The following is a 56,762-nucleotide window of genomic DNA, read 5'->3' as shown; positions in this document are numbered from 1 at the left end:
GGGATAATGGGGGTAGCATCGCCCACAACCTCTTCGAGTTAGATCCTATCGACTCCAGTCGCGATGTTCGCTTACCACACAATGTGCTTAGCCTTTCCAATACCAACTCAAACGATTACTACTTCAAAAGATGCAGAAAGGAGAATATCACTCCTCATCCTGCGCGCATGCACGGTGGCCTGATCAATTTCTTCACAGAATTCCTTACTGAAGAAAACGATCTGATTCTCGATCCATTTGCAGGCAGTAACACAACTGGATATTTCGCTGAAAGACTTAAGAGAAGATGGATTTCAGTAGAAGCAAACGAGGATTACGCTTACGACTCTATAATTCGATTCGAAGAGCCAAGCTTGGATTCTAAATTAGAGATATTCGCCGAAACAGGAGCAGAGCGTGTTAGAGCAAAAGCTTAGAGAAATTTTAGATGTCGATATATTCAAAGAAGGGCGAAACAACGATAATTTCATTGGTCGCCCCTTCTATTTAGATTATGAAAATGCACAGGTACTTGTTTCAGATGCCTGGAAGCACCGGGTTAAGGGTATACCACAAGGAGCATTTCTTTTGGCTTTTTATGACGGTGAAGATGGCGTTGAGGAGGCAGTACTTCTCCGTGCTCTTACACCATCAAAGTTGCCAACCGATAATGATGTTGTGAGCTCCATGATTGAATACTACAAAGATGGCTCCGATATCAGCGGCCGAGCTGGCAACAACAGAAGTAGCAAACTCGACGATTTCACTCGATATGAGTTCAGTTTTTCTGGTCTTCAGTGCCGAGTTCTTGGGGCTTTCTATAAGCTAAAAAAAGAGGTCGATCGAGATGGCGAAAAGACTGTATTAGAAACTCTTGAGTTCGGGGCGGATCTTGAAAACTTTTACTCCGCAAATAACTACAGCGTGTACAAAGCTACTGATTCTGTATTGCGAGAAATAGTAAACCAGCGTGACGGCAGCATTGTCGCCGGTAACGAAAATGAGTTCAAAATAGGCGCCATACGATACAGCTCCAGCAGGAGATTCCAGTCAACTATAGACGATGTAGAGGTTTATATTTGTCCACAGGATTTCGTCGGTAAGCGCACCGCCGCTTTCGGCATGACACGAACGGGTAAGTCGAACACCATAAAAAAGATCATTGAAGCGACAGCAGAGATTTCTCGCAAAGCTCAAAACTGCACGTTATCTAATTCGACTAATGAGCTGCCCCCCTTCACCGACGAAGGATCACCACAGTTCCCAGTCGGTCAAATCGTTTTCGATGTAAATGGTGAATATGCCAACCCAAACCTCCAAGACGAGGGTACAGCTATATTTGAGTTGTATGAGGATCAAGTAGAGCGATACTCAATAGTTGATAAAACAGACAAAGGATTTAAGGTCTTAAAGGTCAACTTCTACAACGAACTTCAGGCTGGCTTCAAATTAATCACAACTGGTCTCGCTGACCAGGCAAGTACTTATATCAAAAGCTTTTGCACCGTTGACCTTACAGAGCCAGAGAACTACAGGAAATCACCAGGAGAAAAGACTAGCGATGAACGGCACGCTGCTATTGCTTACGATAAGAAAGTGGCGATCTATAAGTGCTGCCTACATGAGGCTGGATTTAAGCTGCCTCCAAATAAAAGCCAAGTGAAATTTTTCGGAGATGCAAAAACTGTAAATCAAATTGTGCCAAATTTATCTCCTCATGAGGGACTAAATTTAGATCAAGCGACAATTTGGTTTAAAGACGTATTTGACGCGATGGCCGATGATGAACACCGTCAAAAGTTCGATGATTATCGTCAAAAAAAAGAAAAAGATTTTTTTGATGAGGACATGATTGCACTCCTGACTTTTCTTACTCGAAAGCCCGGACCAGGAAAACAAGCAAGTTATAGCGGTTTTCGCCTTTTTCGGCAATTCCAAGGATTACACACAAATTTATCTAGCTCTTCGTTTGAAGTCGAAATCCTCACTGCGCTACGAAATGGAAGGATCATAATTATAGATCTATCACAAGGGGAAGAAAAAATACGAAACCTTTACTCCGAAAAGATCACACGAAAGATTTTTGAAGACTCCATGGATAGGTTTACTAAAACGAAGGCAAGTAATCATATACAATTCTATTTTGAGGAAGCGCACAACCTATTCCCCAAAAAAGAGGATAAAGACCTTAGTGACATCTACAGTCGTCTTGCCAAAGAGGGCGCGAAACTTAACCTTGGTATGACATATGCCACCCAGGAAGTCAGCTCTATTAGTGCTAATATTCTCAAGAACACACAAAACTGGTTTATCGCCCACCTGAACAATGAAGACGAACTCAAGGAGTTAAGGAAGTATTATGACTTCTCCGATTTCATAACTTCGCTTCTAAAATTCAGCTCGGGGAATGACAAAGGCTTTGTGCGCATGAAGACATACACCAACCCTTTTGTTGTTCCCGTACAAATCGACCGCTTCTTGGCTAACAGGGGGGGCTGAATATGGGCACTACGAGCAGAAGCCATAAGCCTAACGAGTGGGCGGCAAAGATTAACCATACCCACATCATCAACGACCCGTTTATCAAAGATTTCATAAGCAAGTGCACCCTTCCAAAGGATTGTTCTGATATCGAAGAGAGTGATACGGATAGCTTCGAAACACTCAAGAAAGATATCGACAACCCTATAAAACACATACTTGCTGTTGATGGCAGTTATACAACCGTCGAGGTAAAAAAGAACTTTCCAAGCGCCCAGTTCGCATTCTTTCAGTTTGGCGCAGTACTTTTTAATGTAGAGGACCTGGAAAGCTTATCGGAAAAGCCCTATATTTTTCCTGAAGATATGCAAAAACTGCACAACTTGCAACGCTTGAAACTTGCAATACCGATCAAAAACATCGTCTCCAAATCAGAGTCTTCTCTAAAGAATTCTATTCGTAAAACAATTTATGATTTCTTTATAAAAGAACGAGATAGAATGAGCTTCATGGAAACCTTGAAGTGGTTCGTATTTGAAGAATATAGAAATAAGCCACTTGACAGCTATTCTCTAGCCAGCAATCCGAATTTAGATGCCGGCACGGGAGAATTCATTCTAAACCGAAAATCAATCAATTCAGACTACACGTTCGACTCTCCTGACGGAACAGTCTATCTCACCGACGTGTTCCGGTTTCACGAAGCCGTTGACGAGGAGCATGGAGCTGGTGGAATTTTGGGATACCTAACAAGGCTCATAGAACAGCTGATCCTCGTCCACTTTATACGCTTTATCCTAAAGCACCAGAAGCGGCTGTTAAATGAGTTTCTCTTTATTGCCGACGGCCCTTTAAGCTTTTCCGGGCAAACAGCCAATATGCATACTCCGATGCGCAATCTTTGCAATCATCTACTACAAACCAACAACCTGTTCATTGTTGGCCTGGAGAAAAGTGGCCCATTTGTGGAGCATGCGCAGGAAATTTCTGCCCCACCTACAGGAGAACCTGTACTACCTAAAGGGAAATACATACTACTCGACAACAGCTATATCTATAAGTACATTGTTCCTGGCGACCCTTTAAGAATGCATTACGGAAGTACATCATATTACAGCGGCAAAGTAATTTTCCACTCCAAAGACGGTCAAATATTAGTGCTTACCGTCCCAGTTCCAGGCAAGGGTTCAATCCTAAACCCTCAGAAAGCAGACTATGCCAATTTGGATATTGTTCTTTTAAATATCCAAAATCTTAAATGTGACATGTATGATGATGCAATAGTGCCAGTAGCTATCGCAAACAAGTTGGTGTCATTAGCAAATCATCCGAGCAAAGTACTACTCGAAAAATTTTCCACTTCTACAATGGTGGAACCCTAAAAATGGCCAGCTAGTGTGCCGTACGGTTAATTCGCACCAGCAATCATGCTATTCTTTGCCGATGGCCAGACCACACAGCACATATTCGGTATCAATCGAAGATAGAGATGAACTTTCCAGTTGGTTGCGAGCTTCTAATACTCGGCGCAGTCTCGCACAGCGTGCCTAGATCTTACTACTGAGCGACTAAGGAATATTGGGGTCAGAGTAAAGTATTGACACAGTAACCATCTAAATAAACGGACGTCATAATTCTGCTCTGACCCAGAGTGCAGCCGCAAGTGACATTACTGCCCTCTCAAAACACTGAAGGCCTCATAGAGGCTCGGAGGCAGCGGGTTTGTTAGTTTCCAGGTGATACTCATGGGCTTCTCACCCCGGTAGCTCACGAAGGTAACCGGGCCGCAGGCTCGGAAGGCATGGTTCTTGGTTTCCTGTACGAATAGCTGGAAGGTCCACGGCTTGTCCGGCCCGTCCCCCATTTCGATATAGCGCCGCCCGGCAGCTGTCTCCGGTCCGGCGCTGTTCTGGCTTTGCCAGTGGAACAGCTCCGGACTGATTGCATAGTCTTCGTAAGCCACACCCTCATGCCGGGCAGACGATTTGTCGAGGGTTACAAACATCAGCTCGGTGTTTCGCTCAAACAGGCGCACCATGCCCTCCCGTGAGCTTTTGCGCCGTCTTGCCGTCAGAAAGCCGACCGCTGTCAGGATCTCGCGGCGGCTGTAACGACCGTGCAGCTTCAGGGGCGTATCCTCGAACCCGGGCAAGGGTTGGTAGTGCGTATGGGCGCTGGCCTCCAGGCAGTTGGCAAGCTCGCCCAGCTCACGGCAGCAGTTTGGTGCGGCCGCAAGTCGTTGCAGAAAGGTCTCGACGGTCCCGGTCTGGCGGTCATGGCTGTCAATCTGGTAGGCCAGCATCTGCAGGCGAAGGCGCTCCTGCCTGGACTCCACCTTATAGCTTTCCGGCCGTTCGGCGAGGCGCTCCAGCAATTGCAGTTGGTCGACGTCGTCGATATGCAGCAGGCTGCTGAAGCGGCGGCTGAAATAGCTCTCCTCTTCCGCCGGTGGGCTCTGATCCAGTAGGCCCGTTGCCCGCTGCAGATTTACCCAGCCGCGGTTCTTGCCGGCCCCCTGGGTGTAGATGTCGGCCAGTTCCAGTTGCTGGTCGTGGATAAAATGGCCCAGGGTTAACTCAGCTGTGCCGTGCAATGCTGTGTAGGTACGCAGCTCTGTTTTCAGGCGTCGCCAGTTTTGATTGACAGCGGTCTTCAGGCTTTTCAGCACCTGTTCGCGTGTCTGTTTCTGTAACTGAATGTGGCAGCCGGATGGCAACTTGCCGAACCCCTTTTCGACCCCATCGAGAATTTCTCGACGTGACAGGCCGGTAATCGACCGGTAGAGCACATCGAAACGGAAACTCTCCTGGAACAGGCCCACAAAATCCAGAATCAGGCAGTTTTCTTTGCCTTCAAACAACCGCAGGCCACGGCCGATTTGCTGCTGAAAAACTGTTAGGCTTTGCGTGGGTCTCAGTAGCAGGAGCGTATCGAGAAATGGCAGGTCGACGCCTTCGTTATAAAGGTCGACGGTGACGATCACATTGATGTCGCGCGCTTCGAGTCGACGCCGGGCGCTCTCACGGGATTCCGCGTCGGTCTGGCCGGTTACCATCATGGCCGGAATATTCACCCGGTTGAATTGCTCGGTCATGAACGCGGCATGAGCAACGGTGACGCAGAAGGCGAGCGCGCGGCATTGGTGGATATCGCCCACCAGCTGTTCCCAGTTGTTAATCACGGTGGCCGCGCGCGCATGGTTGCCTGTCAACAGGTTGTTCAGCTGCTGTTGTTCCAGGGCCGGTTTCGACCAGTCGACGCCACGATAGTCCTGACTGTCGTCGCAGGCATAGTACTCAAACGGTGCCAGCAACTGGAGGTCCAACGCATGCCAGAGGCGCAGTTGAACGGCCGGTGTGCCATCGGGACGGTTGTGAAAATGACGCAGGATGTCCCGACCATCCTTGCGTTCCGGTGTGGCGGTCAATCCGAGAAGAATGGCAGGCCTGATGTCGGCAACAAGGCGCTCGAACTGCCGGGCTTCAATATGATGGCATTCGTCAATAACGACCACGCGCCAGTAATCGTGGCCCAGTTTGTTGATCAGGTTCTGGCTGTGCAGGCTCTGGACGGTGGCAAAAAGGTGCTGATAACTATCGGGTGTATGGTGCCCGGACAGCAGCTCGCCGAAGCCCGGGTCTCGCAGCACCTGCCGGTAGGTGGCCAGGGCCTGCTGCAATATCTCGATGCGGTGCGCAACGAAAAGCAATCTCGGCCGACCGCCCTCGGCCCGCGCATGTGACCGGTAATCAAAAGCCGCCATGACAGTCTTGCCGGTACCGGTGGCGGCAACCAGCAGATTTCGCGTCCGGTGGTGGGATCGCTCGGTTTCCAGTTGTTCGAGGATGTCTTGCTGGAACGGCTTGGGGTGGAGCTCGAAAAAGGTCGGGTTGGCAATGGGGCCCGGTTTTCCTGACTCGCGGGCGAGCGCCTGGCGGAGGACCTGCTGGTGGTCGGCATTCTCCGGGTCGTAGGTCTGGAACTCATCGTCTTCCCAGAGGGACTCGAAGTGTGCCCTGGCTCGATTGAACAGGGCCCCCTGGCTGCTTTGGGTAAACTTGACGGTCCATTCCAGCCCTCCCATGAGTGCGGCCCCGGACAGGTTGGCGCTGCCCACATAGGCCGATCCAAAGCCGGAATCGCGGCCGAACAGCCAGGCCTTGGCGTGCAGCCGGGTACGGCGGCCATCCAGGGAGACACGGACCTCGCAGTTGGGCAGTTCGGCCAGGGTATCCAGCGCCTTCTGCTCCGTGGCACCCACGTAGGTGGTGGTGAGAACGCGAATCCGGGCCTGATGGTTGCCCAGGGCATCGCTCGCGGTAATGCGGCGCAGCACGTCGATGATCTTGCGCACGCCGGAGACGGTGATGAAGCTCACCAGAATATCCACCTGATTGCAGTTGGCCAGTTCGGCCGTCAGTTCATGCAACAGGGCCGGGGAATCCTTACCGGCGGTAAAGAGCCAGGGTTGCGACAGGCCGATTCTGGGAATGTCCGGTTGGAGATCGGGTTCTGAGAGGGCAACCAGTCGCCTGGGGGCTTCTTCCAGAAGGTCGGCTGGGTCGACCTGTCTGGATTGCGATAGCCGATCCCGGGCGTGAACCAGAAGCTCGTTGATCAGCCGGACCTGCTGCCGCAGGTGGTCGGCGTTGGCACCTGCCGGCCACGATGCGAGCAATTCGGAGAGCTGATCGGCCAGGGCATCGGCCAGCTTGCGGTGGGCGTCGTGCGAGCCCTGGTCTTCTACCTGCGGCTCGAAATCCGAGGCGTCCAGCCGTTGTCGCAAGCGTTGGGTTATCAGGCTGTCATAGAGTCCTTTGGGCAGTGTATCTCTGGGCATGACATCCTTGCTGGCAGACAAACGAGGAGAGGAGGCTGGTGAGGCTAACATGTCTGGGGGATGGGTAAAGGGTGTGCAGCCTTGTAGCTTTGGAAAACCAGAGTTTTAAATAACACCGATCAGAGTCACATTCTGGAATTTGCGTCGAAATAACTGGACCTCCCATTTATAACGTTTGCCCCAGCAATTGGCTGCATGGGAGAATCCATTCCTCAGTAAAGGAGGACTGCTGGAATGTCAAATAAATTTGAACAGCCAAGGGCCCCGGAAGCGCCTCCAAGATACGCCACTCCCTTCGAGATGGCTGTATATGAATTTGAAAAATGCGCCCACGAGTATCACAAGGCGATAGCAGACGGCGCCCCGTCCAATGAGGTCGAGAAAGATCGTAAAAAGCGCATTTCAGAATGGGAAGCGATTAGAAAGCATCTCAGAAAAGAGCGGGTAAGGCTTAAGTCTCTAGCCAAACTGCATTCAGAACTTGAAGATTACAGGAATGAAGCCAAAGGCAAGTCAGAGGATGATCTTATAAAAGAGCCTCATCACCCCACTAAGGTATTGGCCCGAAACCTGGCGGCCGTGGATGAACCGCGGCCGAGTCCTGATCATGTAGCCCATCACATAATTCCCGGCAAAGGGCGTTGGTTACAAGCTGCCATTCTTGATGTCAGGCTCACACTGCATGAGTTTGGAATCGGGATTAACGATCCCATGAATGGGATCTATTTGCCAGACAAGAAAGAGCATCGTAATCACTGCACTATGCCTAAAGCACCTGTCCATAAAGAGCTACATTGCTGGAATTACGAGAACTGGATTACAGCTAACCTTCCTGACACACTAAGAAGGCCCTCGTTTATCAAGCGCCTTGAAGTCATAAAGAGACAACTCAGAGATGGAAACCACCCTCCAGAGGTTGTCCAAGAGAAAGACGTGAATTGGAATCCGATTGCATGAAAGCCTACAAACTCGTCAATGATTACGGCTCCTACCAAATACTGCAGCTCGATACGATAACAATCGTTGAACAGTTGGGAAGGCCAGATTTGATTCGTCAGATCAAGCGGTTGACCAGTACAGGTAACAAGCCGCTCATTGATATCTGGGGTGACGTAAAGTCCAACTTCGCGCCGGTGGAGGGCACTCAGTCTATCAAGGTTCCGGATATCTCTGTCTGGAAAGGCACAGGTTTAGTGTTCTCTGGTCGCGCACATGCCTACTTCAAGTTGATGCTGGAGCCGTTCGGCGAATTCTTGCCGGTGGAAGTAGAAGGGCATAACTTCTACTTATTCCATTTGATGACAGAAGGGAAGGCCGATCTGGACAACAGCGCTCGCGAAGATGACGATTTCGGAGAGCCCATGACTGTCACAGCCTTGAAGTTTGATGACATCGATATAAAGAACAAACTGTTATTCAAGTCGGAGTATGAATTCTACCAATCCACTTTTTGTAACCAGAAGTTCAGGGAGTTGTATCAAGAGTATGAATTGGAGGGTCTGGTTTTTGAAACGGACTTGGCCAGTATGGGTTGGCGATAATCGGCAGATCAATTCTCAAGTACTACATCCGAATGGCTGTATTTTACTCTGTAACCAATCATTTCTTCTTTTACCGAAGGAGATTTTAGTGAAAAACGCACTTTCCCTGGCACTCCTGCTATTAACCAGCAGTGTACTTTCCCTTGCAGAAGCCCAGTCACCAGTGCCGGAAGCCGGCAAGGACTACATCGAGATACAGAACGGGCGCCCGCTCGCCCCTACCGATGGCAAGATTGTTGTGGAAGAGTTCTTCAATTATATCTGCCCGGCCTGCAACAAATTCGAGCCGCAATTCTCGGCATGGGCAGAGAAGCTGCCAACTTATGTCAGGGTGGACCACGTTCCGGTGGCATTCCGCAAGGACTTTGTGCCCTATGCCCATGCCTATTATGCGGCACAGTTTTTCAACCTTGCCGACAAGACTCACCAGGCGGCCTACGATGCCATACACCGCACGCATCAGCTTCCCGCCGAGGGAGATCAACCCGATGAACAGCGTGTTGCAGAGTTTTATGCTGGATATGGCGTCGATGCGAAGAAATTTCTCGATACCATGCAGGGTTTCAGTATCAAATCCCAGGTTCGCCGCGCCACCGAGCATATGCAGCGCAGTAAAGTTCGCAGTACACCCTCCATCCTCATCAACGGTCGCTATCTTGTTCGCGGTACTTCGTTCCCGGACAAGCTGCGAATCGCGAGCTATCTGATCGAGAAAGAGCATACTGGTGAGTAGGTGGTATGGCTCTTGCGGACAGGTCCATCCTTTTGAGTCATGGACCACCTTAATTCCAGGAGGGACCTGTCCTCACATCATATGGCCACCCAGGCCGAAGATTACATTTCTTAACGTCCAGTTCGCTGTTGATGGGGAATATTGGAATAGGCGATAATACCGCGTTGACGCAATGAAGCAGCGTCAATTTCCCATACAGGAAAGGGCTGAGAGCCGTAAGTTTCACGGCACAAGCTTTCTACAGCCCGGTTAGAGTGACGAAGGAATATATATGAAGGTGTTAACAGTACTCAAATACGTCCAGATGGCGATCGGCGTCGGTTTATTGCTCGGGGCTTTTATTACATATAAAAACACGCAGAACTTTCTGGATGACGCTCTAACCGCAGAGGGGGTTGTTGTGGATCTTGTGGAGTCAAGGTCCCGGGACTCACTTACATACCGGCCAGTGGTCAGGTTCGTTGCACAGGATGGCTCTCCCGTCGAGTTTATGTCCTCCTCCGGCTCCAATCCCCCTAGCTATTACGAAGGCGAAACGGTTGAAGTGTTTTATCAGTCGTTCGCACCCCGGAATGCCAAGATCAATGGATTCTTCTCGCTTTGGGGCATATCAATAATCATGGGCGGCATGGGCCTGATTTTCTCGATTATAGGTTTTTCGATGATGTTCTACGGAAAACTGAAGAACAGGAAGATCGACTACCTGAAAAGCAATGGCATCCCGATCAGCGCCACATTTACGGGTATTGAAGTCAATCAATCCCTGCAGGTGAATGGAGAGCATCCGTTCAGAATTGCCGCGCAGTGGCAGAATCCGGCCACATCCGAGATCCATAAATTCAGCAGTGAGAATATCTGGTTTGACCCTTCGGACCACATCGAGGGTGACGAACTGACGGTTCTGATCGAAAAGGACAACCCGAAAAAATACTATCTCGACACGTCCTTTTTGCCAAAAGTCGCGAGCTGAGAGTTTTCAGACGGCAGGTCTGATCGAAGCGCAGAAAGCACTTTCGGCCGGGCTGGCATTCATGGCAAAAGAAGGGTATCCGCCAGACGGCGGGTACTCGGCGATGGCGCTCATCACCGCTCCGCGGCATCACTTGTATAAGCACCTGGCGTAACCTAACCTGGCGTAACCTACCCGACCTATCCGCTCCCCTATAAACCGGCCGCTGGCCGTACTCGGCGACAGAACTCAACCTGCGCAGTATTGGCTTTGGACGGTATCAACAGGCTGATATCGCCGGGTTAATCATATGCGACTCAAATGAAAATGTCTGAGTGAGCGTGTTTTTGTCGTCGCTGTGGCGCAGCGGCGAGATAATTGGTGTCAGAGTGAAATTTTACTTGCCACGACTGTTGAGCTCACCACCCCAACGCGCGACACAGCCGGCAACAGCATATGCTGGATATATTCGCGGTTTGGCATCATTTTCCTCATACAGATATGGCGAATTAATTTTACTCTGACCCTATTTATTACGTTTGCCTCCGCAATTATCTGCGTGGGAGAATCCATATCTCAGCGGGAAAATTGACAACAATTTGAATAATTTTGAATATTTATTGCCGCTGACGAAAGGTCCAATACATCTCGCGCAAATCCACGCGGGGATTGAATACCACTCTGTTCCCCTACGGCGTACAGAGTTCCGGATAGCCCTTGCTGGAAAGTCGTGGACTTAGGCATGCGTTGGCTGCAAATGGGCTTTGCTCAAGTCGACGCCGAAAGTGTTCGATGAGTTTCTCTCCGGCAGGACCGTAACGGTATGACTACCGATGGATGACAGGAGAAGGGCCCAGCCAGGACAGCAATTTGTATAAGCTGCCAGTTTCAACATCTTCTTAAAAAAATTAACTGTGCTCAAGGAAGGAAATAGAATGATCAGCAGCAGCGTAGGACTCGGGGGTGCCAACCAGCCAAAAGTTGTGGCTTACATACAGAAGCTGCTTAATAATTATATCGAATCACGAGCGATCTATGTTTTTCGGTTTCTCAAGATCGATGGCAAGTGTGGCCCCAATACAATTAGTTGCATCAAGGAATTTCAGAGTCATATAGTCGGTCTGGCATATCCGGATGGCCGGATTGACTCCAACGGCAGAACCATAAAAGCGCTTGAGAATTACGCATCCCCGCAGAAGCAGCGTGTTTATGAATTCAGTCTCGGCATGCAACCTTATCTTGCTTTTACTAACCGCGAAGGCATCTCCTCACCCAGCAAAAGTTCTACTGCCAATAATGCCAAAGCTGTTGTCACCGACGATCCCAGGAAATTGATGACTCGGGCAGCGGTTGCCGAAGCCTATGGCTCGATCTCTGCCAACAAGGTCTGGGCGAAGAAAAGCACTTACCTGAAGATGTTCAAAATTCCGGAATTAATAGCCAATGATGAAAATTATGCCTGGATTAATGTCTATGATCCCAAGAAGCGGAAGGTGAGTAAAATCTGGTGTCATGAGGCGATGCATCCCTTTCTTGAGACTGCGCTCAAAAACCTGAAGAAGCAGGGTCTATTGGGAGACCTGAAGGAGTTTGGCGGCTCCCATGCCATTCGCTCGACAAGAGGCGCTACAAAGTGGTCTGCACACTCCTGGGCTTTGGCCATTGACATCAACATGACGGGAAATGGCCTTGGCGAAACGCCGAGTATGTCCAAGGAGTTTGTGAAGTGCTTTACAGATGCTGGCTTCTTCTGGGGCGGGAACTACTCGAGAAAAGATGGCATGCACTTTACAATAGCGGGATTTGATAAACCATCGTCTTCTTGATTGCATCCCGGAACTCCTGGAATAAATATGAAAATACGCCAAGCAACCCTGCTCTTGTTGTTAAGCTTTACTTCTGTCGCCTGCAATAGCGAAGCGGATAGTAAAACTCCTGAAGACTCCCTGAAAACGTCCTATACGCGTATTGGCTCATGTGAGGAAACCGTGGATAACGCCAACGCTGCTTTTTCCATTCTGGACTGCGGAAAAGTGGCCGGGCGCGACCTGCGCATCACTGTGCAGTCGCCCACCATCTTCACGGTACGCCTCATGAAGAGTGGCACCGAGGCCATGTCCGAGTTTGAGGAGCTGAGTGGCGATCTGCCGCTGGAGACCGGTCCGGCGCTTGAATGGTATAGCGACAACCAGAAACCGCGTTTTATGGTATTTCGTGTGAGCTGGGGAACCGATAAAAAGCCCTTCCAGATGGACGAGCGGCTGGTGATCAACTATGTAGCGAAAGACCGCATCTGCCCGCTGGCAACCGTGTCGATAGAATCCAATAAGAATGCCAATGAAAAGACACGTGAATTAATTTACGACAGGTTTTTATCGACGTCTGAATGCCCTGAAGAAGTTTTGCATTTTTGAGGGTTTAGCCTGCAGCGAGCCAACCGATTGCGGGAGAAGATCGCATCGGCTATCCACTCAAGTTGGAGAGAAGCACGAGCGATAGACTTGCGGGCTATTACTCTGTGTTTGACTCAGTCTCATCATTGTATTGACAAGTGTTCAGGTTCGATCCCCAATCCAAACGCCGGGGCACAATCACTGGATCCCGGATCGAGCCCGGGATGACGGCTTCGAAGGGCGGGCCTTGGGTCAGAACATTTTGAGACAACTGATATTACTCAATATCTATTCCCTGACGGCCACTGGAAGCTCCCTGACCAGGAAATCCGACAGGGCCCGCACCGCCGGTGCCAGCCCTTTACGCGACGGCATCAGCAGGCTGATATCGGCCGTATTGGCAATCCAGCCCGGCAGTATTCGCATCAGCTGTCCACTTTTTATTTCATCGCGACAGCAGTATGCCGGCAGGGCGACGATGCCCAGGCCGTCTGAAGCCGCCTGTTTGAGCGTGTTCATATCGTCGCTGCAGAGCTGTGGCGAGAATGGCACTGCGGCCGTCAGGCCATCGCCATTGTCCAGCGACCACTGCCCCGTGGCCGGCTGCCAACCCACCTTCAATCCCCGGTGACGGCACAGGTCCTCCGGCTGCGCGGGCGCGCCGTGGGTCTCGATATAGGCCGGCCCGGCGAACAGGTGCCACTGCACCCTGGCCAGGGGCTTCTGTATCAGGCTGGAGTCCGGCAGTGCCGCGGTATGGCCGCGCAGGGCCAGATCCATACCCTCGCCAATCAGGTCGACGGATGCGTTGGTGACCTGCTGTTGCACCGACACGTTCGGGTTTTCCAACAGGAATTGCGAAATAAGCTCCCTGAGAATGAAGTGGGCCATGCCCACGGAGCAACTGATTCTCACCTGGCCTGAAATCTGGTTGCGCTTCCTTTCCACCGCGGCTTCCGCGGCCTCCATTTCATCCACGAGGTTTCTGGCGTAGCGGTAGAATTCGTCGCCGATATCGGTGACGGTAAATTGCCTCGATGTGCGCTGGATCAGGCGCGCGTCCAGCCGCTCCTCCAACTGGCGGATATGCCGGCTGAGGCGGGATTTGGGCATATCCAGTGCCTTGGCCGCGGCGGAAAAGCCGCGTTTTTCCACTACGTGGACGAAGTAGAAATAGTCATTCAGATCGATCATCCCATTGCCTCCCAAACTGGTCGCTGCCCGATCATCGTTCCATTTTCAGAACATTAAGTCCAGGTTTTGCCACTTCTCGTAGAAATCGTTCTGTATATATGCTGTGAACACTGTAAAGCACAACGACAGCAGGAGGTTTGCCATGGCGGATACCAGTGCGCAGCGGCAACGGAACAATGTAGATTTTTCCGCCAGAGAGTTTGATATCACCGAAGCCGTAACGGGGGAATCCCTGGTGATCGGCGACGGCTTTACGGCCGTCAGCTTCAAGGAGCGACACTTTGGCGGCCTGATGGATCCGCTGCTCATGGTGGATCACTACACCATGAGCGAGCCGACGTTCGGCCCTCACCCGCATGCGGGGATCGCCGCGGTGTCGGTGCTGTTTGAAAGCAGCAGCGGCCAGTTCAACAACCGCGACACCCTGGGTAACGACCTGGATCTGCAGCCCGGAGACCTGTACTGGCTGAACGCCGGCCGCGGCGCCCTGCACGACGAGGCGCCGAGAGCGGGGGCGCGGATCGAGGGGCTGCAGGTGTTCGTCAACCTTCCGGCGCAGATGAAGCACCGGCCGCCGTCTGCGCTACACGTGAAGGCCGCCTCCATTCCCCTTGTAGAGGGTGCCGGCTATCGGGTGCGGGTGGTGATGGGGGAGAGTGGCGGTGTGCGCGGCGCCCGGGCGCCCACGCGGCCGCTGACAGTGCTCGATGGCCATCTGGCAGCAGGGGCGCGGTACACACACCTGCTGCCCGTACAACACAGCGGCTGGCTGTACGCCGTTCGCGGTGATCTGGAAGTTACCGTCGGCCGCCGTTCAGTCCGCCTGCCCGCCGGTCGCGCACTGGCAATCGGCAACCGCTCGACCAGCGCGGAACTGGCCGTGGAGTTCGCGAACACATCGACCGCCGATGGACAATTTGCCCTGTTTTCCGGTGCACCGGTCGGCGAGTACTTCGTACAGCAGGGTCCTTTCGCAATGAGCTCGCGCGAGGAGCTGCAGCAGGTCCAGGAGGACTATGCAGCCGGCCGCCTGGGCACGCTTTAACAGATTCATTACAGAGCCACGGAAATAGTTTGAGGAGTACAGAGATGAAATTATTGGCCTTCGCCGCAAGCAACAGCAGCAAGTCCATCAACAAGGCGCTGGTCAACTATGCGACCAGCCTGCTGGACAGCTCGGTGCAAGTCGAACTGCTGGATATCAACGATTTCCCACTGCCAATCTACAGCAGCGACCTGGAGGAGGAAGCGGGTATTCCGGAATCCGCGCACCAGTTCCTGGCCAAGATCGCCGGTGCCGACGCGTTACTGATTTCCTATGCGGAACACAATGGTGGCCACACTGTGGCCTACAAGAACCTTTTTGACTGGGCCTCTCGCGCCAATCGCAATGTGTACCAGGGCCTGCCGGTGGTCATGCTGGCGACTTCTCCGGGACCGGGCGGTGCGGGTAATGTGCTATCTGCTTCTGTCAACTCGGCCCGTTTCTTCGATGGGCAGGTGGTGGCATCGCTGTCGGTACCGAGCTTTTACGATAATTTCGATCCAGACAAAGGCGAGATTTCGAATATCGAAATACAGCGGCAGTTGCGCGAGGCACTGGAGCCGTTGACGAACGAGCGGATTGCCGGCGAAGCGGTGTAGCGGGAACTCCGATCCCCCACAGGCGGGGAGTAAAAACGGCCCCATCGGGGCCGTTGTCAAAAGATCGAATCAGTAGCGCGGCCAGTCGTTTGAATCCCAGTTCAATGTGCTGATCAGCAGTTTGGGCGCACCGTTGTCGGTTGCATCGTAGGCATGGCGCACAATGACATCGGTATTGAGGATGTCCTCGCCACCCGGGCCCACCCAGGTTGCATTGCCGCCGTCCAGCAGGCTGCCGCCACTGTACATCATGTTTGCGCCGTTCTTGTCGACAAACGGTCCGGTGACACTGGTGGAGCGTCCATACAGGATATGGTAACCGCTGTTGACGCCGTCGCAGCAGGTACCGACGCTGACAAACAGGTAGTAGTAGCCCTGGCGGTAGATCAGTGTCGGCGCTTCGATGCCCTCTGCGTTATAGGCCACAGAGTGGAAATCGCCGATGGGTTTCATCGTCACCGGGTTGAGGCGGACCACCTTGATACCGCTGTTCCAGGAGCCGAAGGCCAGGAAGGGCGCACCGTTCGCGTCGACCACGAGATCCGGGTCAATCGCGTTATAGTCGTTGGATTCGTTCGAGGTCAGCACCACGCCGTGATCGGTCCAGTTGCCACCCGCGATACTGGTGGTGGAGGCGAGGCCAATGGCCGAGACCCTGGAGCCGAACGTCGAGATGCTGTAGTACATCCAGTAGCGGCCGTTGTACCACTCGATATCCGGCGCCCAGACATCGGTTCCCTCCTGGTTCGGCACGTAGGTTTTCCACCAGTTCAGCCCATCGGGGAATACGGATGGCAGCGGGCTCCAGTTCAGGCCGTCGGGGGAGACTTTGCCGTAAATGCCGGGGCCGGTCTGGAACAGCCAGAACTGGTCGTTTTCCCAGGCCATGGACGGGTCGTGAGTGCCGAGATTACCGGTCAGCGGCCAGTGGTTTTCCGCACCGTTGGTGGTTGAGGTATCCAGCGGCGGCCCACCCATGGTGCCGACCTGGTCCAGCTGCCACTGCTGGCCGTCGCCACCCCAGTAGCTCCACTGGATGATGTTGGCACCATCCGCAGTATCGGAATTGAGCAGGTCCAGGGATTTGCCGCTGAATTTATTGACGATGCTGTAATAGCCATTGCCGAGATCGGTGATCGACCAGAGCTGGGAATCGCCACCCCAGTAATCGTACTGGGCGACGTTGTCGCCATCGGCGGTGCCCCAGTCGTACACTTCCATGGCCTTGCCGCTGTTGGCATTGACGATGGAGTAATAACCATCGCCTTCGTCGGTGATGATCCAGCTCTGTGTCCAGTGTTCAGTGGCACTCCACTGGCTGACATTGGCGCCGTTCTCAAGCGACGCACTGGCGACTTCCACCAGTTTGCCGCTGTGTTTGGACACCACCGTATAAACGCCGTTGGAGACGGCTCCTGCATGTACAGCACATATTGACAGGAGGCCCAAGGCGCACATCGCTGCTTTCTTGAGATACGTTTTTATCATTGTGACCCTCTTACGGGAGTAAGAACTCGCCTGAACCCGTATTCATCCCTGATAGGCACAAGCCCATTCACCCGCCGTTCCGGCCCCTTCGCGCGTGGGCGGCAGGCGTTATTTTTATAGTTACTTCTCTCTCCAGCCGGTGGTATCGGCCGGATATCGCACGCGAATGCGTTGTGACACTGCATTAGTCATACAATTATTATCTGTCGTCTTGTAATACCTCTCTCGGGTCAAGGAAGGCACCACAAATACAGTAATGTCACGTTATTACATCGGCCTTTGGTTTGATTATTATTTACTCTGCATGGCCATAAAGGTAATACATATTATTATATTGATAATGAGCATGTTAAGGATGAATGGCGCGACAGCAAGGGGAGGGGTTGCGTGTTCCGGGCACACCGGCGGCATACGCCTGGAGGGCTGATCGCATCAGGGGGGGGGCGGGCAGAGTGGTGTGCTGTAACAAGCCCGGGGGAGTGTTTACTTCAGGGAGGGAGCGCCACGCTGGGGAAACAGGTTTTTGGTGATCACCAACACGATACCGAAAACCTCGGCCAGTGTGCCGGCCAGGTAGAGTTCGAGCTCGTATCTTTCAAAACCCATCCATTTCAGGCCCACCGCGGTAAAGGCCAGGTTCATGACCAGCAGTTGGCCGATCAGGATGCCGATAAACCACTTGGCATACAGTTTCTTCAGGCCCCGGTCACTTTTCGAATCTTCGATTTTCTGCTCGGTGAGCGGATCGACTTTTCTGGCGTCACTGTTGAGGGCGATCCGGATTGCTGAAAGTGCTTCTGATTTCTTTTTTGATTTTTCTTCTACTGTCATGAGGCTCTTGTGGCATTACAACAGGTTGAGCTTCCTGAGGCGCCATTTCATGGCTTCATTGGAGACGCCGAAGTAGGCGGCCAGTTCCGCGTGGGTGGACTTGCGGAAACGGACGCGCACTTGGCTCTCGGGCATCAGCAGGCAGGCGGCAAAGCTGTTGGCAAAGACTTCTTCCGGATCCTGCCCGGTGGCGGATACGCTGTTGCGGAAGTCCACGTATTCGTACTGCCGATCTTCGTCGTTGGACTCGACACGCGACGCGTAGTGGCCGAGCTCGTGCGCACAGCTGAAGCGCTTGCGGTTTGAGTGGTCGGTGGTCTCCAGGATGATACGGGGATCTTCGTCGACCTCTTTGATCAGGGCTCCCGAGACATCCCTGGGCAAATGCGTTTCCAGCACTTCTACGCCGACATTCCGGGCGATGGTCACCGGGTCGACGGGAAATTCATCCTCGCTCCAGAATACCACCCGGTATTTGTCCGCGAGTTTTTCGGGGTCTTGCGCGATCGTGGTCATATGCCCTTCAAAGGTTGCTAACAGAACGCTAACAGCTCTGTCAAGGCATTCTACGCGCTTTGGCGCTGCCTTTAAAGAAGGATTTCTGTGCGGGGCGGTCCTGCAACCGGCAAACCGCCGCCGCTATATGATGCCGCAGGTCAGTCCAGCAGTCCGCCGGAGCGCACCATCACATGAAACACATAGTTCTGTTCATTGGTGCCGGTCAGCAGGTGCGAGCCGGGACCGCGCGCCCAGATACCCACATCCTCGCCGCCGTGGGTCTCACCGCCGGTGGGCACCAGGGATTCCTGGAAAAAGCCGGGCTTTGTGGTATCGACTTCCGACAGGTCCACGCGGCCGTTGTGTGCCGGCGCATCGCGGCGGGCATCCGAGTTGGTTTCGTCACCCAGGTTGGCAAAGCCCGCGCCGTTGGCATAGCCGACGGTGGTGTAGGGTTTGCCGTCGGCAGCCAGTTGCGGGGCATCCTGCGGTGCGCCGTGTTCGTCGTTGCCGATGACCTTGCCCAGGATCGGGTTGCCGCGCGTGGGGTAGCCGGCCATGGTGAAGGTGTGGCTGTGGTCGGCGGTGACGATGATCAGTGTGTCTTCGGCACTGGTGTTGTCCATCGCCACCTGCACCGCCCTGGCAAACTCCACCGCCTCGCTCAATGCGTTGTAGGCGTTGCCGGCGTGGTGACCGTGATCGATGCGGCCGCCCTCGACCAGCATGAAGTAGCCGCCGTCGCCTTTCTGCATCAGTTGCAGGCCCTTGGCCGTCATCTCGCTGAGCGACGGCTCGCCGGCCTTGTCGTTTTTGCGGTCGGATTCGTAGCGCATATGGGAGGGCTGGAACAGACCGAGCAGTTTGTCGGTCTCGGCCACATCCACGGCCTTGAAGCCTTTTTCATCCTCGATATAGGTGGCGGCGGCGCCGTAGCGGTTTTTCCATTCCTGCACCAGGTTGCGGCCATCGGTGCGCTTGCCCTTGACGCCTTCCAGGTCGGTGACACTTTCCGGAATAAACGCGCGGCGGCCACCGCCCAGGATCAGGTCGATGCCGTCGCCTTTGTCCATTTCCACCAATTGCGCGGCGATATCGCGACAGCCTTCCGGCGCCTGGTACTCCCAGCCGCGCTCGGGCACCTTGGCGTAGGTGGAGGCGGGGGTGGCGTGGGTGATGCGCGCGGTGCTGATGATGCCGGTGCGCTTGCCCCGGGCTTCGGCTAGGTCGAGGGCCGTGGTCAGCGGGTGTTCGAGGCTGGCCTTGCAGTCGCCGCGGGCCACGCTCTCGTCCACGCTCAGCACGCCGGCCTTGGTTTTGACACCGGTCATCAGCGCGCTGGCAGTACCGGCGGAATCCGGGGTCTGCTGGTTGGTGTTGTAGGTCTTGATCAGGCCGGCGAAGGGCATCTGCTCGAAACTGAGCAGGTTTTCCTCGCCGGTATTGCCCCGACGCTGGCCGGCCAGGATGCGCGCGGCGGTAACGGTGGAGATCCCCATGCCATCGCCGACGAACAGGATGACGTTTTTGGCCGCGCCGGGCCGGTTGTCGATCTTGCGCGCGGCGGCGCGCTGCATGGCCTTTTCCGCGTCGGTATACCAGTGGCTCGACTGCTGGCTGGCCGGCAGGCTGCCGTCGGCGTAGCTGTCGCAGGTGCCGAGCAGGACCGCGGCCGAGAGTGCGGCGGCGATGGTTTTCTGGATCATGTGGTTACCCCCGGGGAAAGAAATGCGCCAATTAGAGAGTGGGAATATTACATAAGGGTTACAGGTTGATCGAATTTTGTTTCGGGCGGAGTAGGCATGGGGCGGCGCGCGGACGGGTTTCCCGGTTGCGGTGCCCGGATACGTAGCCTGGATGCAGGCGCGCAGCGCCGGAATCCGGGAGACGTCGCACGGGAGTGAGCTCCCGGATTCCGCTGCGCTTCATCCGGGCTACTCGGTTGCGGTGCCCGGATACGTACCGGGAGGAGGCGCGACACGGGACCGGCGACTCAGAAGTAGGAGGCTATTTCTTTTACGCCGGTCTGTTGGCCTTCGTCCACTTCGCGGTGGAGGTTTTTGCGCGGCGCCAGGACGGCATCGCGGCCCTCGCGGTAGCTCTGTTCCTCGACGATGGCGCGGTAGGCCTTGTTCAGGTCCAGGGCGCGGCGCGGGGAGGGCATGATCAGGACGTTGATATCCTCGGCGAGCCGGTCCAGCATCGCGCTCTTCAAACTGCCGTCATCGGTAAAGAAACGCTGACGGACCTCGCCGTTGGAGCGGTATTCGTCGGCGTTGCCTACCCGCTGCAGATAGTAAGCGTACTCCCCCTCGCCATTCTCGCGTGCAGGCTCCGGCAGGCCGGCCAGCTTTTTCTGCGACCAGTGATACCAGCCGCGCTGGAAACTGTTGCCGGCGTCCAGCTTGCGGGTCATGGCAAAGCCGCCGTCGATATTCGCACCGATGGCACCGTGGCAGCCGGTGCAGGTGGCCAGTTCCTCATAGGATTGCGGGCGCAGCGCGCCGTGCCGATCCTCGATAAAGCCGCTGTAGCGCCAGCCGCGGCGGTTGCTGACACCGCGCTCGATATCGCCCACCACCGGCTCGATGCGATCCGGAAAATCGTGCGCTTCCTTGAGTTCGTCCGCCACCAGTTCGCGGTGCTGGAAGTAGCTGACCCAGCGCACCTTGCGCGCGTAGCGCAGCTCCTTCATGCGCGCCGCCATGCCGACCTCGTTGCCATCATCCACATCGATATAGCGTACGCTGTGCAGGAATTCGGTACCGAGCGGGTAGGAGCCGCCGGAAAGCGGCGCTTCCCCGCGCTGCTGGGCCAGCCGCGCCTGGCCGACGTAGTGCATGAAACGCTTTTCCAGCGGCGCCCAGTCGTAGACCACCTGCGTTGCCGTCGCCAGTGCGCCGTTCTTGTCCAGGTCCACACCCAGCGCTGTTTCGTCGACCGGATCGATGGCGATATCGCTGCGCTTGATCAGCGCCTCGACAATCGCCAGGTTGACCCGGTAGACGGTGGCGCTGTACTCGCCCCGCTCGTCGTTGCGATAGATTTCCGGCAGCCGGATCAGCACATCGTCGGTGGAACCGTTGGTGGGAAAGAAGGTCCCTGGGAAAGGCGTGTAGGCCAGTGCGCGCCAGCCGGTCAGCCGGCCTTCGCCATCGCGGTCGAAACCCCGCCCATCGAAATTGAAACCGGCATCCGGTACATAGCCATCCCAGCGGCCGTTGCGGTTGCCGTCCCAGTGGGGCGGCAGCGCTTCGGCAAGCTTTTCAGCCAGCGGAATCCCGCCATTGTCCGCGCGGTAGTTATCCTCGCGCACATAATCGAGAATTTCCCGGTCACTGACCGACGCCAGGTAGTCGGAGCGGTCCTTGAACAGGTTGTGCCAGCGATTGGTGCGCGCCGGCGCGGCGAAGTCGTAGACCAGTTGCAGGTCCACATCGTTGGTGAAGTTGGGGGCCCGGCTGTCGGTGTGGCACACGTAGCAGGGGTTGCTGGCCGCGGCGGCGGGATTTTCCGTCCTGGTATAACACTGCGGTGGCGTTACCGCGGCGGGGTTGGAAAGATAGAGCCGGCCGAGGTTGTCCGGTGCCGAGGCGACCGCCATTTTATTGTCGAGCAGCAGCCACGCGAAGGCGGCCGTAGCGGCGGCGGCTGCGATCAGGAATACGCGCATAGGGATCACCCGAGAATCTGAAACGCCGGCGCCCCGGCAAGAATCTGCCGGGGCGCTGCTGGCAGGAACGGAACAGCCGCTTACTCGGCCGCTTCCACATCCATGGCCGGGAAGGGGCCCACATAGCCGGTGTAGGCGCGGTGCTCCAGGGAGCCGGGCGCGAGCTTGTCCCCGTCGGATTCACCGTAGGGATGCTGGACCACACTCATCAGGTAGCCGAAGCCATTGATGTTCGGATACCAGTAGGGCGAGGTGGTCTCGGAGCCGTATGGCGTGGTCTGGATACGGGTGAGGCCGGCGGTGTGGTCCGCGCTGTCCACCTGATCCAGGTCCAGTGACCAGATGACATCGTTCTGGTGACCGGTACCGGTGTCTTCACCGATGATCAGCGTGTTGTAACCGTTGATGAAGGTCACGTTGTCCGGGTTGGCGAGGCCGTCTGCGTCGCAGTGGTAGCTGGCGAAAGGACTGTCGGGCTCGTACTCCGTTGGCATACCGCCGATCAGGCCGCTCATGTTGGTGGCGACGTAATCGGAACCGATATCGCTGTCGGCGGCCACGTCCAGCTGGTAGACCGCACCGCAGGAATTTGCCTCGGCGATCCGGATATGGCCGGCGCCGTCGGTCATGCCCCTGGCCACTTCACTCATGGCCAGGTACAGCTTGCCGCCGTGCGGATCGAAGGTAACGCCTTCCTCCTTGCGGAACTCGGTGCTGGCACCCTGGATGGCGGCGTAGCGGCGCGTCTCCAGGCGCGAGGCAATTTTTTCCATACCCGGTTTTACGCTCAGGCACTCGGTATTGCCGTTGGTGGCGGTTTCCACACAGCCTTCGCCGTCGACTGCAAAAATATCGCTGAAGGTCACGGCCGGCTCGCTACCGGTGCCGTGTACCGCGGCGCTGATCTCGGCATCGGTGGCGTGGCCGAGGGAAACCCACTCGAGATCGGCGGCACCCAGGCCCTCGCCGGAGGTCTGGTTCCATTTGGCCGCATAGACGGTACCGGCACTCAGGTCACCGGCGGTGTCGGCGACGAACATGTAAAAGCCCACATTGGTGCCGTCGTCAGTCATGTAGACGGTTTTGGAATCCGGCATCACGTAGGACAGCTCGAACGCGAGACGGCCCATGGCGTAGTGTTTGGTCAGCTCGGCGGTCGGCTCTGCATCGCCCTCGGCGGCGACATTGACTTCGATGTTCCAGCCGTAGAAGTAGGGATTCCACTCGGCCGGATCGTCGTAGTAACTGAGCATGCCGCGGGCATAATCATCGCCTTCCACCTCCACACTGGTGGGCAGTGCCCGTGCATCCGGCTCGTATTCCTCCGATGCCAGGTGCGCATTCCACGGCGTGACCGAAGCGGCGCAGTGTACCCAGCCGCCGTCCACGCCGGACTGGTCGATCTGCCACAGGTCCCTGGTGCTCAGTGCACCGCTGTCGGGATCCTGGTCCAACTCCATCAGGAACATGGCGCCGGGGCGGGTTTCCATCTGCGAGACGGAAAACAGGCGCTCGCCGATCGGCAGCAGGGAAGTGTGTTCGTTGGCATCGGTGACTTTCAGCATGCCGTCTTCGCCGTACAGCGGTTGCTGGGCCGAGTCCACCAGCTGGCCGAATACCACATTGCCATTGACGGAGTCGCCGGAACGCAGCAGCGTGTGGAAACCGATTTCGTACTCTTCGCCGTTTACTGCCACTTTCGGCGAGGCGAGGATCCGGCGCTTGTCACTGTCGGTGCTGGGCGCCGGGACTCCGGTAAAGCTCAGGGAATAGCTCGGGGTTTCGTCGCTATCGCCGTCTCCGCTGTCTCCATCATCACCGCCGTCGCCATTGTCTCCGTCGTCGCTGTCGTCACCGGGATCGGGCGCGGGGATTTCGCTGATCGGGTCCGGAGAGTCGTCGTCGCTGCAGCCCGGAATCATTGCAAAACCGGCGAGGATGAGCGCGATTTTCAGCGCGAGCGGTGTTCTGGAAAATGGCATCATTGTGAAAAGTCCCCCAACGTGAATATTGTTTTCGTGCGGGGGATTTAAGCGACGCGGCGTGACATTCACATTACAGGGCTATCACGCTTGATGACATCTCTGTGAACTTTTGCAGTCTGTGATGCGGTTCGGTTTTATCAGCCGATAAATTTCACAGCGCTCTCGTCCGGGTCGCGGCCCTGGCCGGCCCGGCGCAGGCGCTCCAGGTAATCATTCCAGTTGCCGGTGAAATTTTCGCCCAGTTCGCGCAGGTAGTCCCAGGTGTAGATACCGGTATCGTGGCCGTCGTCGAAGACCAGGCGCACGGCGTAGCGACCGGAGGCTTCGGCGTGCTCGATGCCGACATGCATTTTGCCGCTGACCAGGACGCCCTCGCCCGGGCCGTGGCCGCGGACTTCGGCACTGGGGGAAAAGACGCGGAGGTATTCCGCGGGCAGGCTGTATTCCGCATCGGCGAAAGTGACCTGCAGGGTTTTAGCCGCGCGGTTCAGGTGGATTTTTTTGGGTGCTTTCATGGTCATTCGATTTTGGGGCGGCTCCGGCCCTCTCGTCCGCCCCACCTCAAGAGGAGGGAACGGACGCTGGATACCGGCGTTCGCCGGTATGACGACAATGGCGTTTTACAGGATAAAGCGGGAAAGGTCTTCGTCCTGGCTCAGTTCACCCAGGTGTTCGTCCACGTAGGCGGCGTCGATGGTGACTGTTTTGTCACCGTCACCGGCTTCGAAGGAGATTTCCTCAAGCAGTCTCTCGAGGACCGTGTGCAGGCGGCGGGCGCCGATATTTTCGGTGCTCTCGTTCACCTGGAACGCAATCTCGGCGATACGGCGGATACCGTCTTCGGCGAAATCGAGTTTCAGGCCCTCGGTGGCCAACAGCGCGCGCTGCTGTTCGGTCAGGGACGCGGACGGCTCGGTGAGGATGCGCTGGAAGTCGTTGGAGGTCAGCGAGTCCAGTTCCACACGGATCGGCAGGCGGCCCTGCAGTTCCGGGATCAGGTCCGACGGCTTGGACAGGTGGAAGGCACCGGAGGCGATAAACAGGATATGGTCGGTCTTGATCATGCCGTACTTGGTGCTGATGGTGCTGCCCTCGATCAGCGGCAGCAGGTCGCGCTGCACCCCCTCGCGGGAGACATCGGCGCCGCCGCTCTCCTGGCGCTTGGCAACCTTGTCGATTTCATCCAGGAAGACGATACCGTTCTGCTCGGCAGACTGGATGGCGCGGGTCTTGATCTCCTCGTCGTTGATCAGCTTGGACGCCTCTTCGTCGGTCAGCTGTTTCATGGCCTGCTTGACGGTGAGCTTGCGCTTCTTGGTCTTGCCCTGGGACATATTGGAGAACATACCCTGCAGCTGGTTGGTCATTTCCTCCATGCCCGGGGGCGCCATGATTTCCACCCCCATCGGCGAGACGGAGACATCCACCTCGATCTCTTTGTCGTCCAGCTCGCCCTGGCGCAGTTTCTTGCGGAACATCTGCCGGGTACTGGAATCGCGCTCGCCCGGGTCGGTGTTGCGCGCCGGCGGGAGCAGGGCGTCGAGCACGCGCTCCTCGGCAGAGTCCATCGCGCGCTGTTCGACACCGGCCATGGCTTTCTCGCGCTCGAGCTTGACCGCCATCTCCACCAGGTCGCGGACAATGGACTCCACATCGCGGCCGACGTAGCCCACCTCGGTAAACTTGGTGGCCTCGACTTTCATGAAGGGCGCGCCGGCCAGTTTGGCCAGGCGGCGGGCAATCTCGGTTTTGCCGACGCCGGTGGGGCCGATCATCAGGATATTCTTGGGCGTGATCTCCGCGCGCAGCTCCTCATCCACCTGCATGCGGCGCCAGCGGTTGCGCAGGGCGATGGCGACGGCGCGCTTGGCCTCCTGCTGACCGACGATATGGCGGTCGAGTTCGTGGACGATTTCTCTGGGGGTCATCTGGTTTTGGGACATGGAAATTCTCGACAAAATTTGGGGGAGCCTCTGTCCGTTGGAACCTGCCTGCAGGCGAAGGCGGCGTCGCCAGGGTTCGCCTGGCAGATTTTTGCTCCTGCAAAATCTGCATTTCCGCCATCCATGGCGGTCACAGCAGGTTCTTACGTGGATGCGGAGGCTTCTAATAATCCAGCTCTTCGATGGTGTGGTTCTGGTTGGTGTAGACGCAGATATCGCCGGCGATCTTGAGCCCCTGCTGGACGATGGTGCCGGCGTCGAGCTCGGTATTGTCCATCAGCGCGCGGGCGGCGGACTGGGCGAAGGGGCCGCCGGAGCCGATGGCGATCAGGTCGTCCTCCGGCTGGATGACGTCGCCGTTGCCGGTGACGATCAGGCTGGCAGTGCTGTCGGCCACCGCCAGCAGCGCCTCCAGCCGGCGCAGGGCGCGGTCGGTGCGCCAGTCCTTGGCCAGCTCTACCGCGGCGCGGGTCAGCTGGCCGCCGTGAGCCTCCAGCTTGGCCTCGAAGCGCTCGAACAGCGTGAAGGCGTCGGCGGTGCCGCCGGCGAAACCGGCGATCACCCTGTCCTTGTACAGGCGGCGAACCTTGCGGGCGTTGCCCTTCATGATGGTGTTGCCCATGGAGACCTGGCCGTCGCCGCCGATGACAACCTTGTTGCCCCGGCGCACGGAGAGAATGGTAGTGCCGCGATATTGTTCCACTGAGAACCTCTTGGTTGTGGGTCTGTGCCCGCCGCCGGTTGGGCGAACACGAGGCTCACCCCTGCGCAGGGACTGTACTGACTCTGTAAGTGTGGTCGGGAAGGGGGAATTTCAACAACAGGCCGTGCAATGCACGCCGGGTGCCTGACCAGCCGTAGTCCGGAAGTAGTCCGGAAGGAGACGCGCAACGCCGGAATCCGGGAAGGGCGGCCCAGGGGTGGAGGGGGCTGGGCTTCCCGGATTCCGCTGCGCTTCATCCGGGCTACCCGTGCAATTGTCCTGGGCGGTATTAGGGAGTGGCGGCTTATTTGGCCGGGCGCTTGAGCACCAGCGGCATCAGCCGGTGTTCGGCCAGGGTCTGGCGCGCGGCCGCCACACGGGAGCGGTTGCTGTAGGGGCCGACCAGTACCCGGTGCCAGGTGCCGCGGCTGTCGGTGGCCGTTTCCACTTTTACATTCAGGTTGGCCAGGGTGAGCTGTGCGCGCAGCTTCTCGGCCTCGGCGGCGTCGCGGAACGAAGCCGCCTGCAGGATATACACCAGTGCCGGATCACTGCTGGCGGGGGCCGGCCCGTTGCCCGGTTCCTGCTTGCGGCTGTTGTGGCGCGCCGGCCTGGCCGTTTTCGGCGCCGGCACTTCCACCTCGTTTTCCTGCAGCAGTTTGTAGAAATCGAAACGCGGTGTGTCCGACTTCTCTTCCGCCTGCTGCACCGGTGCCTTGTGTTCGCCGACACCGGCTTTGCCGTTTTCCTGGAGACCGTTGAGAAAAATCATGAACACCACGAAACCACCGACGAAATTACCCAGGACAAACCAGACCCAGGCGGGCTTGCCGGCGGAATTGTTGTTGCGGCGACTGGCATTACGGCGGCTCATGAAATTCTCATCTTTGTGGTTGGCTCGGGATTCGTATCGGCAGTGGGGCGGGAAATTGTAACGCTATTGCGACCTTATTTGCGTGCGCCGGTGGCACCGCGCGCGAAGTTCTCTGGCAAAGGCGTGCGCCCAGCGGTCACGACAGCTCCTGCGCATCCATATCCACCGCCCAGCGCAGCCGCCGGTTGCGGTAGCCCTCGGCCCACTGGCTGAGCCGCGCCAGCAGTGGCAGCAGCACAGCGCGCTTTTCCGCGGTGACCTGCACGTAAAAACGGAAGCGGCCGGACTTGCGCTCCAGCAGCGCCGGCACCGGGCCAAGATAGCTGATCTCCGGCGACGGCGGCACCAGCGCCTCCATCTGGCCCCGTGCCGCCTGCAGGAACTCCTCCGCCCAGCGCGGTTCCTCGCACTCGGCCCGCACCAGTGCCATGGCGCGCAGCGGCGGCAGCTGCGCCACGGTGCGGTCGCGCAGCAGCTGGCGGGCGAAGGCGCCGTAGCCCTTTTCCAGCAACAGCTGCAACAGCGGGTGCTCCGGGTAGCGGCTCTGCACCAGCACGCGGCCGGCCAGGTCGCCGCGGCCGGCGCGGCCGGCCACCTGCTCCAGCAGTTGGCCGGTGCGCTCGGGGGCGCGGAAGTCGGCGCTGAACAGGCCGCCGTCGGCGTCCTGGATCACCACCAGTGTGACCCGCGGCAAATGGTGGCCCTTGGCCAGCATCTGGGTGCCCAGCAACAGGCAGGGTTTGCCCTCGCGCGCCGGCGCCAGCAGCCGGTCCAGCGCCTGCTTGCTGGCGGTGGTGTCGCGGTCGACGCGGATTACCGGATAGTCGGCGAAGCGCCGCGCCAGCAGTTCCTCGCTGCGCTCGGTGCCGCCGCCGAGGGCCGACAGGGAGCGGCTGTGACACTGCGGACAGCTCTCCACCAACGGTCGGCGATAATCGCAGTGGTGGCAGCGCAGGTGCCGCTGGCGGCGGTGCATGGTCAGTTTACTGGAGCAGTGCGGGCAGTCCGCCAGCCAGCCGCAGTCGTCGCAGGCCAGCGTCGGCGCGTAGCCGCGCCGGTTGATGAACACCAGCGCCTGTTCACCGCGGGCCAGGGTATCGCCGATATGGCGCAGTGCCTGGGGCGCAAAGCCCTCTTCCAGCTGCTGGCCGAGGGTCGGTACCAGGCTGATTTCCGGCGGCCGCGCAGCGCCCGCGCGGTTGCGCAGCCGCAGGTGCCGGTAGCGGCCGGACAGCGCATTGTGCAGGCTCTCCAGCGACGGCGTGGCCGTGCCCAACAGCACCGGCACGTCGGCATTGCGGCCCAGCACGGCGGCCAGGTCGCGGGCGGAATAGCGCACGCCGTCCTGCTGCTTGAAGGAGCCGTCGTGCTCCTCGTCGACGATCACCGCGCCCAGGCGCGGCAGCGGCGTGAAGATGGCGGAGCGGGTGCCGATGACGATATCCGCCTGGCCGGCGGCCGCCGCCAGCCAGGCCTGGGCGCGCTCGCCGTCGGCCAGGCCGGAGTGCAGTGCGGCGATACTGCGCTCCGGGAAGCGCGCGGCGATACGGCGCAGTGTCTGTGGTGTGAGGCCGATTTCCGGCACCAGCAGCAGCGCCTGTTTACCCGCCGCCAGCACGGCTTCCATCAGGCGCAGATAGACCTCGGTCTTGCCGCTGCCGGTGGTGCCCTCCAGCAGCGAGACGCTGAAGCGGTCGGTGGGAATCTCGCCCAGTACTTGGCGCTGCTCTCCATTCAGTTCGGGTGGCGGGGCCGGCTCGGCATCGGGCAGCGGCGGCGGCACCGTGGGGCCGGCAGTCCACTCCACCAGGCCGCGCTCCTGCAGGGCGCGGATTGCCGGGGTGGAGTGATTCAGGGCTTTCAACTGCGTGCGGCTGTGGCGGCCCTTCTGCAACAGCAGTTGCAGCAGCGCCTGCTGTTTCGGCGCCCGCGCCAGCGCGGATTCCGGCAGGCCCTTGCCGTCGGTGGTCAGTTGCAGCCACTGCTCGGCCCAGTGGTCGGCGGGCTTGCCCTTGCGCAGGGCGACCGGCAACGCGGCGGCATAGAGCTCGCCCGCCGGCGCCTGGTAGTAGTCGGCGGCCCACTGCAGGAAGTCGCGGCCGGCGCCGCTGAACAAGGGGTCGCGATCGATCAGTTCCAGCGCCGGTTTCAGCTCCGCGAGTGGGGACTCACTGACGATGTCCACCAGCACCGCCACCAGCTTGCGGCCGCCGAACGGCACCCACAGGCGCTGGCCGGGCTGCAGGCTGGCCGGATCCACGCCCGCGGGTGGCAGGTAGTCGAACAGGCGCCGCAACGGCACCGGAACCGCCAGCCGCAGAATGCATGTTTGCTGATTCGCCTGCTGCACCGCTCCCCCATTCAGGCCTCTGGAAAACGCGATAGTGTAATGGCTGGCGCCTCAAGGTACACCGAGTGTGATCCCCCCATTGCAAACTCTATTTTGTAGAGTACTCTACAAATACTCTAACAATCAGAGTACTCTGAACTCTCTCAGGCCGTCGCGGTACTGGCGGCGACAGCTTATAAGGTAGAAGGACATCGATATGACCAATGTGGATCGACTCCGGGATGACCTGGATTACGTCAGTGCAGCCGTGCGCAGCGGCGATACCCCCTGCGGCATACCCGCGCTCTACTTTCTCTGGGGCAGCCTGCTGGCAGCGGGGTTTGCGCTGCCGGATTTCGCGCCGGCGATCGCCGGGCCCTACTGGTTGATTGCCGGCATTGGCGGCGGTCTCTTCAGTTGGTGGCTGGGGGCGCGCACTTCGCGTCGCAAGGGTATCAACAACACCGCACTGGGCCGGCGCTACGGCCTGCACTGGATCATCGCCGGCGCCGGCTTCCTGCTGTGCTTCCTGCCGATGTTGAGCGGTCAGGTGCCGCCGGCAACCGGCGCCGCCAACTTTCTGCTGGTGGCGGGGCTGACCTATGCGCTCGCCGGTGTCCACCTGGAGCGGCCCCTGCTGTACTGCGGGCTGCTGATGCTGGCCGCCTACGGCACCCTGGTGCTGCTGGCACCGCCCTATACCTGGACGCTGACCGGGCTAACCGTAGGTGCCGCACTGGCCTGGTCCGGTATCAGTGCCCTGCGCCGCGAGCCGCAACCATGAAGGCCCTGAGCGACCTGGACCCATTACTGGAACACCGGGTGCGCCTGGCCGTCTGCGTGCTGCTGGCCAAACAGGAAGAGCTGAGCTTCTCGCGTTTCAAGGAACAGTTGAAGGTCACCGACGGCAACCTGGGCGCACAGCTGCGCAAGCTCGAGGAGGCCGGCTATATCGGGCTGCGGCGGGACTTTGTCGGCCGCAAGCCGGTGACCTGGTACCGGCTGACCGACAGCGGGCGCGTAGCACTGGACGGTCATCTGAGCGCACTGCGGACGTTAATCGATTCGGCCGATTGAGCCCTCTCCCAAGAGGAGAGGGGGGGTAATGCCGGCGGTGCGCACGGCGCACCCGAGTCCCGAGTCCCGAGTCCCGAGTCCCGAGTCCCGAGTCCCGAGTCCCGAGTCCCGCCAATTGTGCTTGATCCGCCGGGCTAATCTGATTAGTATGCGCCGACTTTTTAAGCAGCCCGGAACCCGCGCGGTTCCTACACCAACGACGACTCCGTGCTCGGCAACAGATCGGGTGGCGGATTCGAGCAGAGGCCATCATGAAGACCGATATCCATCCGAACTACACCGACGTGACCGCTACCTGTTCCTGCGGCAACGTCATCAAGACCCGCTCCACCCTGGGCAAAGATTTCCAGGTAGACGTGTGCGCCCAGTGCCACCCGTTCTACACCGGCAAGCAGAAGCAGGCCACTACCGGCGGCCGCGTGGATCGCTTCAAGAAGCGTTTCGGCAGCCGTATCGGCGGCAAGTAAGCCGCACCGCGACCCCTTCGTCGCGCGCCAGAAAAGGCACCCCGGGTTTCCCGCGGTGCCTTTTTTTATGCCCTGTTACTGGCCGCGCCGGGAACGGGATTCTGGCCAGCTCGACCGGCGCGATTGGCAAGGTGTGCAAATAGAAGTGAAAGGCTGGCTGGTGGACCGTGGATCGAAATATTTATCCCGGTTTCCGCAGAATAAACGCTTTTATATTGCTGTCGACTCCGAATTTACTATTGAAATTAGTAGATAACAGTCGATCCGTTCGATTTTTGGCCTTGTGGCACACTGCGCCTTGCGGTTATTCTTCTCCGCCCCGCAGTAACCGGGGTAAGGAGCACGCAGAAGGCTCCCCCGAAGCACCAAAGAGAACCATTTCGAGATGACGGACTCATTGCGCCAGGCAGCGCTCGACTACCACGCGCTGCCGACCCCGGGCAAGTTATCGGTAGAACTGACCACTCCCGCCCAGACCCAGGAAGACCTGTCGCTGGCCTACAGCCCCGGCGTCGCCGAGCCGGTGCGGGAGATCGCCAAGGACCCGGAGGCCGCCTACCAATACACCGGCAAGGGCAACCTGGTGGCGGTGATCTCCAACGGCAGTGCCATTCTCGGCCTCGGCAATCTGGGGCCGCTGGCCTCCAAGCCGGTGATGGAGGGCAAGTCGCTGCTGTTCAAGCGCTTTGCCGGCATCAACTCGGTGGATATCGAAGTCGACAGCCCCAGCCCCGAGCGCTTTATCCAGACGGTATCCGACATCGCCAATACCTTCGGCGGCATCAACCTGGAGGACATCAAGGCGCCGGAGTGCTTCCATATCGAGGAGGCGCTGATCGAGCGCTGTTCGGTGCCGGTGTTCCACGACGACCAGCACGGCACCGCCATCGTGACCGTGGCCGGCATGCTCAATGCGCTGGAGATCCAGGGCAAGAAAATCGGCGATGTGCGCATCGTCTGCCTGGGCGCCGGTGCCGCCGCCACCGCCTGCTGCAAACTGCTGCTGGCCGCCGGCGCGCGCAAGGAGCAGATCACCATGCTCGACAGCCGTGGCGTGATCCACTCCGGGCGCACCGATATCAACGCCTACAAGGGCGAGTGGGCCCGCGATACGGAAATGCGCACACTGGACGACGCCATCGAAGGTGCCGACGTATTCCTGGGTGTATCCGGCCCGGACCTGCTGTCGGCGGAGCAGTTGAAACACATGGCAGACAGGCCGGTGGTGTTCGCCTGCTCCAATCCCAACCCGGAAATCTCACCGGAGCTGGCCCACAGCGTGCGCGACGACCTGATTATGGCCACCGGTCGCTCGGACTATCCGAACCAGGTCAACAACGTACTCTGCTTCCCATTCATCTTCCGCGGCGCGCTGGACGTGCGCGCGACCCGCATCGACGAAGAGATGAAGCTGGCGGCGATCGAGGCCATCCGCCGGATCGCCCACGAGCCGGTACCGGACTCGGTGCGCCGGGGCTACGGCGGTATCGAGCTGGCCTTCGGCGCGGACTATATCCTGCCCAAGCCCACGGACCCGCGCCTGCTGCCGGAAGTGGCCGCGGCCGTGGCCCGCGCGGCGGTGGACAGCGGCGCGGCGCGGCTGCCGTACCCGGAGCACTATCCGCTGGCGCCGCTGTAATACCCTGTCCGGAATCCCGGATTCCGCTGCGCTCCATCCGGGCTACACCATTCCCCAGACGTAGCCCGGATGCAGGTGCGCAGCGCCGGAATCCGGGAGCCGTGGTCCCCATCTTGAGCCTCACCGCCGCCGTCGCTACACTGCCCCGGTGTTACAGCATCAAAGTTGTCCTGCCGCATGAGTCACGTCTACGTGCTGACCAACCAGCACAAGCAGTTTCTGAGTAAAAGCAACGAGTGGATCGATGGTCGCGATGTCGCGCGCCTGTTCCGCAGCGAGCACAAAGACGTCGCCATCAACCAGATGTTCGAGGCCAATACCCGCGATGTCAGCCTGCGCATCGAGCTGCTGCAGTGCGAGCTGAATACCAAGCGCCAGCCGCTGGTACCGGACCAGGCACTGGGCGACAGGGAGCCCCCGGCGACACGGGAAAACGGGGATCTGCTGGCGGAGGCGGAAAGCGCCCAGGGCGACCCCGAAATCGAGCCCGGCTCACCGCCGGAGACGCCGCCGGAGCAGAACCCGGAAGTGACACCGGAACCCGTGCCGGAGGCGCCGCCGGAGCAGGTGCCCGAAATCACCCCCGAGGAGCCGCCGGAAATCGAGCCCGAACGCCCGGACGAAGCGGAAGGGGACGAGGACAGGGCCGCGCTGGAAGCCGGTTGAGAAAGCGCCCGGCGCCCCCATATCGGCCTCTTATTTGCCGATACGGCAGCAAATGCCGGCGCCGCCGACCAGGTGCCACAGCCCCGATGAAGGAGTAACGAGTGCCCAATCCCCACCTGGCCGCCTTGTCCCGGCCACAGTCGCTGCAGTTATTGAAGGGCATTCGCCGCGGTATCGAGAAGGAGAGCCTGCGCACCGACCCGGACGGCGCCCTCGCGCAGACGCCGCACGGCCAAACCCTGGGCTCGGCCCTGACCCACGACTACATCACCACCGATTTCTCCGAGGCGCTGCTGGAATTCATCACGCCGCCGGTGGCGACACCGGAAGAGGCACTGGATATCCTCGACGGCATCCACCGCTATACCTACAGCCAGATCGGCGACGAGCGCCTGTGGGTCAACAGCATGCCGTGCCGCATCGGCGACGACGAGGAAATCCCGGTGGCCCGCTACGGCGACTCCCACAGCGGCACCATGAAGACCGTCTACCGGCTGGGCCTGGGGCTGCGCTACGGCCGCGCCATGCAGACCATCGCCGGCATCCACTACAACTTCTCGCTGCCGGACGACTTCTGGGCCTGGCTGCACGAGCGCGAGGGCAGCAGCGAGGACCTGGGCGATTTCAAGACCCGCCGCTACTTCGACCTGATCCGTAATTTCCGCCGCCACTACTGGCTGCTGATCTACCTGTTCGGCGCCGCGCCGGCGGTGTGCGGCTCGTTCGTCGAGGGCCGCGAACACAGCCTGCAGCGGTTCGGCGACACCCGCAGCCTCTACGCGCCCCACGCCACCTCGCTGCGCATGGGCGACCTGGGCTACAACAGCGACGCACAGCAGACACTGATCGTCTGCTACAACGACCTGCCCAGCTACCTGTCGACCCTGTGTTCGGCGATCAGCCAACCCTACGGGCCGTACCACCAGCAGGGAGTCAAGGACGCCGAAGGTCACTACCAGCAGCTGTCCACCGGCCTGCTGCAGATCGAGAACGAGTTCTACTCGCCGATCCGGCCCAAGAACCCGGCGCAGATGGGCGAGACGGCCCTGTCGGCGCTGGACAACCGCGGCGTGGAATATATCGAGGTGCGCTGCCTGGACCTGAATCCCTTTGCCGCCCAGGGTATAGACGCGCAGCAGATGCGCTTCCTCGACAGCTTCCTGCTGCACTGCCTGCTGGAAAAGAGCCCCAAGACCGACGACGCGGACTACCGCGCGGTGCAGGAAAACCAGAACCGAATCGTCTACCGCGGCCGCGACCCGGAACTGCAACTGATCCACAACGGCGGCGAACGCAAACTCACCGACTGGGCGGCACAGCTGCTCGACGAGATGGCACCGATCGCGGAACTGCTGGACCGCGCCTGGGGCGGCGACGCCTACCACCGCGCCATCGAGGCCCAGCGGGCCAAGGTGAAGGGCGAAGCGCCGACACCGGCGGCGCAGATACTGGCGGAGATGGAAAGCCGCGGCCAGGGTTTCTTCCAGTGGGCCCAGGACAAGGCCGAGGAACACCGCCGCTACTTTACCGAGCGCCCGCTGGACGCCGCCGAGCAGCAGCGCTTCGCCGACCTGGCCACCGCATCCCTGCGCCGGCAGGAGGAAGTGGAAGACGCCGATACGGGAACTTTCGAGGATTTTCTCGGCCACTACTATGCGCAGTACATTTTCTGCCAGCGCTGACTGGTGCTGACGCAACCCTGAACAGAGGCGTTGCGGGTGCCTGCCTCGCGCGGCTGTGGCTGTTCGCCTGCGGGGCAGGCTCCTACAGGGGGAATCCCGATGAACTACCTGGCCCACCTGCTGCTCTCCGGCCCCGACCCGGACTGGCGCCTGGGCGGGCTGCTGGGCGATTTCGTCAAGGGCCCGCTGCGCGGCGAACGGCCCGCGGCCATCGAGACCGGCATCCGCCTGCACCGGCGCATCGACGCCACCACCGACGACCACCCCGCCTACCGCGACTCACTCACCCTGCTCGATCCACACTGGCGCCGCTACGCCGGCATCGTGCTGGATATCTGGTTCGATCACCTGCTCAACCGCCAGTGGTCCCGCTGGTGTCCACAACCGCTGGAACAGTTCTGTGACCAATGCTGGCGGGACTTTCACGCCCGCAGCCGGTATATTCCGCCCCGCGCGCTGGCGTTCATGCAGCGCGCCGAGGAATACAGACTGCTCGAAAACTACCGCGATCCGGCCGTGATCCAACGCACCCTGGAGCGCGTGGGCCAGCGCCTGCGGCGCCCGGTGCCACTGCAGGAGACCCTGCCGGCCCTGCGCGCGGCCGATACCGCGCTGCAGCAGAATTTCGAGCGGCTGTTTACCGACCTGAATCGCGAGGCCGCCAGGTTTCGTTTCGACAAAACGACATAATTGGAAATCAATAGCAGGATCCAATAACCCATGAGCCTACCCAACCCGCGCGTTACCTTTCTGCTGGTTTTTCTCGCCGTGATCTTCCTGCTCGGCGCCGCTTTCTATCTCGAATATGTGAAGGGGCTGGAACCCTGCCCGCTGTGCATCACCCAGCGGGTCATGCTGCTGGGCGTGGGCCTGGTGTCGCTGATCGCCTTCCTGCACAACCCGGCCACCATCGGCCGGCGCATCTACGGCCTGCTGATCTCCCTGTGGGCCATGGGCGGCCTGTACTTCTCCGGCCGCCAGCTGTGGCTGCAGAGCCTGCCGGAAGACCAGGTGCCGGCCTGCGGCCCGGGCATCTCCTATATGCTCGATGCCTTCCCGATCGCGGAAGTGGTCAGGACACTGCTGACCGGCGACGGCAACTGCGCCGAGGTGACCTGGACCTGGCTGGGCCTGAGCATTCCCGGCTGGGCCGCGGTGGGCTTCGCCGGCCTGATCGCCTTCGGCGCCTGGCAGGCGTTCCGCAAACACTGATCGCGGCCCTTGAGCGCGCCCCGGGAAACCCTCCACTGGCTCTCCGGCGCCGCCATCCTGGCGGCCTGCAGCCTGGCGGGCCGCCTGCTCAGCGAGCGCCTGGCGCTGCCGGTGCCCGGCTCGGTGGTGGGAATGCTGTTGTTGCTCGCCGGGCTCCTCCTCTACGGCGGCGTGCCCCGCGGCCTGGCCCTGGTCAGCAGCCAGTTGCTGCGCCTGCTGGCGCTGCTGTTCCTGCCCGCCGCAGTGGGCGTGTTCTTCCTGCGCGATCTCGATGCCGGCGACTGGCTGGCCCTGCTGGCCGCCACCACCATCGGCACCCTGCTCAGTTTCACCCTCTGCGCGCTGTTGCTGAAAAAACTGTTGTCCAACGCTGAGCTCAGAGAACGGAGGCAGGGCGATGACTGAGCAATTCGTCTCGCTGCTGCAGGGCCCGCTGTTTATCCTGCCGTTGAACGTCGCCGCCTTCCTGTTCGGACTGCAACTCTACCGCCGCAGTGGCACCGCACTGCTGCACCCGATCGTCGGCGCCAGCGCGCTGGTGGCGGCGGTGTTGTGGAGCCTGGATATCGACTACACCGACTACCAGGATGCCAGCGGCCTGTTGTACGCGCTGCTGGGCCCGGCGGTGGTGGCGCTGGCGATACCGCTGAAACAGAACCTGGGTATTATCCGCCGCGCCGGGTGGCCGCTGGCGGTGACGCTGGTGGTCGGCGCCGTACTGGCGCCGGTGGTGGCGATTGTCATCGCATTGCTGGCGGGCGCGGCCAGACCGGTGTTGCTGGCACTGGCCGGCAAGGCGGTGACCACGCCCATCGCCCTGGCTGTGGCCGACAAGATACACGCGGCGCAGAGCCTGACCGTCGGCATCGTGGTTTTTTCCGGCGTGGTGGCAGCGGTACTCGGGCCGGCACTGCTGCGCTGGCTCGGTATCGAGGACCACCGCATCCTGGGTTTTGCCCTGGGCATCAATGCACACGCAATCGGCACGGCCCGCGCACTGGAAATCAGCGCCCTGTGCGGCGCCTTCGCGGCGCTGGCGATGGGGCTCTGCGGCGCGCTGACGGCACTGGCATTACCGCTGCTAACCGGAGCCGGCGCTTAAACTCCTGGAAAAGCTCTGGGGCAGAGAGAAACGGCAACCCCGCCGCTTTCGCAGAAGCCGGATCAACCTGCCTCGACCAGCGCGGCCATGGCCAGGTCATCGCCGCTGCTGCGCTCGCGCAGGCCGCGGACCACGGCAGCGCGAGTTTCGGCATTCTGGTTCTGGCTCACCTTCCACTTGCCCTCGAGCGTTTCCAGCGGCAACTCGACGCCGACAATGGCCGCGCGGAGTTTCTCGATATAGGCCGCCGGCGCATCCCCAACCGCCCAGGGGTTGGGGGAATCGCTCTCCTGCTGTACGGTCAGCGCGCGCAACTGCGCCATCAGCCAGTCCGGATCATCCACCAGCCGCAGCGAGCCGCCGACATGCACGGCCGTGTAATTCCAGGTGGGCACAACCCTGCCGTGCTGTGCCTTGCCGGGATACCAGGCCGGTGAGATATAGCTGTCGGCACCGCTGAACACGGCCAGTGCGGGCACACTGTCCCCACACTGCGCCAGAGGATTGATCCGCGCGATATGACCGCGCAGTACTCTCTCGTCCACATCCAATACCATCGGTACGTGATCGACGCGCGGGCCCGCGCTGCCACCGGTGACCAGGGCGGCCAGCGGGTTGGCGCGAATCAACCGGAAGAGGGGTTCCGGATCGCTATTCTGAAAATACTTGGGAGGATACATCCGAAGGTCGCTTCCACTACCATGGGAGCGCCCTATCATAGCCGCCGGCAATTTGGCGCTCAATGCGCTGGCCATCTTGCCGGCGGCGGACGAATCTCCTATCTTCCTTAGACCGCGCCGCCGCCCGTTCCGCGGCGGTGGCGCGACGGCAGTAACGGCAACTAAAGGACGTCTGGAAATGCTGGAAAATTGCAAGTCCGCGCGCGAGCGTTGGGGTGGGGTAAGCGACATCATCGATCGCTGGTTACAGTCGCGCCAGGCCCTGCTGGTACGCTTCTGCGCCCTGTCTGAGAAAAAAGAATTCGGCGATGGCGACAGCGAAGCGGGAGAAAACCTGCGCCAGCTGTGCCAGCAGCTGGTGGACTATGTATCCGCCGGGCACTTCGAGGTCTACGAACAGCTGATCCGCGAAGGGCAGGATTTTGGCGATAAGGCAGCGCTGGAAGAATGCCGCGCCCACTATCGCGATATCGACGGCACCACGGATATCGCCGTCGACTTCAACGACAAGTACCTGGAGACCGACGATCTCTCCAGCCTGGCAAACGACCTGTCGGAACTGGGGGAGGCCCTGGAGAGCCGTTTCGAATCCGAAGACAAAATGATCGCGTTACTGCACACGGCGCACAAGAACCAGCTGGCCTGATCGCGGCCGCCAAAACCTTCGTCGGGGCGGCCCTGGGGTCGCCCCTTTTTTTTGCGGTAAATTATTGGGGCGGATACAGCGAGGGCGAACCGATTGGTTCGCCCTCGTCGATCAGGTAGAGAGAGTGCCGGCCTGTTATTCGGTGCTCTCTTCGGCCTGCTCCCCAGCCGCGTCTTCCTGCGGCTGGTCCTCGGCGCCCTCACCCTGCTGCACATTGGCCTTGTGCAGTTCCACTTCGAAGATCAGCGTGGCGTTGGGACCGATCTTGCCACCGGCACCGCCCGGGCCGTAGGCCAGTTCGGAGGGAATGTACAGCTCCCACTTGGCGCCTTCCTTCATCAGTTGCAGCGCTTCGGTCCAGCCCTTGATGACACCGTTGACCGGGAACTGTACCGGCTCGCCATTGGCATAGGAGCTGTCGAACTCGGTGCCATCGATCAGGGTGCCGCGATAGTCCACCTCGACCACGCTCTCCGCCGTCGGGGTATCGCCACTGCCCTCTGTGATCACTTTGTATTGCAGGCCGGAGTCAGTGGTCACTACGCCGTCTTTCTTGGCATTCTCTTCCAGGAAGGCCTTACCCTCGGCGAGGTTTTTATCGGCCTTTTCCTTGAACTCCTTCTCCTGCTTGGCCAGCATCTCCTGCTGTTTGGCCTGCATTTTTTCCTGGAATACCGAGATCACCTGTTGTTTGTCTTCATCCGACAGGCGCGACTCGCGACCGGAAGCCACGTCGTTCAGGGCCATCAGCACCACCTGCGGGTCCAGCTTCACCTCTTGGGATTCCAGGCGCTTGGCCATGTCCTCGGCGATGATATAGCTGACCTTCTGCTCCTGGGTCTCCAGCTTGACCTCTTCCGCCTCCTGCTTGGATTCCTGTTTGTTACAGCCGGCCAGCGCGATGCCCAGGGCAATTGCTGCAGCCAAAGGATATTTATTCATGAAAATTGTCTCTTTGTCCGTAATGCATTTATGGTTCGTGTGTAGGCTCTGAAAGCGACTCGGAAGCCCCGAGCCAGCCGGTGCCGTGCAAGTCTAACGCAAGGCGACTGCCGGTGCATACCGGCCGGGTTCACAAGTTCCGGGCAGTAAATCGGGCCGATAGTTCCCGCAAAACTTGGCAAAAACGCCAAATCGGTGCTTCATTTACCGATTAACGGCATACATTTTTGGAAAAAACAGCGCTATTATCGGGCTTCCACCTGTTGTTGCCTCACAAACCGCCAGGGGTGGTCTGCAGGTTCAGAGGCAACCGATCAGTGCATGGATCTGTGAACGCGGTCGAGGCCGCAACAATGCCGGGTACTGCACTACCCGGGTGCGCCGAATCGAAATTAAACCTCAGGATATTGACTCATGGCTGCCAAACAAAAAGCTACCAATCCGGTCGCAGAACTGGAAGCACAAATCGCCAAGCTCACCACGCAACTGGACAAGGCGCGAACCAAGCAGGCGAGCGACGCCGGCAAGGCGGTCCAGAAGACCGGCAAGGCGCTGACCTCGGCCAAAGACAAGTTGTCCAAGGCCAGGGACAAACTCGCCAAGGCCCGCACCGCGGCGAAGAAGAGCAAGACCGCCGCGGTCAGGAAGCGTATCGATAGCGCCAAAGCCGCCGTGGACAAGTTGAGCAAAGAGCTGCAGCAGGCCAAAGATGCCGCGGCGGAAGCGAAACAGGCAGAGGCCTCGGCCAAACAGGAACTGAAGGCGGCCCAGGATATCGCCAAAACGGCTGCCAAGGCAGAGAAGGAAGCGCTCAAGGCCCTGAAGAAGAAAGCCGGAGGCAAAAAAGCGGCGGCGAAAAAGACCCCGGGCAAAAAAGCCGCCGCCAAGAAGACGGCCGGCAAAAAAGCGACCAAGGCGAAGAGCACTGCCAAGGCGGCACCGAAGAAAACCGCTGCGAAAAAGGCGACCACCGGCAAAGCCGCCACCAAGGCCACCCCCAAAAAAGCCGCGCCGAAAAAGACCACAGCCAAAAAAGCGACTACCAGGAAAACGCCGGCCAAGAAGGCAACCGCCGCCAAGACACCGGCAAAGAAAGCGGCCAAAACCACCGCGGACAAGAAGCCGGCCACCCGCAAAGCGCCAACCGGGAAAATGACTGCGCAGAAGCCGGCAGAGAAGAAATCCGCCGCGCCCGAGCCGCGCAAACCGACCCAGCCCAAACCCCAAGAGGCCAAGGCCCCCGAAGCCAAACCGTCGGCCCCGGCAGAGAAACCCGCGGAAAGCAGCCCCCGGGAGACCACGCCCCCCCAGCCCCGCCCGGAATCCAGCGCGCCGATCATGGGCAAGACTCCGGAAGCGCGCCCGTTCGGTATGCCGTCCCCGACGGAGCAGAAGCCGACCAAACCCAGCGAGCCGCCGAAGCCGAGCATTACACCGATCACTCCGGCCAACAGCCTGTTTTCCAGTGAAGGCTCCGACGACGACCGTTAGGCCCCCCCGACCCGGAGTTCCCCGTAACGCCCGATCAGGCCCGCCCAACGGGCCTGTTCTTTTTGCAGCAGGCCGTAATGCTGTCCCGCCAGCTCCAGCGCCGACCTGTCTTCCGGCCAGGACTCCTCCTGCAACTTCCACAGTGCCGCCAGCTGTCGCTGCTCCAGAGTCAACTCATAGCGCTTGCACGCCTCGTACAACCGCTGGGTGCGCGGGCGCAGCCGACCGAGCCAGCGGCGCAGGCGGCGCACACTGGCAATCATGCGCCGGCGCGGCACCAGCGCGCGGTCCGCGACCCGCCAGCTCTCCTCGCTCAACTGGGTCCCGCGGGCGGTCACGTAGCTCGCCCACAGCAGCAGGCATACATCCGCGCCCTTTCTGTCCTGGCAGTCGAGCAGGAACTGCTGCACCTCCCCGTGGCCATAGAAATCCAGGCTGAACTGCCACAGCGGGTTTTGTAGAGAGGAAGATGGAGGTGCGGATTTTGTCACGTTAGAATCCCCGACGTTTTTATGTCGAATAGCCTAGCACTCCGTGGACGTATGAGGTTTCTTCTTTGATCAATCTGCAAGGTGTTTCCATCCAGCAGGGCGGCCGCGAGCTGCTGCACGAGACCGACTGCCGCATCTTCCCCGGCCACAAGGTGGGCATCATCGGCGCCAACGGCTGCGGCAAGTCGACCCTGTTCAAGCTGTTGCTGGGCCAACTGGACAGCGATAGCGGCCGCGCGGAAGTACCGGCCGGCTGGCGGATCGCCCATATGGCCCAGGAAGTGGCCGCGGGCGAACAGACGGCTCTCGACTATGTGCTGGACGGCGACGCCGAACTGCGCCGGCTGCAGCGCGCACTGGAGGAAGCCGAGAACGGCGGCGAGGCCGATGCCCGCAGGCTGGGTGAGCTGCACGAGCGCATGGCCGCCATCGACGGCTACAGCGGTCCGGCGCGGGCCGCACAACTGCTCGACGGCCTGGGTTTTACCCACGCCGAACAGCAGCGCCCGGTAAACAGCTTTTCCGGTGGCTGGCGAATCCGCCTGAACCTGGCGCGCGCGCTGATGTGCCCGGCCGACCTGATGCTGCTGGACGAACCCACCAACCACCTGGACCTGGACGCGACCCTGTGGCTGGAACAGTGGTTACAGCGCTTTCCGGGCACCCTGCTGATCATCTCCCACGACCGCGATTTCCTCGATGCGGTGGTGGACGGCATCGTCAGCTTTGAACACCGGAAACTGGTGCTCTACAGCGGTAACTACAGCAGTTACGAACGCACCCGCGCCGAGCGCCTGGCCCAGCAGCAGGCGCAGTACGAGAAACAGCAGGCCCAGCGCGCGCATATGGAGGACTTCGTGCGCCGTTTCCGCGCCAAGGCCACCAAGGCCAAGCAGGCCCAGAGCCGCCTCAAGGCACTCGACCGCATGGCGCAGATAGCGCCGGCGCACGTGGATTCCCCCTTCCGCTTTACCCTGCCGTCGGCAGACAAGACTTCCAACCCGCTGATCGACTTGCGCGATGCCGATATCGGCTACCTCGATGACAGCGGCAACGCCCGCGTGGTGGTGCACAGGGCGCAGCTGGGTATCCAGCCCGGGCGGCGTATCGGCCTGCTGGGCCCCAACGGCGCGGGCAAGTCGTCGCTGATCAAGACGCTGGCCGGCGAACTGCCACTGATCAGTGGCGAACGCCAGTGCGGCGAGCACCTGGCGATCGGCTACTTCGCCCAGCACCAGTTGGAGGCCCTCGACATTGCCGCATCGCCGATGCTGCACCTGCAGCGGCTGTCGCCGGAGGCCAGCGAGCAGTCGCTGCGGGATTTCCTCGGAGGCTACGGCTTTGTCGGCGAGCGCGTGTTCGAAACCGTGGGCGGATTTTCCGGCGGCGAGAAAGCGCGCCTGGCACTGGCGATCCTGGCCTGGCAGAAACCCAACCTGCTGTTGCTGGACGAGCCCACCAACCACCTGGACCTGGAGATGCGTCACGCGCTGACGCTGGCACTGGCGGAGTTCCCCGGCGCCGTGATCCTGGTATCGCACGACCGCTACCTGCTGGCCAATACCACCGATGAATTTGTACTCGTCGCCGACGGCCGCGCCGAACCCTACGCCGGCGATCTCGAGGATTACAAGCAGTGGCTGCTGACGTTCAACCGCAATAAGAAAAGCCGCAGTGAGGCAGCGGAGGAAAGTACAGACCCCGCCGAGGACAAGGGGGACAGGAAGGCCCAGCGGCGCGCCGCAGCCGCCCTGCGCGAGCAGCTGAAACCGCTGACCAATAAATTGAAGGGTCTCGAGCAGAAAATGGCCCGCGCGGAGAAAGCGCTGGCGAAGCTGGACGAAAAGCTCGCCGATGAAAACCTCTACAGCGGCGGGCAGCAGGAGGAAATTGCAGAGCTGAACCGCGCCCAGGCACAGCAGCGCGAAACACTGGAGGCGCTGGAAATGGAGTGGCTGGAAATCAGCGAGGAACTGGAAGCTGTGCGCGGGGTGTAATATCCGCCCCCGGATGTCGTGTCGCGCCGGTTTGCGGCCAGGCTACGGTTTGCGACAGCCGTTTTCGTCCACCGCGATGCCCCGCGGTGTACCGGGGCAGACATCGATGTAATCGGGCACGCCGTCGTAGTCGACGTCTGTCGGGCAGCCGTCGCCGAGTACCTGGATCCCCGGCGGTGTCTGCGGGCAGCGATCCATCCCCTCGAAAACACCGTCTCCGTCGTAATCCCGCACGACGCGGGTGTATTCGTACCACTGGTAGCCGATGGCCACACTGAGGAATCCGTCCAGCCCGCCGCGTTCGATCCCCTGGAAGGCGCGCAGGTCGCCGCGGGCCTGCCAGCGCGGGCCCAGCTGGTATTTTATCCCCAGGCCCAGGTTGACCATCGTCTGGCGATCGTGCCAGTCGTAATCGTAATCGTCGTAGTTATCGCCGTAGTCGTCCCCGTAGTAATGGTCGTCGTCCCCCCGGTAATCCACGCGCACTTCACCGACACCGAAAGCCACATACGGCTGCCAGCACTCGTTGCCGCAGAAACGGCCGAGGAAGTGATAAAAGAGGTCCAGGTGGTAGTTGTAGACGTCGACCTTCTCGTCGATGCCTTTCACACTCACACTGAAATAGTCGACCACGCCCTCCATCGCCCAGCGGTCGGTCATGCTGTAGCCGTAGCCGATGCCGCCACCGGTGGTATCCCGCAGTTTGAACCCCTCCAGCGGCGTGCCGTCCAGGCGATCACTGTCGAACCAGTACTGGCCACCATTCAGGTAGAGGTTCGCCGTTGTCTCTTCATCCGCCAACACGGGCGGGGCGGAGAAAATCGTCAAAAACAGCAGGCCGAAAAGGGGCGACCAAATCTGGCGGCTTTTTTTCATTGTGTGCTCCGGAAGGTCCATTTACCGGCAATGGGTCTGATTGAAGATAGCAGACAATAGACGCGGCGCAACGACGCGCCAGTGCGAATTTCTATCGCTATCTCCCGCGACATATTGCAACCGGGATTCAGCTATTCCCACGACTTGTCCCTCCGCTTGATCAGCAGTCATCTAATCTCAGAAACGTCCCCCTGTCGCAGTCGATAGAGCATTCCCTTGATCCCGGAGAATCCACTCCCATGCGTAAGAAAAATGTCACACTCATCTGTACTTTTGTTGCTGCGATAGCGATTGCGCTCTCCGCAACCGGACAGCTTCGGCAACAGACTGGCAGCAGCATGTCTCCGGAGGAGGCCAGGGCCATCGCCATCGACGCCTATATCTACGGCTATCCGCTCGTTACCATGGAAATGACACGGCGGGTCATGACCAACGTGGCCACACCGGAAGGCAGCCGTGCGCCCATGGGACAGTTCGCGCGAGTGCGGAAATATCCCACCGCCGCTTTTCACGACGTCACTGCCCCCAACGCCGATACCCTCTATACCGTTGCCTGGCTCGACGTCGAGCGCGAGCCCTGGATACTCAAGCTGCCCGATGTCCACGATCGCTATTACCTTTTCCCCATGCTGGACGGCTGGACCAATGTCTTCGAAGTGCCCGGAACACGCACTACCGGCACCGGGCCCCAAACCTATGTGATCACCGGCCCCGACTGGAAGGGGAAGCTGCCGGCGGGTATTACCGAATATAAATCACCGACCGCGATGGTCTGGCTGCTGGGTCGTATCTATTCCAGCGGCACATCGGAAGATTACGCCAGGGTGCATAAAATCCAGGACGCGATTTCCGTGGTACCGCTCAGTGCCCATGGTAAGAAATACACTCCCGAAGCCGGCAAGGTGAACCCGGCCATCGATATGAAAACGCCGGTGCGCCAACAGGTCAACGCGCTGGAAACTGCAGACTACTTCACTCTGCTCGCACGCCTGATGCAGGACAATCCACCGGCCGCTGCGGATGCGCCCATGGTCGCCAGAATGAAAACGCTGGGGATAATACCGGGCAGGGAGTTTGATACTGGCCAGCTGGATCCCGCCGTACAGAAAGCGCTGGAGGATGTTCCCGAAGTCGCCAACAAAAAGATCATGGGGCACTTCAAATCTGCAGGGAAAGAAATCAATGGCTGGCAGTTTACGACCGACACGGGCACATATGACACGAACTACCTGCAGAGGGCGCTGATCACCGCCATCGGCCTCGGCGCCAACAGACCCAAAGACGCGGTCTACCCGACCTCAACGACGGATGCGGACGGCAATGCCTACAGCGGTGCCAACCGCTATGTGATGCATTTCCCCAAAGGACAGATGCCACCGGTCAATGGCTTCTGGTCGCTGACCATGTATAACGACAAATATTTCTTCGTCGACAATCCACTCAACCGCTATACGCTGAGCCAGCGTGATGCCCTCGTCAAAAGCCCGGACGGATCGGTGGACCTCTATATACAGCACGACAACCCGGGCCCAAAAAAGGAGGCAAATTGGCTGCCCGCGCCGGAGGGAAGTTTCAACCTGATGCTGCGCCTGTACTGGCCGAAGGAGGAAGCGCCTTCCATTCTGGATGGCAGCTGGAGCCCGCCGCCGGTCAGGAAAGTGGATTAGGGGGCCGTGGCAAGTTCGGAAACAAAGGAGCACGGCCAAAGTGCACAGGAAAAGGTGAGAAAGCGCTGGAATAGCAGCGTGATTTCAAGCGCTCTCAACGCGGAGCCGGGCACTCCGGCACAGCGAAGTGTTACACAACTTTGCGCATGGTCCGCCAGTCACCGCCGGCGGTAGAGCAGGTCCCGGACACCGTGCCCGAGGCGCTGGCCGCGGCGTTCGAATTTGGTTTCCGGGCGGAAGGGTGGACGCCCGGAATAGTTGCCAGCACCGGCGGTATTCTCCAGCTGCTCTTCCGCTTCCAATACTTCCAGCATATGCTCGGCGTAATTTTCCCAGTCGGTGGCGAGGTGCATCAGGCCACCGGGTTTCAGTTTCGTGCACAGCAGGCGCACGAATTCCGGCTGCACGATGCGGCGCTTGTGGTGCTTTTTCTTGTGCCAGGGATCGGGGAAATAGAGCTGGAACCGGTCCAGCGACGCGTCGGCGATACAGTCGTTCAGCACGTCCACAGCGTCGGCCATATAGACGCGCAGGTTTTTGACACCGGCCTTTCCGGCATTGTTGATCAGCCGGCCGACGCCGGGCGGGTGCACCTCGATACCGATAAAGTTCTTGTCCGGTTCCGCCTCCGCCATTGCCAGCAGCGAGTCGCCCATACCGAAACCGATTTCCAGTACCAACGGCGCCTCGCGGCCGAAAGCCGCCCGCGGATCCAGCGGGCCGTCGAACAGTGACAAGCCGTACCCGCCCCAGTAGGTATCGAAGGCGCGACGCTGCCCCTCGGTCATGCGGCCGGCGCGAATCACGTAGCTGCGAATGGATTTTTTCTTGTACTCGGTGCGGTAGGGGAAGTCTTCCGCGGACTCGTCTTGCATGATTCGCGACCTCTGATGCGAATTCGGTTTCAGTTAATGGCGGGGCGTGACCGGAAACCTGTAGGAGCCCGGTTAATGGGGGAACCGCAGCGCTGCCACAAACAGCGCCACCCAGCCGCCGATCAGCAACAGCCCGCCCAGTGGCGTCACCGGCCCCAGCCAGCGCGGGCCGCCGAAGGTGAGGCCGTAGAGGCTGCCGGAGAAAAACAGCACACCAATCGCAAACAGGGCCCCGGCGACCAGCAGCGCGCCGGCAGCCTGCTGGGAGGTACGCTCGCCCAACTGCTGCATCAGCAGCACCACGCCGAACAGCGCCAGCGCGTGGATCAACTGGTAGTGGACACCGGTCTTGTAGGCCTCCAGCAGGTTTTCCGCCACTTTGCCGCGCAGGCCGTGGGCGCCGAAGGCACCAAGGATAACGCCGCTGCCGCCGAGCAGGGCGGTGAGTAACAGGTAGAGTTTGGTCATGATGGTTTTCCGTACTTGGGGATTTCCTGTGCGCAACGGTCTGTCGCGTTCCCCTGGGTGCGCCGAGCTCCAGCTCGGCAATTTCCGCCAGGGCGGGCCTACGGCCCGCAAGCCGAGCTGGAGCTCGGCGCGCCCGGGAACAAAAAAAACCGCGCTGTGGCGCGGTTTTTTCGCTCGGGGAAAAAGGGGCGCTTCCGGGATCAAGCCTCCATGGCCGCGCGCACTTTTTTCATCGCGTTTTTCTCCAGTTGGCGGATGCGCTCGGCGGAGACGCCGTACTTGTCGGCCAGTTCGTGCAGGGTGGACTTCCCTTCGGACAGCCAGCGCGCCTGGATGATGTCGCGGCTGCGATCGTCCAGCTGTTTCAGCGCCAGGCCCAGGCTGCTGAGGTTGGTGGCCTGCCAGTTGTCCCGTTCCAGCTGCGCCGCCGGATCGAAACTGCGGTCTTCCAGGTAGTGGGCCGGTGCCTGCCAGGCGCTGTCGTCATCGTCGTCCGCGCCGGCATCGAAGGCGGCGTCGTGGGCGGCCAGGCGGCCCTCCATCTCGTGCACGTGGTTGACGTCCACGTTCAGGTCTTCCGCCACCGCCTTGGCTTCGGCGCTGGTCAGCCAGGCGAGTTTTTTCTTCTGGCCGCGCAGGTTGAAGAACAGTTTGCGCTGCGCCTTGGTGGTGGCGATCTTGACGATGCGCCAGTTGCGCAGGATGAACTCGTGAATCTCGGCCTTGATCCAGTGCACGGCGAAGGACACCAGGCGCACGCCCTTTTCCGGGTTGAAGCGCTTGACCGCCTTCATCAGGCCGACGTTGCCCTCCTGGATCAGGTCGCCCTGGTTCAGGCCGTAGCCGGAGTAGGATTTGGCGATATGCACCACGAAGCGCAGGTGCGACATCACCAGCTGGCGCGCCGCGTCCAGGTTTTCGCGATAGTAGAGGTCCTCGGCCAGCCGCTTCTCTTCCTCCGCGCTCAGCACCTCGAAGCTGCTGACGGTCTGGATATAGGCGTTCAGGTCGGCACCCGGAGACAGTGTGTGGACTGGCTGCAGGCTGGTTCCCATTCAGGTCTCTCCTCTCATGGTTTTCTGCCGCCGGCGCCGGGCCTGGCGGCTGTCCCCGCGGTCAGCCGGGGGACGGATCGGCTCCAGTTTAGCACTAGCGCGACCGGCTTAGGAAGCCCGGTCTGCCAGCGCTGGAGCCGTTGCAATACGGGCTCTTAGAGGGGTTATCCACAGGGTGGGTTCCGCCTTTGCGACGACTTTGCACTTCTTTAATGTGACCCGATGGTCAGATCGCTTCTAGCGAGGCTCGATGGCCTTGATATGCCGCGCCACGGCCAGCCAGGCACCGATCAGGCCCAGCAGCGCGGCACCGGCGGTCAGCGCCAGCAGGTAGCTCGGGCCGGGGCCGCGCAACGCATAGCCGCTGCCGTAGGACGACGACAGGCCGGCCACCGGCCCGGACAGCAGTGCCACGCCAGCGGCCACCAGCAGCCACGCCAGCAGGCCGCCGAAAAAGCCGTAGCAGAGGCCGCTGTACAGGAACGGGCGGCGCACGAAGGCGTCGGTGGCACCCACCAGCTTGACCACCAGTATCTCCTCGCGGCGGTTCTCGATATGCAGGCGTATCGTATTCACCACTACCAGCAGCACCCCCAGCGCCAGCAGCGCCGCCAGGCCGGCGGACAGGCGTCGACCCAGTTCGGTCAGCTGCGCCAGGCGCTGCACCCAGGCCATATCCAATACCACCGCGTCGGTCATGGCGCTGTCGCGCAGCCGCTCCGCCAGCGCCTCCAGGCGCTCTTCGGCCGTATCCCGCGGCCGCACCAGCAACACGGCCGGCAGGGGATTGTTGTCCAGACCTGTCATGGCATCGCCGAGACCGGAGCTCTGCTGGAACTCTGCCAGCGCCTCCTCGGGCGAAATATAAGTCACCTCGGCGATATCGGCGTCTGCGCGCAGCTCTTCCGCAAAGGATTCCACGGCTGCCTCGCGCGCGTCCCTGTGCAGGAAGACCGAGATCTGCGGCTGGCCGTCCCAGCCGGCCACGGCGCGCTGGAAGTTGACCAGCCCCAGTTGCAGCGCCGCCGGCAGCGCCAGGGCGATGGCGATCACCAGCGCGGTCATGCCGCTGGCCAGCGGCGTGGCGAAGAAGCGCCGCAGGGACTCGCCGGCCATCTCGCGGTGGTGCCCCAGCCAGGCGCGCCAGCGGTCGCCGAGGCCGGTGCGCGCGGCAATGGCGCCGGTACTGCGCTGGGCCTTGGGCTCCGGCGCCGGCCGCTGCGAGCGGCGGGGCCTGGCGGAACTAGGAGTAGGCTGCTTCACGGCTCGGGGTTCCATCGTAGATCAACTGGCCGGCCTGCAGCGTCAGTACGCGGCGCTTCATGCGCGCGATCAGCTCCAGGTCGTGGCTGGCCACCATTACCGTGACGCCCACGGCGTTGAAGTCAGAGAACAGCTGCATGATCTCGGCCGACAGCTGCGGGTCCAGGTTGCCGGTGGGCTCGTCGGCCACCAGCACCGCCGGCTTGTTGACCACCGCGCGGGCGATGCCCACCCGCTGCTGCTCGCCGCCGGACAGCACGATCGGGTTCTGGCGCTCTTTGTGCAGCAGGCCCACCTTGTCCAGCGCCGCGCGCACGCGGCGGCCCACCTCGCGCTTGCTGCAGCCGGAGACCGACAGCGGCAGGGCGACATTGTCGTAGACGCTGCGATCGAACAGCAGTTGGTGGTTCTGGAACACGATGCCCAGGTTGCGGCGGTAGTAGGGGATCTGGCCGTTGCGCAGCCGGTTGAGGTTCTGCCCGGCCACCAGGATGCTGCCGCGGGTGGGGCGCTCGATGGCGGTGAGCAGTTTCAGCAGCGTGCTCTTGCCGGCGCCGGAGTGGCCGGTCAGGAACACCAGCTCGCCGCGCCCGATTTCCAGGCTGATGCGTACCAGCGCATCCTGGCCGGATTCGTAGCGTTTGTTGACGCTGTCAAACGTGATCATGGGCGAAGGCGGTCATGTGGGCAAAATTGTTCTTGTTGTAACTCAAGTTTCAGAGCTAGTGGTCCACGCACCCGGGACCGCGGCCACCAGACACTCCTCTTAAGATTGCTCGGTCGGCGCGCGTTCGAACAGCGCGGCCACGTAGTCGCGGGCCACAAACGGCTGCAGGTCTTCGGCCTGCTCGCCGACACCGATAAAGCGTACCGGAATTCCGAAGCGCCGCGCCAGGGCAAAGATCACACCGCCCTTGGCGGTGCCGTCCAGCTTGGTCAGCACCAGGCCGGTGACGCCGGCGGATTCGCGGAACTGCTCCGCCTGGCTGGTGGCGTTCTGGCCGGTGCCGGCGTCCAGTACCAGCAGCACTTCGTGGGGCGCGCTCGGGTCCAGCTTGCCCATGACCCGGCGCACCTTGGACAGCTCTTCCATCAGGTTGGACTTGGTGTGCAGGCGCCCGGCGGTATCGGCGATCACCACGTCGACGCCGCGGGATTGGGCCGACTGCACCGCGTCGAAGATCACCGAGGCGCTATCGGCGCCGGTGTGCTGGGCCACCACCGGTACATCGTGGCGCTCGCCCCAGACCTGCAACTGCTCCACCGCCGCCGCGCGGAAGGTGTCGCCGGCGGCCAGCATGACCGACTTGCCCTCGTTCAGGTAGCGGTGCGCCAGCTTGCCGATGGTGGTGGTCTTGCCGACACCGTTGACACCGACAACCAGGATCACGAACGGCTTCCTGGCGCTGTCGATAGCCAGCGGCTCCTCCACCTTGTCCAGCAGGTCCGCCAGCTCGTCCTGCAGCGCCCCGTAGAGCGCCTCGCCGTCCGCCAGCTCGCGGCGCGAGACGCGCTCGGTCAGGCGGTCGACGATCTCGGTGGTGGCCTCGACGCCGACGTCGGCCATCAGCAGCTGGGTCTCCAGCTCCTCCAGCAGGTCCTCGTCGATCTCCTTGGCGCCCAGGAACAGGTTGCCCATGCCCTCGGCGAACTGGTTGCTGGTGCGGCTGAGGCCGCGGCGGATGCGGGCGAAGAAGCCCTCTTTTTTTTCCTCGGGCCCTGCCTTGCCCGCGGGCGCTTGCCCGGCCGGCTGCCCGGGTCCGGCGATCGGCTCGGGTTCCGCTGCCGCAGCCTCGGGCTCCGCTTCGGCGACCGCGCCGGTATCGGCCGGGGCCTCTTCCGGTACCGGCTCGACAGCCTCGGGCGCGGGGGCCCGCTCCCCGGTCACGGGGGACTGTTCGGATTCGGCTTCGTCGGCCTTGGGCTTCTTTTTACGCAGGAAGTCAAAGATCATGGATGGGTCCGGATGTACCGCTGGCAGAAAGGCGCTAATGTTAGCATCGCTCAGGATACCAGACAGCCAGAACCGCAGAGAGAATCCCTTGACCCGACGTTCCCCGCGCAGAGCCGCCCCGCAACCCCTGTCCCAGCTGCGTATTATCGGCGGCCGCTGGCGCGGGCGGCGGCTCCAGTTCGCGCCGGTGGAGGGTTTGCGGCCGACCGGCGACCGGCTGCGGGAAACCCTGTTCAACTGGCTGCAGTTCCACCTGCCGGACGCCCGCTGCCTGGACCTGTTCGCCGGCTCCGGCGCACTGGGACTGGAGGCGCTGTCGCGCGGCGCCGCGCGGGTGGACTTCGTGGAACTGAACCCGCGCGCGGTGCAGACCCTGCGGGAGCAATTGAAACTGCTGGGGGCCAACAATGGCCGCGTGCACCACTGCAGTGCGGCGGATTTCCTCGCCGGTCATCGCGGGCCCTTCGATATCGTATTCGTGGACCCGCCATTCGCCGGCGATCTCTGGCGGGAGAGCCTGGCAGCGCTGGCTTCGCAGTTGGACGAGGGCGCGCTGGTCTATGTGGAAACACCCCGCGACAGCCCGCTGCCAACCCCCGCCGGCTGGCAACTGGAAAAGGACAAACGGGCCGGGCGGGTGCAGATGCGGCTGTTCCGGACAGGCCCCCAAAACGGTGCGTGAATTGCGCTGTTTTGAGCCGCCCGGGCAAATTGTTTACCATGCGCTTCCCTTGGGCGCGCTCGGAAAAACTGACGTATGAAAAAAGTCGTCTACCCCGGAACCTTCGACCCGATCACCAACGGCCATATGGACCTGGTGGAGCGGGCCTGCCGGCTGTTCGATCACGTAATCGTGGCGGTGGCCGCGAGCACCCGCAAGAACCCGCTGTTCACCCTGGACGAACGGGTCGAACTGGCGCAGCGGGTGCTGGGGCACCTGCCCAATGTGGAAGTGATCGGCTTCGATATCCTGCTCGCCGACCTGGTGCGCCAGGTGGATGCCTACGGCGTGCTGCGCGGCCTGCGCGCGGTATCGGACTTCGAGTACGAATTCCAGCTGGCCAACATGAACCGCCAGCTGGCGCCGAATATGGAAAGCCTGTTCCTGACGCCGGCGGAGCACCTCTCCTACATCTCCTCGTCACTGGTGCGCGAGATCGCCTCACTCGGCGGCGACGTCACCAACTTCGTTCCCGCCGAGGTCGAGAAGGCGCTGCAGGAAAAGTTTAACCAGTGACGCTTTCCGTTCGCCGCCCGGCGAGCGGTCCCCCCGCGGCTTTCTGGTACACTCGGGCGGGTTTTCACCGTCCGAGGAGTTTCCCGTGCGCCATCTGATTCTCGCGCTGCTTACGCTTTCCGCCTCCGCCACGCTGGCCGGCCAGGAGATACAGCCTGAGGTCGCCACCGGCCGCAGCGAAATCAAGTCCGCCAGTGCGGAAGACTATATGGCGGTGACCGCCAATCCCCTCGCCAGCCGCGCCGCGGAACAGATACTCGCCCGCGGCGGCACCGCCGTGGATGCGGCCATTGCCGCGCAACTGGTGCTGGGCCTGGTAGAGCCGCAGTCGTCCGGGATCGGCGGCGGCGCCTTTATGCTGAGCTACCGCGCCGATGGCGGTGAACTGCATTACTACGACGGCCGCGAAACTGCGCCGGCCGGCGTAGACGAAGACTATTTCCTCCGCGACGGCCAACCGCGCCCCTTCCTGAAGGCAGTGATCGGCGGCTACTCCGTGGGCGTGCCCGGCGTGCTGCGCATGCTGGAACTGGCCCACGGGCGCGACGGCAAACTGCCCTGGGCAGAACTCTTCCAGCCGGCGATCCGGCTCGCCGAAAACGGCTTCCGCGTCTCGCCGCGCCTGCACCAGCTGCTCGACAGGATGCCGCAGGTGGATGCGCGACCGGCCATTGCCGCCTACTTCTTTGGCGACGACGGCGAACCGCTGCCGGTGGGACACCTGCTGAAAAACCCCGATTACGCGGCGACGCTGCGCACCATTGCCGACAAGGGCGCCGATGCCTTCTACAGCGGCCCGATTGCCGAGGCCATCGCCGCCGCCGTGCAGGGAGACCCCAAAAACCCGGGCAAAATGACCCTGAAGGATATCGCCGGCTACCGGGCCAAGGTACGCGAGCCCGTCTGCAGTATCTTCCTGACCTACCGCGTCTGCGGCGCCGACGCACCATCTTCCGGCGGCACCACCGTGGGCGCCATCCTCGGCATGCTGGGGCAATTCTCCCTGAACGAGTACGAGGCCGGCGACACCGAACTGACTCACCTGTTCGCCGAGGCCTCGGAACTGGCCTTTGCCGATCGCAATACCTATTCCGCGGATGCGGACTTTGTCAGCGTGCCCAGCCAGTCCATGGTCGCACCCCAGTACCTGGCGCGGCGCGCGCAGTTGATCGACCCCGAGCGCGCCACCGAGGCGGTCGCCGGCGAGCCGCAGTCCTTCGACGAGCCACGCCTGCAGGCAGCGTCACCGGAAATGCCCAATACCAGCCACCTGTCGATCGTCGACCGCTACGGCAACGGCGTCAGCATGACCACCAGTATCGAGACCGGCTTCGGCTCGCGGCTGTTCGTGAAGGGCTTCCTGCTCAACAACCAGCTGACCGATTTTTCCTTTGTGCCCAGGGATGCCAAGGGCTCCTCGGTGGCCAACCGCATCCAGCCGGGCAAGCGCCCGCGCTCGTCGATGTCGCCGACCATCGTGTTCGACCACGACAACAATATGCGCCTGCTGGTGGGCTCACCGGGCGGCTCGCGCATTATCGATTACACGGCGCGCACCATTCTCTACCACCTGGGCCTGGGTATGCCGATCGCGGATGCGGTGGCCGCCGGCAATATCGGGGCAATCGGTTATAGAGTCGAGCTGGAGCCGGGTTTCTTTTCCGCGGAGACGGTGGCAAAGCTGGAAAAGCTCGGTCACAAAGTGGTGGAGAAGCACCTGAACAGCGGCATCCACGCGATCGCGCTGGTCGATGGCGAGCTGCGCGGCGGCGCCGACCCGCGCCGCGAGGGCAGTGCCCTGGGCAAATAGCGGTAACCGACAATGACCAATCCGTGGTTTCTACTGACGATCGCCGGCCTTTTGGAAATCGGCTGGGCCGTGGGGCTCAAATTCACCCAGGGCTTCAGCCGGCCACTGCCGAGCGCACTGACGGTGCTGGCGATGGTCGCCAGTTTCTATTTTCTCGCCCAGGCGCTGAAAGTGATCCCGGTGGGTACCGGCTACGCGGTGTGGACCGGGATCGGTGCGGTGGGGACGGCGATTCTGGGAATTGTGCTGTTTTCCGAATCCACGGCGTTACCAAGGCTATTCTGTATCGGGCTGATCGTGGCGGGGATTATCGGCCTCAAGCTCACCGCTTCCGTCTGATCTGGGAATGATTCTTTCCAGTAACTCCACTGCAGCGCCGCGCACCAGGCCATTGGGCAGGCCGCCCTCATCTTTTTCGATAGTGCCGCCCGGCGGATCTGGAGTATCGGTATTGATACCCGCGGCGGCAAGACCCTCCGAGTTGGTCCAGATGCTTTTATGGTCGCGGGAAATAAGGACGATCGGAACAAAGTCGCTTACCTGATCCAGCTGCGCCTTGTGCGGTTGTGTCGCACCGAATGCCGCGGCATCCCATCCCTTGCCGACGATGACCTGCAGATCGGGATTTTCCCGCATAAATTTTTTCACTGCCTGCACATAGTCCGCCGGGGTGCGCCCGCCGCGCAGATCCAGCAGCCGCTCGACACCGGGCAGGTGCAGGGCTTTTTGTTCCGGGTCGGATTGCTGTGGCTCGGCGGCGGGCGCAGAACTGCTGCTTCTCTCTTGCGCTCCGTCGGGGCGCCCGCAGGCAACGAGTAGCGCGGCGACACAGACGAGCCAGACGATTTTCATTTCCCCTCCGCGGCATTTATGCAGGTTCTGGGGAAGTATAGAAAGGGTACTGGCTGCATGTTGGGGAATCGCACCTGCCTACGGCAGCCACTGATAGCCGGTGGGATTGTCCGGGCAGGGGCCGAAGCCGCACTCGACGGTGGTGGAAAGCACATTGATCAGTAAAATCGAGAGAAACGCCACTGTCGCCAGTTTTCCCAGCCAACCGGGCGCCCGCTTGCCGCCGGCTGCCGGCGCACTGCCCATATCGTCGAGCATCAGTACCAGGCCACTCCACAGCAGCAGCGCGAAAAAGGCCACCAGCGCCCAGGTGTAGAAATGCAGGCCCAGAAAGGGCGAGCCGAATCCCGGGTCGCCGGGGGCGATATGCAGCAACACCTGCCGCGCCGCCGACACCATGCCGGCCAGGGCAGAGACAACGACAATGCCGTAGTGCAACGGCCGGGAACCGAAGCGGATATTCAGCAGCAGGCCGATCCCCACCATCGCAAAACCGGCCCGCTGCAGCAGGCACAGCGGGCAGGGCAGTTCGTGC

General features: G+C 60.4%; 54 protein-coding genes (2 of these 54 running past the window's edge). 29 read left to right on the top strand and 25 right to left on the bottom strand.

Features of this window, described 5'->3' with window-relative positions:
* The 3 genes in view from MWN76_RS12515 to MWN76_RS12505 are tightly spaced (at most 2 nt apart) and all read left to right on the top strand, a layout consistent with a single transcriptional unit that may run on beyond the window.
* Positions 1-416, top strand: the 3' end of a protein-coding gene (locus MWN76_RS12515; protein ID WP_250461763.1) for a DNA methyltransferase. 598 nt of this gene lie to the left of the window's left edge; the window shows 416 of its 1,014 coding nt (coding positions 599-1,014); its start codon lies off the left edge, out of view; its stop codon occupies positions 414-416.
* On the top strand, positions 397-2,478 hold the full coding sequence (locus MWN76_RS12510) for an ATP-binding protein (protein WP_250461762.1): 2,082 nt from the start codon (positions 397-399) through the stop codon (positions 2,476-2,478). Before MWN76_RS12515 ends, MWN76_RS12510 begins: the two co-directional genes overlap by 20 nt.
* 2 nt (positions 2,479-2,480) lie before the next feature.
* Positions 2,481-3,842 carry a DNA double-strand break repair nuclease NurA gene (locus MWN76_RS12505; RefSeq protein ID WP_250461761.1) on the top strand — a complete coding sequence of 454 codons (1,362 nt, stop codon included), beginning with the start codon at positions 2,481-2,483 and terminating at the stop codon, positions 3,840-3,842.
* A 287-nt stretch (positions 3,843-4,129) separates the two neighbouring features.
* Here the strand turns inward: MWN76_RS12505 and MWN76_RS12500 are convergent, their stop codons facing one another.
* Positions 4,130-7,300, bottom strand: coding sequence for a DEAD/DEAH box helicase (locus MWN76_RS12500; protein WP_250461760.1), 3,171 nt, complete (start codon positions 7,298-7,300; stop codon positions 4,130-4,132).
* 234 nt (positions 7,301-7,534) lie between these two features.
* On the opposite strand from MWN76_RS12500, the gene MWN76_RS12495 reads away from it, so the two are divergent.
* The 6 genes from MWN76_RS12495 to MWN76_RS12470 all read left to right on the top strand — a co-directional run bounded on the left by MWN76_RS12495 (position 7,535) and on the right by MWN76_RS12470 (position 12,937).
* Positions 7,535-8,257 (top strand): AHH domain-containing protein, encoded by a 723-nt coding sequence (locus MWN76_RS12495; RefSeq protein ID WP_250461759.1) that lies wholly within the window; start codon positions 7,535-7,537, stop codon positions 8,255-8,257.
* Complete coding sequence (locus tag MWN76_RS12490; RefSeq protein WP_250461758.1) at positions 8,254-8,841, top strand: hypothetical protein; 588 nt, start codon at positions 8,254-8,256, stop codon at positions 8,839-8,841. The genes MWN76_RS12495 and MWN76_RS12490 overlap by 4 nt, the downstream gene beginning before the upstream one ends.
* An 88-nt stretch (positions 8,842-8,929) precedes the next feature.
* Positions 8,930-9,574, top strand: a complete 645-nt coding sequence (locus MWN76_RS12485) for a thiol:disulfide interchange protein DsbA/DsbL (protein WP_250461757.1) — start codon at positions 8,930-8,932, stop codon at positions 9,572-9,574.
* 271 nt (positions 9,575-9,845) lie between these two features.
* Complete coding sequence (locus tag MWN76_RS12480) at positions 9,846-10,544, top strand: DUF3592 domain-containing protein (RefSeq protein WP_250461756.1); 699 nt, start codon at positions 9,846-9,848, stop codon at positions 10,542-10,544.
* A 914-nt stretch (positions 10,545-11,458) separates the two neighbouring features.
* Positions 11,459-12,349, top strand: a complete 891-nt coding sequence (locus tag MWN76_RS12475) for a M15 family metallopeptidase (protein ID WP_250461755.1) — start codon at positions 11,459-11,461, stop codon at positions 12,347-12,349.
* Positions 12,350-12,376: 27 nt separating this feature from the next.
* The gene (locus MWN76_RS12470) at positions 12,377-12,937 is read left to right on the top strand and encodes a hypothetical protein (protein WP_250461754.1); all 561 of its coding nucleotides are present in this window, start codon (positions 12,377-12,379) and stop codon (positions 12,935-12,937) included.
* Between the two features lie 267 nt (positions 12,938-13,204).
* On the opposite strand, the gene MWN76_RS12465 is transcribed toward MWN76_RS12470, so the two are convergent.
* Entirely contained in the window at positions 13,205-14,110 is a 906-nt protein-coding gene (locus MWN76_RS12465) for a LysR substrate-binding domain-containing protein (RefSeq protein ID WP_250461753.1), read from the bottom strand.
* 142 nt (positions 14,111-14,252) lie between these two features.
* Between MWN76_RS12465 and MWN76_RS12460 the strand changes: the two genes are divergently transcribed.
* Positions 14,253-15,155, top strand: coding sequence for a pirin family protein (locus MWN76_RS12460; protein WP_250461752.1), 903 nt, complete (start codon positions 14,253-14,255; stop codon positions 15,153-15,155).
* 44 nt (positions 15,156-15,199) lie between these two features.
* Positions 15,200-15,754, top strand: coding sequence for an NADPH-dependent FMN reductase (locus MWN76_RS12455; protein WP_250461751.1), 555 nt, complete (start codon positions 15,200-15,202; stop codon positions 15,752-15,754).
* A gap of 69 nt (positions 15,755-15,823) precedes the next feature.
* On the opposite strand, the gene MWN76_RS12450 is transcribed toward MWN76_RS12455, so the two are convergent.
* The 11 genes from MWN76_RS12450 to MWN76_RS12400 form a co-directional block, all read right to left on the bottom strand.
* On the bottom strand, positions 15,824-17,212 hold the full coding sequence (locus MWN76_RS12450; RefSeq protein ID WP_284500462.1) for a family 43 glycosylhydrolase: 1,389 nt from the start codon (positions 17,210-17,212) through the stop codon (positions 15,824-15,826).
* Positions 17,213-17,725: 513 nt separating this feature from the next.
* Complete coding sequence (locus MWN76_RS12445) at positions 17,726-18,073, bottom strand: hypothetical protein (protein ID WP_250461749.1); 348 nt, start codon at positions 18,071-18,073, stop codon at positions 17,726-17,728.
* 15 nt (positions 18,074-18,088) lie between these two features.
* Positions 18,089-18,589: an ImmA/IrrE family metallo-endopeptidase gene (locus MWN76_RS12440; protein WP_250461748.1), complete on the bottom strand. Its 501-nt coding sequence runs from the start codon at positions 18,587-18,589 to the stop codon at positions 18,089-18,091.
* 140 nt (positions 18,590-18,729) lie between these two features.
* Positions 18,730-20,277, bottom strand: coding sequence for an alkaline phosphatase (locus MWN76_RS12435; RefSeq protein WP_250461747.1), 1,548 nt, complete (start codon positions 20,275-20,277; stop codon positions 18,730-18,732).
* Between the two features lie 287 nt (positions 20,278-20,564).
* Entirely contained in the window at positions 20,565-22,244 is a 1,680-nt protein-coding gene (locus MWN76_RS12430) for a hypothetical protein (RefSeq protein ID WP_250461746.1), read from the bottom strand.
* 80 nt (positions 22,245-22,324) lie between these two features.
* Positions 22,325-24,229 carry a PhoX family protein gene (locus tag MWN76_RS12425; protein WP_250461745.1) on the bottom strand — a complete coding sequence of 635 codons (1,905 nt, stop codon included), beginning with the start codon at positions 24,227-24,229 and terminating at the stop codon, positions 22,325-22,327.
* A gap of 137 nt (positions 24,230-24,366) precedes the next feature.
* Positions 24,367-24,744 (bottom strand): gamma-butyrobetaine hydroxylase family protein, encoded by a 378-nt coding sequence (locus MWN76_RS12420; protein ID WP_250461744.1) that lies wholly within the window; start codon positions 24,742-24,744, stop codon positions 24,367-24,369.
* Positions 24,745-24,849: 105 nt separating this feature from the next.
* A complete protein-coding gene (hslU, locus tag MWN76_RS12415; protein WP_250461743.1) occupies positions 24,850-26,172 on the bottom strand; it encodes an ATP-dependent protease ATPase subunit HslU in 1,323 nt (440 codons plus the stop codon).
* 163 nt (positions 26,173-26,335) lie between these two features.
* Positions 26,336-26,875 carry an ATP-dependent protease subunit HslV gene (hslV, locus tag MWN76_RS12410; RefSeq protein ID WP_250461742.1) on the bottom strand — a complete coding sequence of 180 codons (540 nt, stop codon included), beginning with the start codon at positions 26,873-26,875 and terminating at the stop codon, positions 26,336-26,338.
* Between the two features lie 304 nt (positions 26,876-27,179).
* Positions 27,180-27,749, bottom strand: coding sequence for an SPOR domain-containing protein (locus tag MWN76_RS12405; protein WP_250461741.1), 570 nt, complete (start codon positions 27,747-27,749; stop codon positions 27,180-27,182).
* A 136-nt stretch (positions 27,750-27,885) separates the two neighbouring features.
* Positions 27,886-30,099 carry a primosomal protein N' gene (locus MWN76_RS12400; protein ID WP_250461740.1) on the bottom strand — a complete coding sequence of 738 codons (2,214 nt, stop codon included), beginning with the start codon at positions 30,097-30,099 and terminating at the stop codon, positions 27,886-27,888.
* A gap of 196 nt (positions 30,100-30,295) precedes the next feature.
* Between MWN76_RS12400 and MWN76_RS12395 the strand changes: the two genes are divergently transcribed.
* The 10 genes from MWN76_RS12395 (at position 30,296) to MWN76_RS12350 (ending at position 37,923) form a co-directional block, all read left to right on the top strand.
* The gene (locus MWN76_RS12395; protein WP_250461739.1) at positions 30,296-30,862 is read left to right on the top strand and encodes a hypothetical protein; all 567 of its coding nucleotides are present in this window, start codon (positions 30,296-30,298) and stop codon (positions 30,860-30,862) included.
* On the top strand, positions 30,859-31,155 hold the full coding sequence (locus MWN76_RS12390) for a winged helix-turn-helix domain-containing protein (protein WP_250461738.1): 297 nt from the start codon (positions 30,859-30,861) through the stop codon (positions 31,153-31,155). Before MWN76_RS12395 ends, MWN76_RS12390 begins: the two co-directional genes overlap by 4 nt.
* A gap of 251 nt (positions 31,156-31,406) precedes the next feature.
* The gene (rpmE, locus tag MWN76_RS12385) at positions 31,407-31,622 is read left to right on the top strand and encodes a 50S ribosomal protein L31 (RefSeq protein WP_250461737.1); all 216 of its coding nucleotides are present in this window, start codon (positions 31,407-31,409) and stop codon (positions 31,620-31,622) included.
* A gap of 385 nt (positions 31,623-32,007) precedes the next feature.
* Positions 32,008-33,261 (top strand): malic enzyme-like NAD(P)-binding protein, encoded by a 1,254-nt coding sequence (locus MWN76_RS12380; RefSeq protein ID WP_250461736.1) that lies wholly within the window; start codon positions 32,008-32,010, stop codon positions 33,259-33,261.
* Positions 33,262-33,438: 177 nt separating this feature from the next.
* A complete protein-coding gene (locus tag MWN76_RS12375; RefSeq protein ID WP_250461735.1) occupies positions 33,439-33,927 on the top strand; it encodes a hypothetical protein in 489 nt (162 codons plus the stop codon).
* Positions 33,928-34,028: 101 nt separating this feature from the next.
* Positions 34,029-35,609 carry a glutamate--cysteine ligase gene (gene gshA, locus MWN76_RS12370; protein WP_250461734.1) on the top strand — a complete coding sequence of 527 codons (1,581 nt, stop codon included), beginning with the start codon at positions 34,029-34,031 and terminating at the stop codon, positions 35,607-35,609.
* Between the two features lie 99 nt (positions 35,610-35,708).
* Positions 35,709-36,299, top strand: a complete 591-nt coding sequence (locus MWN76_RS12365; protein WP_250461733.1) for an acyl carrier protein phosphodiesterase — start codon at positions 35,709-35,711, stop codon at positions 36,297-36,299.
* Positions 36,300-36,329: 30 nt separating this feature from the next.
* Complete coding sequence (locus MWN76_RS12360) at positions 36,330-36,821, top strand: disulfide bond formation protein B (protein ID WP_250461732.1); 492 nt, start codon at positions 36,330-36,332, stop codon at positions 36,819-36,821.
* A 9-nt stretch (positions 36,822-36,830) separates the two neighbouring features.
* Entirely contained in the window at positions 36,831-37,226 is a 396-nt protein-coding gene (locus MWN76_RS12355; RefSeq protein ID WP_250461731.1) for a CidA/LrgA family protein, read from the top strand.
* The gene (locus MWN76_RS12350; protein WP_250461730.1) at positions 37,219-37,923 is read left to right on the top strand and encodes an LrgB family protein; all 705 of its coding nucleotides are present in this window, start codon (positions 37,219-37,221) and stop codon (positions 37,921-37,923) included. The genes MWN76_RS12355 and MWN76_RS12350 overlap by 8 nt, the downstream gene beginning before the upstream one ends.
* Positions 37,924-37,985: 62 nt before the next feature.
* Here the strand turns inward: MWN76_RS12350 and MWN76_RS12345 are convergent, their stop codons facing one another.
* Complete coding sequence (locus MWN76_RS12345; protein WP_250461729.1) at positions 37,986-38,603, bottom strand: FMN-binding negative transcriptional regulator; 618 nt, start codon at positions 38,601-38,603, stop codon at positions 37,986-37,988.
* A gap of 178 nt (positions 38,604-38,781) precedes the next feature.
* On the opposite strand from MWN76_RS12345, the gene rsd reads away from it, so the two are divergent.
* Positions 38,782-39,249 (top strand): sigma D regulator, encoded by a 468-nt coding sequence (gene rsd, locus MWN76_RS12340; protein ID WP_250461728.1) that lies wholly within the window; start codon positions 38,782-38,784, stop codon positions 39,247-39,249.
* 135 nt (positions 39,250-39,384) lie between these two features.
* On the opposite strand, the gene bamJ is transcribed toward rsd, so the two are convergent.
* Positions 39,385-40,191, bottom strand: coding sequence for a BamJ family beta-barrel-assembly machinery protein (gene bamJ, locus MWN76_RS12335; protein WP_250461727.1), 807 nt, complete (start codon positions 40,189-40,191; stop codon positions 39,385-39,387).
* Between the two features lie 414 nt (positions 40,192-40,605).
* On the opposite strand from bamJ, the gene MWN76_RS12330 reads away from it, so the two are divergent.
* Complete coding sequence (locus MWN76_RS12330; protein WP_250461726.1) at positions 40,606-41,682, top strand: histidine kinase; 1,077 nt, start codon at positions 40,606-40,608, stop codon at positions 41,680-41,682.
* Here MWN76_RS12330 and MWN76_RS12325 read toward each other — a convergent pair.
* Positions 41,679-42,173 carry a TIGR02444 family protein gene (locus tag MWN76_RS12325; protein ID WP_250461725.1) on the bottom strand — a complete coding sequence of 165 codons (495 nt, stop codon included), beginning with the start codon at positions 42,171-42,173 and terminating at the stop codon, positions 41,679-41,681. The two genes, MWN76_RS12330 and MWN76_RS12325, sit on opposite strands and share 4 nt — an antisense overlap.
* Positions 42,174-42,238: 65 nt before the next feature.
* Between MWN76_RS12325 and MWN76_RS12320 the strand changes: the two genes are divergently transcribed.
* Positions 42,239-44,170: an ABC-F family ATP-binding cassette domain-containing protein gene (locus tag MWN76_RS12320; protein ID WP_250461724.1), complete on the top strand. Its 1,932-nt coding sequence runs from the start codon at positions 42,239-42,241 to the stop codon at positions 44,168-44,170.
* Positions 44,171-44,212: 42 nt separating this feature from the next.
* Here the strand turns inward: MWN76_RS12320 and MWN76_RS12315 are convergent, their stop codons facing one another.
* Positions 44,213-45,046, bottom strand: a complete 834-nt coding sequence (locus tag MWN76_RS12315; RefSeq protein WP_250461723.1) for an outer membrane beta-barrel protein — start codon at positions 45,044-45,046, stop codon at positions 44,213-44,215.
* Between the two features lie 338 nt (positions 45,047-45,384).
* Here MWN76_RS12315 and MWN76_RS12310 point away from each other — a divergent pair, with 338 nt between their 5' ends.
* Complete coding sequence (locus tag MWN76_RS12310; protein ID WP_250461722.1) at positions 45,385-46,713, top strand: DUF1254 domain-containing protein; 1,329 nt, start codon at positions 45,385-45,387, stop codon at positions 46,711-46,713.
* A gap of 158 nt (positions 46,714-46,871) precedes the next feature.
* Here MWN76_RS12310 and trmB read toward each other — a convergent pair whose 3' ends face one another.
* The 6 genes from trmB to ftsY all read right to left on the bottom strand — a co-directional run bounded on the left by trmB (position 46,872) and on the right by ftsY (position 52,328).
* Positions 46,872-47,588, bottom strand: coding sequence for a tRNA (guanosine(46)-N7)-methyltransferase TrmB (trmB, locus tag MWN76_RS12305; RefSeq protein WP_250461721.1), 717 nt, complete (start codon positions 47,586-47,588; stop codon positions 46,872-46,874).
* A 72-nt stretch (positions 47,589-47,660) separates the two neighbouring features.
* A complete protein-coding gene (locus MWN76_RS12300; RefSeq protein WP_250461720.1) occupies positions 47,661-48,056 on the bottom strand; it encodes a DUF423 domain-containing protein in 396 nt (131 codons plus the stop codon).
* A gap of 200 nt (positions 48,057-48,256) precedes the next feature.
* Positions 48,257-49,111: an RNA polymerase sigma factor RpoH gene (rpoH, locus tag MWN76_RS12295; protein WP_250461719.1), complete on the bottom strand. Its 855-nt coding sequence runs from the start codon at positions 49,109-49,111 to the stop codon at positions 48,257-48,259.
* Between the two features lie 237 nt (positions 49,112-49,348).
* Complete coding sequence (ftsX, locus tag MWN76_RS12290; RefSeq protein ID WP_250461718.1) at positions 49,349-50,374, bottom strand: permease-like cell division protein FtsX; 1,026 nt, start codon at positions 50,372-50,374, stop codon at positions 49,349-49,351.
* The gene (ftsE, locus tag MWN76_RS12285) at positions 50,355-51,041 is read right to left on the bottom strand and encodes a cell division ATP-binding protein FtsE (RefSeq protein WP_250461717.1); all 687 of its coding nucleotides are present in this window, start codon (positions 51,039-51,041) and stop codon (positions 50,355-50,357) included. The genes ftsX and ftsE overlap by 20 nt, the downstream gene beginning before the upstream one ends.
* Before the next feature lie 99 nt (positions 51,042-51,140).
* Complete coding sequence (ftsY, locus tag MWN76_RS12280; protein ID WP_250461716.1) at positions 51,141-52,328, bottom strand: signal recognition particle-docking protein FtsY; 1,188 nt, start codon at positions 52,326-52,328, stop codon at positions 51,141-51,143.
* An 88-nt stretch (positions 52,329-52,416) separates the two neighbouring features.
* Between ftsY and rsmD the strand changes: the two genes are divergently transcribed.
* The 4 genes from rsmD (at position 52,417) to sugE (ending at position 55,714) form a co-directional block, all read left to right on the top strand.
* Positions 52,417-53,010, top strand: coding sequence for a 16S rRNA (guanine(966)-N(2))-methyltransferase RsmD (rsmD, locus tag MWN76_RS12275; RefSeq protein ID WP_250461715.1), 594 nt, complete (start codon positions 52,417-52,419; stop codon positions 53,008-53,010).
* Between the two features lie 75 nt (positions 53,011-53,085).
* Positions 53,086-53,565, top strand: a complete 480-nt coding sequence (gene coaD / locus MWN76_RS12270; RefSeq protein WP_250461714.1) for a pantetheine-phosphate adenylyltransferase — start codon at positions 53,086-53,088, stop codon at positions 53,563-53,565.
* Positions 53,566-53,650: 85 nt separating this feature from the next.
* Positions 53,651-55,375 carry a gamma-glutamyltransferase gene (gene ggt, locus MWN76_RS12265; RefSeq protein WP_250461713.1) on the top strand — a complete coding sequence of 575 codons (1,725 nt, stop codon included), beginning with the start codon at positions 53,651-53,653 and terminating at the stop codon, positions 55,373-55,375.
* 12 nt (positions 55,376-55,387) lie between these two features.
* Positions 55,388-55,714, top strand: coding sequence for a quaternary ammonium compound efflux SMR transporter SugE (gene sugE / locus MWN76_RS12260; RefSeq protein ID WP_250461712.1), 327 nt, complete (start codon positions 55,388-55,390; stop codon positions 55,712-55,714).
* Here sugE and MWN76_RS12255 read toward each other — a convergent pair.
* Both MWN76_RS12255 and MWN76_RS12250 read right to left on the bottom strand, forming a co-directional pair.
* Entirely contained in the window at positions 55,652-56,227 is a 576-nt protein-coding gene (locus MWN76_RS12255) for an amidohydrolase family protein (protein WP_250461711.1), read from the bottom strand. The two genes, sugE and MWN76_RS12255, sit on opposite strands and share 63 nt — an antisense overlap.
* Positions 56,228-56,305: 78 nt before the next feature.
* Positions 56,306-56,762, bottom strand: partial view of a disulfide bond formation protein B gene (locus MWN76_RS12250; protein WP_250461710.1) — the 3' portion only. Its footprint extends 101 nt past the window's final position; 457 of the gene's 558 nt are visible here — the last part of the coding sequence; its start codon lies beyond the right edge, outside the window; its stop codon occupies positions 56,306-56,308.

The sequence above is a fragment of the Microbulbifer litoralis genome (assembly GCF_023634065.1).
In the GTDB taxonomy this organism is placed as follows: Bacteria; Pseudomonadota; Gammaproteobacteria; order Pseudomonadales; family Cellvibrionaceae; genus Microbulbifer; species Microbulbifer litoralis.
This window is presented reverse-complemented; position numbering and strand designations above follow the sequence as displayed.

Excerpts from the sequence above, each read along its gene's own strand:
- MWN76_RS12480 (WP_250461756.1), top strand. The coding sequence starts at position 9,846 with ATGAAGGTGTTAACAGTACTCAAATACGTCCAGATGGCGATCGGCGTC.
- MWN76_RS12380 (WP_250461736.1), top strand. The coding sequence starts at position 32,008 with ATGACGGACTCATTGCGCCAGGCAGCGCTCGACTACCACGCGCTGCCG.
- rsd (WP_250461728.1), top strand. The coding sequence starts at position 38,782 with ATGCTGGAAAATTGCAAGTCCGCGCGCGAGCGTTGGGGTGGGGTAAGC.
- MWN76_RS12470 (WP_250461754.1), top strand. The coding sequence starts at position 12,377 with ATGAAAATACGCCAAGCAACCCTGCTCTTGTTGTTAAGCTTTACTTCT.
- MWN76_RS12300 (WP_250461720.1), bottom strand. The coding sequence starts at position 48,056 with ATGACCAAACTCTACCTGTTACTCACCGCCCTGCTCGGCGGCAGCGGC.
- MWN76_RS12460 (WP_250461752.1), top strand. The coding sequence starts at position 14,253 with ATGGCGGATACCAGTGCGCAGCGGCAACGGAACAATGTAGATTTTTCC.
- MWN76_RS12455 (WP_250461751.1), top strand. The coding sequence starts at position 15,200 with ATGAAATTATTGGCCTTCGCCGCAAGCAACAGCAGCAAGTCCATCAAC.
- MWN76_RS12465 (WP_250461753.1), bottom strand. The coding sequence starts at position 14,110 with ATGATCGATCTGAATGACTATTTCTACTTCGTCCACGTAGTGGAAAAA.
- MWN76_RS12505 (WP_250461761.1), top strand. The coding sequence starts at position 2,481 with ATGGGCACTACGAGCAGAAGCCATAAGCCTAACGAGTGGGCGGCAAAG.
- MWN76_RS12405 (WP_250461741.1), bottom strand. The coding sequence starts at position 27,749 with ATGAGCCGCCGTAATGCCAGTCGCCGCAACAACAATTCCGCCGGCAAG.
- MWN76_RS12315 (WP_250461723.1), bottom strand. The coding sequence starts at position 45,046 with ATGAAAAAAAGCCGCCAGATTTGGTCGCCCCTTTTCGGCCTGCTGTTT.
- MWN76_RS12345 (WP_250461729.1), bottom strand. The coding sequence starts at position 38,603 with ATGTATCCTCCCAAGTATTTTCAGAATAGCGATCCGGAACCCCTCTTC.
- ftsY (WP_250461716.1), bottom strand. The coding sequence starts at position 52,328 with ATGATCTTTGACTTCCTGCGTAAAAAGAAGCCCAAGGCCGACGAAGCC.
- MWN76_RS12495 (WP_250461759.1), top strand. The coding sequence starts at position 7,535 with ATGTCAAATAAATTTGAACAGCCAAGGGCCCCGGAAGCGCCTCCAAGA.
- MWN76_RS12425 (WP_250461745.1), bottom strand. The coding sequence starts at position 24,229 with ATGATGCCATTTTCCAGAACACCGCTCGCGCTGAAAATCGCGCTCATC.
- MWN76_RS12435 (WP_250461747.1), bottom strand. The coding sequence starts at position 20,277 with ATGATCCAGAAAACCATCGCCGCCGCACTCTCGGCCGCGGTCCTGCTC.
- MWN76_RS12310 (WP_250461722.1), top strand. The coding sequence starts at position 45,385 with ATGTCTCCGGAGGAGGCCAGGGCCATCGCCATCGACGCCTATATCTAC.
- rpoH (WP_250461719.1), bottom strand. The coding sequence starts at position 49,111 with ATGGGAACCAGCCTGCAGCCAGTCCACACACTGTCTCCGGGTGCCGAC.
- MWN76_RS12255 (WP_250461711.1), bottom strand. The coding sequence starts at position 56,227 with ATGAAAATCGTCTGGCTCGTCTGTGTCGCCGCGCTACTCGTTGCCTGC.
- sugE (WP_250461712.1), top strand. The coding sequence starts at position 55,388 with ATGACCAATCCGTGGTTTCTACTGACGATCGCCGGCCTTTTGGAAATC.
- MWN76_RS12475 (WP_250461755.1), top strand. The coding sequence starts at position 11,459 with ATGATCAGCAGCAGCGTAGGACTCGGGGGTGCCAACCAGCCAAAAGTT.
- MWN76_RS12440 (WP_250461748.1), bottom strand. The coding sequence starts at position 18,589 with ATGACCACGATCGCGCAAGACCCCGAAAAACTCGCGGACAAATACCGG.
- MWN76_RS12375 (WP_250461735.1), top strand. The coding sequence starts at position 33,439 with ATGAGTCACGTCTACGTGCTGACCAACCAGCACAAGCAGTTTCTGAGT.
- MWN76_RS12445 (WP_250461749.1), bottom strand. The coding sequence starts at position 18,073 with ATGACAGTAGAAGAAAAATCAAAAAAGAAATCAGAAGCACTTTCAGCA.
- MWN76_RS12390 (WP_250461738.1), top strand. The coding sequence starts at position 30,859 with ATGAAGGCCCTGAGCGACCTGGACCCATTACTGGAACACCGGGTGCGC.
- MWN76_RS12450 (WP_284500462.1), bottom strand. The coding sequence starts at position 17,212 with ATGTGCGCCTTGGGCCTCCTGTCAATATGTGCTGTACATGCAGGAGCC.
- MWN76_RS12490 (WP_250461758.1), top strand. The coding sequence starts at position 8,254 with ATGAAAGCCTACAAACTCGTCAATGATTACGGCTCCTACCAAATACTG.
- bamJ (WP_250461727.1), bottom strand. The coding sequence starts at position 40,191 with ATGAATAAATATCCTTTGGCTGCAGCAATTGCCCTGGGCATCGCGCTG.
- hslU (WP_250461743.1), bottom strand. The coding sequence starts at position 26,172 with ATGTCCCAAAACCAGATGACCCCCAGAGAAATCGTCCACGAACTCGAC.
- MWN76_RS12500 (WP_250461760.1), bottom strand. The coding sequence starts at position 7,300 with ATGCCCAGAGATACACTGCCCAAAGGACTCTATGACAGCCTGATAACC.
- MWN76_RS12430 (WP_250461746.1), bottom strand. The coding sequence starts at position 22,244 with ATGCGCGTATTCCTGATCGCAGCCGCCGCCGCTACGGCCGCCTTCGCG.
- coaD (WP_250461714.1), top strand. The coding sequence starts at position 53,086 with ATGAAAAAAGTCGTCTACCCCGGAACCTTCGACCCGATCACCAACGGC.
- MWN76_RS12330 (WP_250461726.1), top strand. The coding sequence starts at position 40,606 with ATGGCTGCCAAACAAAAAGCTACCAATCCGGTCGCAGAACTGGAAGCA.
- MWN76_RS12360 (WP_250461732.1), top strand. The coding sequence starts at position 36,330 with ATGAGCCTACCCAACCCGCGCGTTACCTTTCTGCTGGTTTTTCTCGCC.
- MWN76_RS12420 (WP_250461744.1), bottom strand. The coding sequence starts at position 24,744 with ATGAAAGCACCCAAAAAAATCCACCTGAACCGCGCGGCTAAAACCCTG.
- rpmE (WP_250461737.1), top strand. The coding sequence starts at position 31,407 with ATGAAGACCGATATCCATCCGAACTACACCGACGTGACCGCTACCTGT.
- MWN76_RS12365 (WP_250461733.1), top strand. The coding sequence starts at position 35,709 with ATGAACTACCTGGCCCACCTGCTGCTCTCCGGCCCCGACCCGGACTGG.
- MWN76_RS12350 (WP_250461730.1), top strand. The coding sequence starts at position 37,219 with ATGACTGAGCAATTCGTCTCGCTGCTGCAGGGCCCGCTGTTTATCCTG.
- trmB (WP_250461721.1), bottom strand. The coding sequence starts at position 47,588 with ATGCAAGACGAGTCCGCGGAAGACTTCCCCTACCGCACCGAGTACAAG.
- ftsE (WP_250461717.1), bottom strand. The coding sequence starts at position 51,041 with ATGATCACGTTTGACAGCGTCAACAAACGCTACGAATCCGGCCAGGAT.
- MWN76_RS12395 (WP_250461739.1), top strand. The coding sequence starts at position 30,296 with ATGACCAATGTGGATCGACTCCGGGATGACCTGGATTACGTCAGTGCA.